Here is a 57,671-nt window from a genome sequence, read left to right as displayed (position 1 = left end):
TTGGGATCGACGCCCTCGCCAGATGATTTGCACGCAGTGGGGCAAAGATTCTATCACTCAATGGACGCTTCTACGCATTGAAGGCGGCCATACACGGGTGAGCTTAAAACCTATCACTGGCCGTTCTCATCAGCTACGCGTACACATGCAAAGCCTTGGGCATCCTATTTTAGGGGATGAGTTTTATGATTCTGTAGAAACATCAGATAATGATCGACTGTTATTGCACGCGTATCGAATTGAGTTTTTCCATCCGTTTACCAACGCTTGGGTGAAATTTGTTGCACCCTGCCCGTTTTAATTGAACTTTCTTTTACGCATTTCTGGCAGATACAAACCTTGCCTTTCAACACATCTGGAACCTTAGCAAGCAAATTGGCTGGTACTGACACATTTGGGTCATGGCACCAGCAACTGTCAGCTGAATGCCCTAACGTTATGGCACACTGATTTTGTGCTCGGCACAAAGGGCAATAACTCAATTCCGTAACGGATGGACGATAACTCAATTTACCACACTTCTTAGTCAGGTAATAACCGGTGCAATATAGCCCAGCATTTAAAAGATGATGAGACAAAAAACCCCTATTTCTAAAAATAGAGGTTTTTTGTCTATAACTATACCGCTATTTTACTCAACAGAATCTTTCAAGAATTGACCGATTTTTGAATGATGCTGTATTGAAGAGATTGGTAATATAGCTTCTGCCGGACCCCAAGCAAACACATTGACTGGAGTACTGGTATGCGTCCCAGTTCCCCAAACGGTATTTTGCGCTGTGGCTTGGACACGACCTAGCAGATTTCCTCGATCGTTGTACGGGAAAAATGCATCAAAATCTTGAATCGCAGGAACCGTTTCCGCTTCTAGGTAGCTGTGGCCATGTGTGTGGTAAGGGTTTGGCTTGTCGTGCAGTACTTCTTCCGCTTGCGCAAGCGTAATATCAAAGTCTGAGTTCTGGTTCACTACTTTACGCAGATTTTCGGCATTATGATCAGCCTCAGGTAATTTTTCAAAATCCGCTAAAATATCATAATAACTCTTCTTCTGGTTATACAACCCATCAAGAATATCGAAGCTGCCGAAATTGAAATTTGGCGCGTAGTCTGCGGCTTGGAAAGCAACACCTGGCTTTTCTTGTGGCGCTGGGATATTATCAGATGAATAACTGAAACCAAATGAGCCCGTTTCATGATCGGCTGTCACAACAACAATTGTGTCATCACGATCTTTCGCCCAGTCATAAACAACTTGAATTGCCTCATCAAACTTCAAAAGTTCATGCAACATAGTACCAGCATCGTTTGAGTGAGCAGCCCAGTCAATCTGGCCGCCTTCGACCATCAAGAAAAAGCCATCTTCGTCTTTCTCTAAAATAGATAACGCTTTTTCAGTCATTTCTTTTAAGGAAGGCTGCGTTCGTTCTGATGAGTCTTTTGAATTACTGTAACGAATACCGTCCATCATGCCTGAGTACGCAAATAGACCAAGCAATTTGCCCGACTCTGATGCTTCTAATTGATCTTTATTAAACGCTAAACCATAACCTTTATCTTGCGCTTCTAATAGAAGATTTCGCTCGTCTTTACGCTTTGATTTCAGATAGACATCACCACCCGTAAGTGTTTCTAATGCAGTGTAAGTGTCACCTTTTTCATTGGTAGATTCAGGTATCCAATAACGTAAACCACCAGACAACATGACATCAGGGCCAGTATTTAGCATGTCTACTGCGATTTCGTTTTCTAGAGATCGATGAGGTTGATGTGCAGCAAAAGCAGCAGGTGTCGCATGCGTTAGTCGAGTATCAGATACCAATCCTGTTGATTTACCTAAGCGCTTCGCTTTTTCTAATACGGTTTCAACAATATTACCGTCTGCATCAATACCAATTACTTCTGAACCAGTTTGTACGCCAGTAGAAAGTTGAGTGGCAGAACAAGCAGAGTCAACGACAATTGCGTCACTAGGGTACGTTAATGATGAACCGACAACGCCATCATGCGCTAAATTATGTAATGCGGTTGATCGACCTTGATAAATAGAATGAGGCGCTTTTTGTGCGTAGGTCTCAAGCATACCGACTTGTTGCGGCCCCATACCGTCGCCAATCATTAAGATAACGTTTTTAACTTCTGCTGCAACAGCACTGTATGAAGCAAGGCAAAGACCGCCGACAAGAAGTGATTTATTAATAATATTCATGCTCTTCCTTTTTTTAACTAAACGTTCAATTAAAAACACATTAACACCGTAACATTACAGTTTCTTTAAAAAAAGACGTAATGCTTGTAGTTTGAAATCGGAAGCATTTGCTAAAAAAACATCAAGTCACTGATTATTAAGTATTTTAAACAGAGTATGGAGATTTTCACCCATCACATATAACAAAATAGAATATGTTTACACTCACTTTGAGACTGTGAATTCGGAGCACACGCTCGAGCAAGACCCTAGAATTAGCGGTCAAATTCGCCAATCATGTAAGCCTATCAGTGTTTGCTGAGTTGGAAATAAAGATGATCTCTCGTGAATTAAAGGGCGGTTCACAATACGAATAATTGAGGCACGAAAAATGGGGAATATCGGTATTTGACTTGAACAAGCCATGGCCTTTGCATTGATAAGCCTTGTCAGGGACTGTGTATTTGGCCTTATAATGCAGCGTGAATTTTAAATGACATTTTCATTTGGTGAAGCGCCATGCCCCACCAAATGATTTAAAGCTACTGCTTTAGCGTTGCGATAAAGGCATCTGACTCTTCAATCGCTTCACTCATTTCGTTAATTAAGCCAGAAATATCGGTTTTTAAACTGGCAAACTCACCTTTAATGGCACTAATCGCTGACGCGTTCAAATTATGCTTCAGATACAAAACATTATCATTTAATGTGGCCAAAACCGGTGCCATTTTCGCTTCCGCTTGATGCATACTACGTAATAACTGACTAAATTGACGCTGTGTCGCCTTTAGTTTGGCTTCGCTTGTACGACGTAATTTTTCGTTCGAGTACTGGGATAATTCGTCTTCCCACTCATCAAACAGATCATCTGCGACGTCTTCCACATCATCAATTTTTTGCGAGACACGATCCGCTGCTTTTTTACTACTTTGATAGTCGCTGTTCAATTGATCGTATACGTCTTCAAAATCACCGCCATCAAAATCCGTCAACACAACCAGACGTTGATAAGCCGTTTGAAACTCTTCTTGGCTATCTTTCTGACTGTCTCGAACATTCTCTACGCGATCTACTAGGATATCTCGCTTATCGATACCAATTTTTTCCATCGCACCGTAATACGCGGTTTGACAGCCTGCTAATGTCATCAACACCGTTGCGCCAATTAATTTGAGTGAAACAGATTTCATAGGGCTTCCTTTAAATAAACGTTTTAAGCATTGTTGCGTCTCATGTACACGAATACAACCTTGATCTATGAATAAAGCGTGCATACCTCATGCTTCACCTTTCAATCCCCATTGGATAAGTAGACACTCGATCTAAAGCTATTAAGCGATTAAAATACAAGCTTCGTAAATTTCAAGAAGTCACCTCTCATGTCCTTACCGCCCTGCCCTAAATGCGAAGACGCTTATGTCTATCAAGACCAAGAGAATTTAATTTGCCCTATGTGCTCTTACGAATGGAATCCAGACGAGCCCAATAACAGTGATGATGAAATAGTGGTAAAAGACGCCAACGGCTCTCTACTATCTGAAGGAGATAAAATCACGCTTGCGAAAGATGTAAAAGTAAAAGGCAGCTCGCAAGGCATCAAAATAGGCACAAAAGCCATCATTAAACGTATCCGAGAAGGTAAGGATCACCAACTGGACTGTAAAGTAGATGGTCATGGTGAAATGTACATTACGGCAAAGTTCGTAAAGAAAGCCTAATTAAAAGCGTCTGCCCTAACCTCTTGAATAAAAACCTACTAATAAGCGCCATACGGTTTATCATGAAGGTCTACTGGATTACTTTTAAGAGCCTTAAATGCAAAAAGTTGCACTGTTCGTCGACGTTCAAAATGTCTACTACACTACTCGCCAAGCTTATCAACGTAACTTTGATTACAACGCCTTTTGGGCGATGGCAACCAAGGGGCGAGAGGTTATTACGGCCATCGCTTATGCAACAGATCGAGGTGATCCAAAGCAAAAGCAATTTCAAAATATTTTAAAAGCGATTGGCTTTGACGTGAAGACAAAGCCCTTTATACAGCGTTCTGATGGTACTGCAAAAGGCGACTGGGATGTTGGTATCACACTGGATGCAATTGAGTTTGCAGAGCAAGCAGATGTCGTTGTTTTAGTATCAGGTGATGGCGACTTTGATTTACTGGCGGAGAAGATTCGTACCCGTCTGGGCAAACAGGTTGAAGTCTATGGCGTCCCTAAATTGACCGCTGCCGCGCTTGTAAACGCAGCCGATATTTATATCCCAATAGAACATCAACTACTCCTAAATTAGAGTTTCTCAACCACTTTCTCAACACATTAGGATTGCATAATATTCTTTAGCGTGATCAATTTGTAAAGATAACGCATTAATGTCGCGACAATTTCTTTCATGAAGAATATAACAACAAAGGATAGGCCGTGAAGATCGAGAATATTTTTGGCAACTTGCCGTTAGATCCGTCTCAGGAGCATTTTACTGAAATCACTAACGCTGACTCGGTTCGAATCGAACGAATCGTTTCACCAGCTGGCTGCGAGCTGGACGGAAAATGGCATGATCAGACAGAAAACGAATGGGTGACAGTGCTACAAGGATTTGGAGCCATTGTTTTTGAAGACGCAAGAGTTGTATCCCTGAAACCCGGTGATCATATTTTAATATCTGCGCATGAGAAACACAGAGTTATTAAGACATCAAAAGAAGAACCAACGGTTTGGTTGGCAGTTTTCTACCCATAATCCGCATGGGATTTTAAACCTTTAAGTCAATCAAGGTGCCAAGCATGTCATCTGCGGCACCAATTACCTTTGCATTGGCTTTCGCGTTTAACTCGCTGGTCTTAACATCCACTAAACTTTCACGGATAACATTATCAGTATTGACTCCCGTTGAGTCTTTAAGAGAAGCAACACTCGCATTAGCAATGTTTGCACTGGCTTGCTCTAAGCTGTTTTGACTTCGCTGCAAGCCCAACTGACCGTAACCAAAGCTGGCGTTATTTGATATCTGCATCGCGCTCACCTGTTCATTATATGATCATAAATACATTTTAGCGCTTTCTGCTAATCAATACATGAATTTTACAAAACTAGAACAAAAGAATGATCTGATTGACATCATGGTGCCGTATCTTCCCTGTGCGATAACTTAAGCCGAGTTATCTTTACAGTGCTGAACACCCTTTACAGAGTGTTCGGCATTTTTTTATTGCCAAATACACAGTCTGCCGCTTGATGAAGTAGGCTATGTCGAGCGGCCACTACACGGTTGTCGTGGTCATATCCGCCCCCAATAACACACGCAATCGGTATAGAAAGTGACGTGACTTTTTCCACAACGTATTGATCTCGCTTAAAAATGCCAGCATCGGTTAACTGAACGTATCCTAACCGATCATCTTGATGAACATCGACACCAGCATCATAAAGAACAAAATCAGGACAATGCTCACTCAAAAGCTTAGGTAAATGTTGCTCTAATAGCGTCATATAATGTGTATCTTGAGCACCCTTTGGGATAGCGATATTAATACCGGCAAGCTGTTTCTTAGGTGGAAAGTTCTCCTCACAATGGAACGATATCGTAACAACACTTGGATCGTCCTCAAAAAATGCAGCCGTACCATCTCCTTGGTGAACATCGCAGTCAATGATCATCACCTTGCTTGCCTTACCCGAATACACAAGCTCTTTCGCTGTTACTGCCAAATCATTAAAGATACAAAAGCCAACACCGCGGTCAGGAAAAGCATGATGCGTTCCTCCCGCTAAATGACAAGCAAGTCCATACTGTAACGCAAGTTCTGCTGTAAGCAAGGTTCCTGAGACGGCACGCAATGTTCGCTCAACCAGCCAATCACTCCAAGGTAAGCCGATCGCCTTTTCCTCATCTATCGTGAGTTGACCTCGAATAAAACGCTGTACATAAGTTGGAGTATGAGCCCTCATCAAAACACTAAGAGACAAAGGAGAAGGTTCATAACAGTTATCATCGGTTAACACACCTAGCTCACGTAAGTGCTCAGCGAGAAACTTAAACTTTGCCATCGGGAAGCGATGGCGGCTCGGGAAAGGAATACTGTAATGCGGATGGTAAACAAGCGGTATTTTCAAAGCAATTCAATCTAATGACGAGCAACATACCGGTACTTTAACGTTATCGTTGTTTTGCTACCAGTAGTTTTCTAACCGCACGATTGAAAGCATCTACTAGATGTGGAGGAATCCCTTTAGCACTCTCAGAGTTCACTTTTTGAATCGCGCGCATGGCGCTTTTCTTGTACTCATCTCCGGATTTCCCCCATACCACATCGATAAAACGCACCGCCATGGATAGAACAAAAGCCCCCTGCGGTATCATGCCGCCCACTAACCCCTCTGGGTAACCTGAACCGTCAAACCGCTCTTGATAACTAATCACCATATCAGATGCTTGATCCCAGCCTTCATGTTTACTAAGAAGTTGAGCTCCTACCATTGGGTGATTGTGCTCAGCTCGCTGCTTTGCCGCTTCGTCGTCTCCACATTTTAGGATCATTGCCATCCCCATATTGTGCATATAAGCAGCGGCAGATAGCTGAGCTTTATCAACAGGCGCTGTACACTCTTGATTGATCAGCTGACTGAGCTTCAGGATGCGCTCACCCCGCTCAGGAGAATACCCTAGCAGTTTGTTAAGTCTCTGGCTTAACAGCCTAAAGTGATCGATGTCTGCTTGCTGGGCATCATCGTATTCCACTTTCACGACCAAACTATCGGCCCCTTCTTTGGCTTTTTCTTGTGCCGCGGTCGCATCGTCGCCCATTTGGGCCAGAAATCGCTCAGCTAACGCCACTCGAGTTGGAGGCTCTTCTTCCGCATAGATTTTATCCAGATTAGACTGCATAAAATTAAGCAGTTTGGTATCCGCACCATGGTATTGATGTAGCTGCTTAAGCAGTAGCAGGACTTGATCCAATACTTGATTAATTAACTCACCAAGCACTGAGTCATAAGGAATATAGCCACCTCGCATGCCATCCACTATTTCTTCTAGGCGATGTAATGCCCCCACAAGTGGATCAAGAAAACAAACTGAACAGTTTCCTTTCATGCTGTGCAAAGAACGAAACAGTGTATCGAGCTTTTCATGGGTAAAACCCGAGGATTCGATGTCGTTAACAATCGCTTCTATTTCTTGCTGCGCTTCTAGATAGCATTCAAGCAAGTCATCTTTTAATTCTTTGTCCAAAGCAGAAAAATCTTTACAAGCAAATTGCTCCATATTTCTTCCAACCACACCTTTACAAATGGACTATTCCATACAAGCATCTTAATTGTAGAGGCTATCCTTAGCTTAATGAACAAAATCTATGTATCTTTCTGCAAAATCAGCAACATTGTGACGAGGAAAAATGGCTATTTGGTTAATGAAATCGGAGCCGGATGCGTTTTCGATTAACGATTTGAAACATCGCCAGCGTGAAAGCTGGGATGGTGTTCGCAACTTTCAAGCACGTAACTACATGCGTGACATGAAACAGGGGGATGTTGTGCTTTTCTACCACTCGAGCTGTAAAGTTCCAGCCATTGTCGGCACAGCGACTGTCTCAAAAACTGCCCACCCTGATCCCAGTTGCTGGGACCCAAAAAGTCCATACTTTGACTCTAAGTCTACGGCCGAAACACCGCGCTGGGATCAAGTAGAGCTCACTTTTGAATCTATATTAAAAAAGCCACTGACTTTGGCCGTATTAAAAAGCTGGCCCGAGCTAGACGGCTTTCCGCTGATTCAAAAAGGTAGTCGGTTAAGTGTCATGCCCGTTGAGGAGCACTACTGGCATATATTAAAGTCACGTATACTCTGCGAAAAATAAAACTTAATGGTACGAACGATCACGATCTTTGATCTTGATCGCTCGATCAAAGTAGTACCGTGCTTCCATTCCTAAATAAGGAAATCCTGGCCCCTTCCCATCGCGAACAATGACACCAAAGGCGAGCTGTTGATTATACTTTTGTGGCTGAATAAAGCCTTCTAAACGCCATCCTGTGCCTCGCTCTTGCTCTTCTACATAGAGGCCAATACGCCGAATCATATCGGGGTACCACAAAACGCCTGTTTCCATGGACACAGCACGATCAAAATCGTTGTCATATCCCGAAAATTGCCAGTCCAATGTTAGATCATCCCAATAATAGGCCGCCAACAAATGACTGACGACCATAGTGTCTTTTTCAAACGAGTCATCTCGGGATTTTTTCTCTAAATACCCTAGCCCTGCACCCAGCCGCCAATCATCTTTACGATAAAAGCCAAGCACATTAAATTCCGACATGGAGTAATCCTTGAAGGTAGGATCATCAAAGATATAGTCACTATCTAAGTTGATTTGCCATGAAATCCTTTGGTTAACTGGAATATTCACTCTTAAATCAATATTGAACGCTGGTTCATCTTTTGCCACACCAGCGCCTAGTGCCACCTCAAAGTTTGGCAGCTCAGACGCCGCATAGGTATTCAATGTTAAGGCTACTAAGCCAGCTAAAATAGAGGGTTTGAAGTACTTCATAAGCAACTTTATTCATCAAGGTTTATGGTGACAGCATAGGTCATTTATTCATGCCTGCCATCACTAATTCGCAATAGATTTTGAAAATCCTGCTCCTGCATTTCCACACCCTATGGGAATCGGACCAAAACCTCAATATAATGTGCGCCAAAGTCACATGACTCACATTTTTACTAGGTTTACTTTTTACATGGCTAAAAAACTCTTTATCCAAACGCACGGCTGCCAAATGAACGAATACGACTCTTCTCGTATGGCAGACCTTCTAGGCGATTCTCATGAGATGGAACTTACTGACAACGCAGAAGAAGCAGATGTATTGCTGCTTAACACCTGTTCTATTCGTGAAAAAGCACAGGACAAGGTGTATCACCAACTGGGCCGTTGGAAGAAACTAAAAGAGAAGAATCCAAACCTGAAAATTGGTGTGGGTGGCTGTGTTGCGTCTCAAGAAGGCGACAACATCCGCAAACGCGCAAAACACGTGGACATGATCTTTGGCCCGCAAACGCTGCATAAACTTCCTCAAATGGTCGATGCCGCAGCAAACTCTATTCCGATTACGGATGTCACTTTTCCTGAAATAGAGAAATTTGACCACCTACCTGCGCCGCGCGTTGACGGTGCCGAAGCCTTTGTATCCGTTATGGAAGGTTGCAGTAAATACTGTACATTCTGCGTTGTACCCTACACACGTGGTGAAGAAGTGAGCCGTCACTTTGAAGACATCATGGTGGAAGTGACGCAACTTGCTGAGCAAGGCGTACGTGAGATTCACCTACTAGGCCAAAATGTGAACGCTTACCGTGGTGAAAACGCTGAAGGCGATGAAATGGATTTAGCGGACGTTATTCATGCCACGGCGAAAATACCTGGCGTTGAGCGTATTCGCTTCACAACGTCCCACCCGGTTGAGTTCACGGACAGTTTAATCGAAGCATTCAGAACTGAGCCAAAGCTGGTCAGCCATCTTCACCTACCAGTACAAAGCGGCTCTGATAATGTTTTGTCTGGTATGAAGCGTGGCCACGATCGTCAATTCTATATTGATAAAATCAACCGTATTAAAGCTGCGCGACCTGGTCTAAGCTTATCGTCTGATTTTATTATCGGCTTCCCAGGTGAAACCGATGAAGATTTCATCGATACTATGAACTTAATCCAAGAAATTGGCTTTGATCACTCATTCAGTTTTGTCTACAGCCAGCGTCCAGGCACGCCAGCGTCTAACTTAGAAGACGATACACCGGAAGAGGTGAAAAAAGAGCGCTTAGCGATTCTTCAACGTCGCATTATCCAGCAAGCTTATGATATTAGCTTAAACATGGTGGGTAACATTGAACGTATTTTAGTAAGTGGCTACTCTCCTCGTGATCCAGGTCGACTTCAAGGTCGTACTGAAAATAACCGTATCGTCAACTTCCCTGCCGACGATCCTAAACTGATCGGCAAATTTGCTGACGTGGTCATCACGGATGCCTATCCGAACTCATTACTCGGCGAATTCGTCGGCTCTGAGTTGGATGCAGATTTCGAATTAACTAAATAAGGTCTATTTTGGACACATCATCTGTAACATCACAACAAATTCGCTTGGAGCCCTCTGAGGCTCCAGCTCTTGCCGCTTTATGTGGTCAATTTGATGATCATTTAAAACAGATTGAACAGCGCCTAGATGTGACAATTTCTCGTCGTGGTGAGCTGTTTGAAATTTCTGGCGAAGACAGTGATCGCGTCGCCGCGACGAAAATGCTGCTGCAAAGCATTTACCGTGAAGCATTAGCGCAAAAAGAAATCACCAAAGAAACCATTCACCTATACCTGCAAGAGTCGGCTATTGAAGCACTCTCAAAAGGTAAGGCAGAAAGCGGCCAAGTCGTTATTAAAACCCGCAAGGCCTTCATAAAGCCAAAGGGTAAAAACCAACAAGGCTACGTTCAAGAAATTCGCAAAAACGACATTAACTTTGGTGTTGGTCCTGCGGGTACTGGTAAAACCTACCTAGCGGTTGCCTGTGCTGTAGAAGCGTTGGAAGCGGATCGAGTCGAACGCATCATGCTGGTTCGTCCTGCCGTAGAGGCTGGTGAAAAGCTTGGTTTTTTACCCGGTGACTTATCACAAAAAATCGATCCTTATCTACGCCCTCTATACGATGCCTTGTATGAAATGCTGGGCTTTGAGTTGGTGGATAAATTAATTGAAAAAAACGTCATTGAAATCGCACCGTTGGCATTTATGCGCGGTCGTACTCTGAACAACTCTTTCATTATTCTGGATGAAAGTCAGAACACCACTCGCGAACAGATGAAGATGTTTTTAACGCGCATTGGCTTTGGTTCTACTGCGGTCATCACAGGCGATAGAACTCAGGTTGACTTACCGCGCGGCACTAACTCAGGCCTCGCGCACGCTCTACATGTGTTAGACAATGTGAAAGGCATCAGCATGACTCACTTTGACTCGTCTGACGTCGTTCGTCATCCATTGGTTCAACGCATCGTTGAAGCGTACGATAAATTCGATGAGGAAGCCGAAGCTGAGCGCAAAGAGAAAGAAGCTCAACGTCGTGCCGAACGAGAAGCGCAACAGCAAAACGAGCAAGGCCAATAATCGTGTCAGACTTCTATCTAGATTTACAGACAGCGACCGAGCAAGAACATGGCTTACCCTGCGAAGCCGACTTTCAACGTTGGGCAGAAGCCGCCCTGCCTGAGAATGGCGAGTTTGAAATGACTATTCGCTTAGTTGATGAAGCGGAAAGTCGCGAATTAAACTCTGAGTACCGTGGAAAAGACAGTGCGACTAACGTATTGTCTTTTCCATTCGAAGTACCAGACGGTATCGAACTGCCGCTATTAGGCGACTTGGTGATTTGCCGCCAAGTGGTTGAACGTGAGGCAGAAGAGCAACAAAAGCCACTACTGCACCATTGGGCGCATATGGTTGTCCACGGCGTATTGCATTTACGCGGTTATGATCATATAAAAGACGATGAAGCAGAGGAAATGGAAGCACTCGAAACACAAATTCTTGCAACGCTTTCCATTCCTGACCCTTATTTAGATAACGAGTGAGTTTCACCACTATGAGCGAAGACCGATCGGGAAGTTCTAACGATCAACAGAAATCTTGGTTTGAACGTTTGGCCCAAGCCTTTCATGACGAGCCGCGTAGCCGTCAAGACATTATCGAACTGCTGCAAACGGCGGTAAAATCCGAAGTCATTGATCGGGATGCATTCAGCATTGCCGAAGGGGCTCTGGCCGTTTCTGAAGTTCAGGCACGCGACATTATGATTCCGCCGTCTCAAATGGTGGTTATCAAGTCTGAAGATGATCCTAAAACCTCTATTCGAAAAGTGATTGACTCCTCTCACTCTCGCTTTCCTGTTGTGGGGGAAGACTCGGATGAGATTCTTGGCGTCTTGCTCGCAAAAGACCTATTGCCTTTGTTGTTTAAAGACGGCGACATCACCATCGAAGACATTTTGGATCGCTTACGTCCAGCGAACTTTATCCCTGAAAGTAAACGCTTAAATGTACTGCTTAATGAGTTTCGCACCAAGCGTTACCACATGGCCATCGTTCTAGACGAGTACGGCAGTGTGTCAGGCTTAGTCACCATTGAAGACGTACTCGAGCAGATCGTCGGTGAGATTGAAGATGAAACAGACCGCTTGGAGAACGAAGATATTCAAACAACAGCTGAAGAAGGTGTCTTCTCTGTTCCGGCGTTAGTCTCCGTTGAAGACTTCAACGAATACTTCAATTCGAGTATTAGCGAAGAAGAATTTGACACCATTGGTGGCATCATCGTGCAGCAATTTGGGCATGTACCATCACGTGGAGAGGAGCTAGCCTTCGAGAACTTCCATTTCAAAGTGGTTAAGTCCGATGGCCGTCGCGTTAAAACCTTGCAAGTCTCAAAAGTCACGGAAGAATCTTCACAGTAATTATGAACATCAACGCCACCTTACCAACGAACGTAACAGGGTGGCGTTTACGCCTCCTGCAGTCCTTCTCGAAACACCCAAAAAAACAATCAGCCGCCCTATTTTTACTCGGTGCGTTGTCTACACTGAGCTTTGCTCCGTTTTATATTTGGCCTATTTATCTACTTGCGATGAGTTATCTAGCATTCGCATGGCAAGGCGCGCAAAGTAACAAGCAGTCTTTCGCATTTGGCTTATCGTTTGCGCTTGGGCTATTTGGCACAGGGATATCTTGGGTCTACGTCAGCATTGCGAATTTTGGCCAAGTAGGCTTGCCCATCGCCATCGGCATTACGTTAGCATTCATCACTGCAGCCTCTTTGTATTGGGGCCTTGCCGGCCTCGCCTATTTCCAAACCATGAAACGCTTACCCAAGGTCTGGGCGATTCCCGTTTTCGTTTCCATGATTATGGTATTTGAATGGTTGCGCAGCACTCTTTTTACAGGCTTTCCATGGCTTTTGCCTGGCTATATTAGTGAGTTGAATTGGTTATTCGAATTATTGCCTGTTGGCGGCATCTGGTTAGTCAGCACGATAGTCGCTTTAACCGCTGCAGCATTCGCACATACGGTGTTTTTGAAGCAGCACTACCGATTTGCAATATTTTCCCTATTCTTATGGGTCATAGCAGGCTATCTAGCGATGACGCCGCCTAACTATGTCACGCCAAATGAAAAGCACTCAGTGACATTAGTACAGGGCAATGTGCCACAAGACGAGAAATGGCTAGCGGAAAATTCGGGGCCGACTCTTACTTACTATCAGCAGGCAACCATCGAAAATATCAATAGCGACATCGTTGTCTGGCCTGAAACTGCGATTACCTATGTTCTCCACCAAGTTAAACCCTACTTGAAACCTTTTTCAGAAGATCTTGCTAAACAAAATACCACTCTCATAACAGGCGTACCTGTTTGGGATGAGGCTCGTAATGGTTACTTTAATGGCGTTTGGGCAACAGGCAATGGCTTTGGTCTATACGAAAAGCAAAAATTGGTTCCCTTCGGTGAGTACGTCCCTTTAGCTGAATGGTTTGGGCCAATCTTCGACTTATTTGGCATGCCGATGTCACAGTTTCGTAAAGGCCCGGTGAATCAGCCTACACTTCAGGCCGGTGAACTGAGCATTGCCCCGTTTATCTGTTACGAAGTAGTGTACCCAAGTCTCGTTCGGGCTATGGTACGAGACAGTGACATATTGCTTACCATCAGTAACGATGGCTGGTTCGGGGACTCTATTGGCCCACTACAACATTTGCAGATCGCTCAATTTAGAGCAAAAGAATCCGGTCGCTACATGATTCGCGCCACCAACACTGGCGTTAGTGCCATCATTGATGAAAAAGGCCATATTAGCAGTAAATTACCGCAGTTCGTTCGCGCCACAATGACAGGTAACGTTTCGACAATGTCAGGTAATACGCCGTATGTCATGCACGGCAATCTCAGCCTTTGGGGATTATTACTGCTGTTATTTATGCTAGCTCTATTACCTTATCGCCGCTCCCAAGCCTAATGGCTGGGAGCATGCGGATGAACAATGGTCACTCACCTTGGAAATATAAAAGTCCATAGTGACATACGTCACAGGTACTTAACGCACCGCCTTCATGTGCATTCTCATGACCACAGTCCATACATATATAACGTCCTGCACTTGCTTCTTGACCAGCCACAGAACACTGCTCTAATGGCACGGGGTTGTTATTGGCATGATTAATCAACCACAGCAAAGCAATGTCTTCTTTCTTATCAAGGTCTCCAACAAGCTCTTCACTTTCATCTTTGACCAAATGCCAATTCGCATCTACCCAAGCTTCTGTGTAGCCCATTTGGTCATGCCAGTAGGCTTTCATTAATTCAACATCCTCTAGAAACCAATTCTTGGCGCCTGCTAGAGTTTTCTTCGCTTCTTCAACCAAATCTAGGTCTTGATCAGTATCTTTTTTCATAGATTGTACAACTCCATCGTTATGCGCCTTCTATTGTGCGCCCCATCTATATAAAATAGCGGATATTTCATTTTTATGTTGGCGAAACTCGCTTCAAAGCGATGTACAGTATAATCGTCGCCAAACAAACTTAACGCCTATTACGGGATGATCAAAGCACATGCAAGAACAATATAGTCCGCAGCAGATCGAAGCTGCTGCACAACGCTATTGGGACGAAAACAAAGTATTTAAAGCAGTAGCCGATAACACCAAAGAAAAGTACTACTGCCTATCCATGTTCCCTTACCCAAGTGGCCGTCTCCACATGGGTCACGTGCGTAACTATACCATCGGTGATGTGATTTCTCGCTATCAGCGTATGCTGGGTAAAAACGTAATGCAACCAATGGGTTGGGACGCATTCGGCATGCCAGCAGAAAACGCGGCAATCAAAAACAAAACGGCTCCTGCCAAGTGGACCGATGAAAACATCGCCTACATGAAAGGCCAGCTACAAAAGCTTGGTTTTGGCTATGACTGGGACCGCGAAATTGCCACGTGCAAACCAGAATACTATAAGTGGGAGCAATGGTTCTTTACTCAATTGGTTGAAAAAGGTCTAGCGTACAAAAAAACCTCTGCCGTAAACTGGTGTCCAGAAGACCAAACCGTACTGGCTAACGAGCAAGTTGAAGACGGTGGTTGCTGGCGTTGTGGCACACAAGTGGTGCGCAAACACATTCCACAGTGGTTTATTAAAATCACTGACTACGCAGAAGAGCTGCTTAATGATCTAGATAAATTGGATGGCTGGCCTGAAAAAGTAAAAGCCATGCAGCGCAACTGGATTGGTCGTTCTGAAGGCCTTGAATTTAGCTTCGGTGTCGAAGGCAAAGACGAGCGCCTATCCGTTTACACGACACGTCCAGACACTATCATGGGGGTGACGTATGTTGCTGTAGCAGCGACACACCCTCTTGCACTTGAAGCCGCAGAAACCAATGCTGACCTTGCGGCATTTGTTGACGAGAGCAAAAATACGTCTACAACTGAAGCAGACCTTGCAACGGTTGAGAAAAAAGGCATGGATACGGGCTTCAAAGCTATCCACCCTGTTACCGGTGAAGCCGTACCAGTCTTTGCAGCAAACTTTGTTTTGATGGATTACGGTTCAGGTGCCGTTATGTCGGTACCAGCCCACGACCAACGTGACTTTGAGTTTGCCGAAAAGTACGGTCTACCCGTTAAGCAAGTTATTCAACCGGCTAACGACGAAGCCATTGATCTCAGCGCTGCTGCTTTCACTGAAAAAGGTATTCTGTGCAATTCCGGCGAATTTGACGGGTTAGAGTTTGCTGCAGCATTTGATGCGATTTCGGCGTTCATGACTGAAAAAGGCATTGGTGAGCGTAAAGTTAACTACCGTCTACGTGACTGGGGGGTTAGCCGTCAACGTTACTGGGGAACGCCTATCCCGACGATCAACCTTGCAGACGGCTCAGTTGTCACAACACCACACGACCAGCTACCCGTTGAACTGCCAACAGATGTTGTTATGGATGGTGTGAACTCACCTATCAAGAACAATCCTGAGTTCTCTGCAACAACATACAACGGTCAGCCTGCTGAGCGCGAAACAGATACATTTGACACCTTTATGGAATCGTCTTGGTACTTCGCGCGGTACTGCTGTCCAGATTCTGATGATGCCATGCTAACTGAAGAAGCCAACTACTGGCTTCCAGTTGACCAATACATCGGTGGTGTTGAACACGCTATCTTGCATCTATTGTACGCACGCTTCTTCCATAAATTGCTGCGTGATGCAGGCTTGGTAACCTCTGACGAACCCTTCAAGCGTCTACTAACGCAAGGTATGGTAAACAAAGACGGTACTAAAATGTCGAAATCTAAGGGCAACACAGTTGACCCTCAAGAGATGATTGAAAAATATGGTGCCGACACCGTTCGCCTATTCATTATGTTCACTGCGCCACCAGAGCAATCTCTAGAGTGGAACGATGCTGGCGTAGACGGAGCATCTCGTTTCCTACGTCGCCTATGGGCACTTGCTTACCGTCATAACAATGCTGGCACACCGGGCCAACTGGATGTTGAAGCATTGAATGGCGACCAGAAAGCTCTGCGCCGTAAAACGCACGAAACCATTAGTAAAGTAAGCGATGATATTGAGCGCCGCCAAACCTTCAATACGGCAATCGCCGCAGTAATGGAACTGTGTAATGAGGTGAGCAAGTTCGAAGATCAATCTGAGCTTGGCCTTGCAGTAGAACGTGAAGCCCTTGAAGCAGCGACGCTTCTACTTGCACCGATCGTACCTCATATTTCACACCAGCTTTGGAGTGAACTCGGTTACGAAGGTAACGTGGTAGATGCTGGCTGGCCTTCAGTCGATGAAGCCGCATTAATTAAAGATGAACTGACTATCGTAGTCCAAGTACTGGGTAAGAAGCGTGCTGAAATTACGGTTTCTGCTAACGCAGACAGCAAAGATGTCGAAGCTCAAGCCCTTGCTAATCCTAACGTTCAGAAATTTATCGACGGTAAAACCGTCCGTAAAGTAATTGTTGTACCGGGACGCTTGGTAAACATCGTCGCAAACTAAGTGACTCAAGGGGTGGCTTAGGCCATCCCTTTTTTTATGGGAATTATATGTCTTTGCAACTCCGCTCACTTTGGTTCATTCCAATACTCGTTGTAACTCTGCTGTTGTCTGCATGTGGTTTTCAACTACGTGGCGAACTTAATGTCCCTGCGCAACTGCAAACCTTAGTTGTATCACTAAGTGATCATTCTCAAGACTTCAACCGAGATTTACGTATTGCTTTGGCACAAGCAGGTATCGAGACCATTGATGCCGAACCTAGCGCTAATTTATACGAATTGAAAGTCAATCCATTGAACACCGAAGACACCGTCATGGCTCGCGCCACAGATAATGACATCACCCAAGTCCAACGAAGAATCAGTGCAACTTACTTCATTCGCAATGAAACAGGTAAAGCCCTATGGGGTCCTCGTACAGTCAGTACGTCTATCATGTTGAATAACCAAGATGCGGAACAAAGTATTAAGGCCGCTTACAATGCCGAACAAATGCAACGCGTCAGCAGTCAGCTTGCCGAAGAGCTGGTATACGACTTAAATTACGCGCCGTTCTAATATGAAAATTCGTCCTGATCAGCTTAACCAGTCTTTAGAAAAAGGGCTGCAGCCTATTTATATTGTCTCGGGTGACGAAGTATTACTGTGCCAAGAGGCCTGTGACAGCGTACGTCTGTATGCAACACAACACGGCATAGAAGAGCGCTTAAGATTCGTCGCAGACGCCCAGTTTGACTGGCAAGATGTGATCAATGAAATGCAGGCTTTATCTTTGTTCTCCACACGACGTTTGTTTGATATCCAAATTGATAAAATGTCTGAAAAGCACAGCAAAGCGCTTGCTCAAGTTGCCCAACACATGAATCTAGATAATATGGTTCTGCTGTCATTACCTAAGGTCGACGCCAAAACTCAAAAAACCAAATGGTTTAGCTCATTGGAGCAAGCGGGTGCTTTCGTTCAAGTTTGGCCAATTGATGCCAGCCGATTGCCTACTTGGGTACAGCAACGCGCTAAATCTTTGAACTTACAATTAGACAGAGAAGCGGCTGCCATCCTATGCGAACGCGGTGAAGGTAACTTATTAGCACTTACACAAGAGCTGGAAAAATTACTCTTGAGCCATGGACCAGGTGCTCAATTATCACAGCAGACCATTGCCGAAAGTGTGGCCGATTCCAGTCGATATTCCATCTACGATCTCAGTGATCGTTTGTTAACAGGTAAGCTAAAAGAAGCGCTTCACTGCCTTAACCAGCTGCGTGCCGAAGGCGTGGAAGACAGCATTATGCTTTGGCTTTTTAATCGTGAACTGACCACTTTGGCGCAGCTTGGCCATTTAGCTCAGCAAAAAGGGCTACGTGCTGCCTGCCAGCAATTACGCATATGGGACAAGAGAGTCCCCATTTATGAAAGCGCAAATCAAAGACTAGCTCTTAATAGTTTAGCTTACATGCAGCGTTATATTGCGCTGTTAGATCAAAGCATTAAAGGGCTAGATGGACCGGACATAGAGCTAGGCTTTCGAAATTTAACACTGATGTTTTGCGGTATTAAGCCAGTTGCAACCGAGCTAGACGTCTAACCCTCATTCAGTCATGTCATTGACGCGTATCAAAAAGCCACCTAAATTTACATAAACACAATAGGTTTACATTTTAGAGAAGCATACACTGAAACCAAAGTAACGCTTATATTAGGAAATAACACATGGCTTGGTTTAAACGCGAAAAACTCTCTGAACAAGGGCAATCAAAAAGCGAATTTTCTAATGTAGTACAGCTTAACTCAGGACAAATATCTTCGGAGTCACTGGCTCCTTTGTCTTTTAAGCATGCCGAAACACGTTTGATTCTTGCCTATATATCACCCAATCTGAATTTTGAATCCACCGTCAATAAAATCAAAAGTTGCGCGCCATTCTGTTCAAAAATCATCGGTATCATGACCGCTGGTGAATTGAACAGTGGTCAAAGTAATATGTATCAGCAAGCAAATGGCCAGTGGGATAATATTGTATTACAAAGCTTTAGTAGCGACCTTTTTGACGAAGTAAACATTCAGTCTATTCCTCTGCACTGTGATGACTTACGCTCAGGTGAGATTAGACTGTCCAAAAAACAACGTATTAAAGCGATTGAGAAGGAGTTCAATCAAGTAAAGCTGCCCTTCCCTGTCCACTTCAACGACACCATCGCTCTTACCTTTATCGACGGCTTATCATCTTCAGAAAACTTTTTCATGCAAGCTATGTACGCCACTGGCGAGTTTCCTTGCCATTTCTTAGGTGGCTCTGCTGGAGGGAAGCTCGACTTTCAACAAGCATTAGTTCATGACGGTAAGAAAGTCGCGCACAACTGTGCTGTGGTCGCCTTTGTTAAAATGAAAACAGATACTCGATTTGGAATTCTTAAAACCCATAATTTCGAGTCGACTAATGAATCGTTTGTCATTGCTGAAGCCGATGCGATGCGACGTAATGTCAGCAGTGTTATTTCTAAAAAAACAGGCAAAGTGATCAATATCATTGATCACTTGTGTCACTACTTTCACTGCCAGCCTTCGGACTTAGAAAGCAAGCTAACGGGACACACTTTTGCAGTCAACATTCGCAATGAGCTATTTATTCGCTCAGTGGCTGCAATAGACACCAGTGCAGGACTGATTCACTTCTTCTGTGACCTCGATTTTGGTGACGAGCTCGTCTTAGTGAAAGCAAAAGATTTCGCTGGCAGTACCGAACGCGCATTTCAAAACTTTATGCAAGATAAGCCATCCAAGCCTGTGGCCATGATTGCCAATGACTGTATTTTGCGTCGTCTTAACAACCCAAACGATCTCAACAAAGTCACCAGTTTCAAAGACATTAAAGCCGCTGGTTACTCAACTTTTGGGGAGATTCTAGGCATACACATGAACCAAACCCTTACAGGGTTGTTCTTTTTTAAAGTCAATCAAGGGGATCGCTTTAAAGATTACTTTGTTGATAAATTCCCAGTGCACTATGCGAATTTTCGTGAATACTTCCTATTAACCCAGCTTAATAGCAGCCAACAGCTGAATAAACTTCAAGAGAACCTTATTCATCACTTATCTGAATACCGTCCGCTATTACAAGAAGTAACGGCCAGTTTTGAGCGGGTGACAAACTATTCAAGTTCGACACAAAATGTCGTAACTGAAGTAACCTCTGAATTCTCACAGTTTAGCCAAGCCATTCAAGCACAAGAGAAAGACCGAACTGAAATGGTCTCTAATGTAAAAGAATTAAAAGAAAACGCTGAACGTGTCCTGAGTATTTTAAAAGTCATTTCAGGTATTGCTGACCAAACTAACTTACTTGCTCTCAATGCTGCAATTGAAGCCGCACGAGCAGGTGAAGCTGGTCGAGGTTTTGCCGTTGTCGCAGATGAAGTTCGTCAGTTGTCACAAAACACGCAAAAAAGCTTAGACCAAACCGGCGAAACGATTCATGCAGTGGACAGCTCAGTTGGCTCTATTGAGCTTAGCATAGACAAAATTGATTCATTTATGGGTAAATTACTAGAAAGTACGACAACTCTTTCGAATCAAATCAGTAGCCTGAGTGAAATGTCTGAAATGGCTACTCAAGATGTACAAAGCAGCATTTCTTCTATTGAAGGGATGAATCATCGCGTCGAAGAGATCGATAACGAGGTAGAAATGATTGAACGCTTAAAAACCAGCAACAAGCTCAATATCTAACCTTTCAATGCATTTTATACACTATTCGCAAGGGCTATCAATAGATAGCCCTTTTTTGCGCCCTATGACTGACTAAGAGTGAGTTTCTTCAGAGTTAATTTAACTGGTGTAGGTTTGTTCTAGCTGATCGCCATCCCAAGATTCTAGTCGCACATCAAACCCCCATAAACGTTTGAAATGCTTCACAACTTCAATCGTATCCTCATTAAGCGGACGACTATGGTCCATCGTATGTTTAAGCACTAAGCTCCGATCACCATAGATATTGACTCTCTGCACTTGAATATTTGGTTCTCGATGACTGAGGTTGTATTGCTGTGCCAGACGCTGGCGTAACCCTTGATAGCCACTACTGTTATGAATCTCTTTCACCTCAACGTAGGTATCTAAGACATCATTTTCTACGCCAAAGAAACGAAAGTCTCGCATCACTTTAGGGGACAAGAACTGCAGAATAAAGCTCTCATCTTTGAAGTTTCGCATAGCGAAATCCAATACCTCAACCCATGGTTTACCAACAATATCTGGAAACCATTCCCGATCTTCATCGGTAGGGTTTTCACACATACGCTTAATATCCGTGTAAATCGCAAAACCAAGCGCGTATGGGTTAATGCCTGAATAGTAAGGTGAATCAAAGCTCGGCTGACTCACGACATTCGTATGGGATTGCAGGAACTCTAAAATGAAGCCCTCTTCAACTTTACCCCGGTTATACAATTCATTCATGAGTGTGTAATGCCAAAACGAAGCCCAACCCTCATTCATAACTTGAGTTTGCCTTTGAGGGTAAAAGTATTGTGCCATTTTACGCACAATACGAATAATTTCACGCTGCCAAGGTTTTAGTAATGGTGCATTTTTCTCAAGAAAATACAGCAAATTTTCTTGAGGCTCACTGGGGAAGACAAACTCATTTTTGCTCTGCTGCTCCGCTTTATCCATGATAGGAATGGTTCGCCACAGATCATTGACCTGCTGCTGAAGAATCTTTTCTCGCTCATCCTGACGGGCTTTTTCTTCAATCATAGAAATTGGAACAGGACGTTTATAACGGTCGACACCAAAGTTCATCAGCGCATGACATGAATCTAATGTTAACTCAACTTCTTCAATGCCATACTTCTCTTCGCACTCTAAAATGTATTTTTTAGCGAACACTAGATAATCAATAATGGCGGTTGCATCGGTCCATGTTTGAAATAAGTAATTGCCTTTAAAAAATGAGTTGTGACCATAGCAAGCATGGGCGATGACTAAGGCCTGCATCATCATATTGTTCTCTTCCATAAGATAGGCAATACAGGGAGAGGAGTTAATAACAATCTCATAGGCCAACCCCATACGGCCACGCTTATAGTTTTGTTCGGTTTCTAAAAATTGCTTACCGTAGGACCAATGATGGTATCCGAGTGGCATACCTACCGATGCATAGGCATCCATCATTTGTTCAGAACTGATGATTTCGATTTGATTCGGATACGTATCCAGACCAAAATCAGCCGCGATTTTGCTAATTTCTTCGTCGTACTTCTGAATTAATTCAAACGACCAATCAGGCCCTTGAGACAGAAGGTCGGACTCTTTATTGGTTCGACTCATGTTGCCTCCTTTGGAAGAGATCTCGGAATACAGGGTAAATATCACCTACCTCTACTATATTTCGCATAGCAAAGCTTTTAGGATGATTCGCTTGTACTTGCTCATAGGAATGCCACAAGCTTTGATGTTCTCTTGGTGTGATCTCGATATAGGTAAAATACTGCACTAGATCCACAATGTTCTCTTCCATGATTTTTCGACAAATGCGTGAGTCGTCGTCCCAGTTATCGCCGTCGGAAGCTTGCGCCGCGTAAATATTCCATTGCTCAGGCGAATAGCGATCTTTGACAATTTTTTCCATCAGCTTCAATGCACTGGAAACGATGGTGCCGCCGGTTTCCCGAGAATAGAAAAACTCTTCTTCCGATACCTCTTTAGCACTGGTGTGATGCCGTATAAATACCACATCAATCTTTTCATAATTTCGTGTTAGGAACAGATACAGCAGGATAAAGAATCGCTTGGCGACATTTTTGGTTTCTTGCGTCATGGAACCTGAAACATCCATGATACAAAACATCACGGCTTTAGTACTAGGAAGAGGCTCTTTGACATGATGGTTATAGCGCAAGTCGTAAGTGTCTAAAAAAGGTGTTCGCTCAATTTTTTGTTTCAATAATGCAATCTGCTCATCTAGCCATTCAAGCTTGGCTTTTTCTTCTGGCGCGGTATCACTCGCTAAGGCTAAGATGGCATCACGCTCGGCCTCCACTTCGGCTAACTTCTTACGTGAACCACTACTCATGACCATACGGCGAGCATATGCATTACGCATTGAGCGCACTATGTTTAGTTTTGAGGGCGTCCCTTCAGACACCACGCCAGCATGCTTTAGGCTAAATTCTTTAATTTCTTTGAGGTTCTTACGTACCAAATTTGGTAATGCCAAATCTTCAAACACAAAGTTGAGAAACTCTTCTTGAGAGATTTGAAAAACGAAATCGTCTTCCCCCTCACCTTGATTCGATGCATCACCTTGACCAGAGCCCTGACCGCCGCCGCCCTCTGGTTTCGGTATACGATCCCCGGAAGAAAATTCTTTATTACCAGGATGGACTATAGACCCAATTCCCCCTTCACCATGACCAAAGTGAGGCTCATGAATGTCACGCTTAGGGATCGTGATTTGTTCACCACGATCTAAGTCTTGTATGCTGCGCTGATTTACCGCTTCCTCCACTGCTTTACGAATATGTTCGCGATAGCGGCGCAAAAAGCGTTGACGGTTGACGCTACTCTTGTGCTTCCCATTTAGGCGGCGGTCAATTATGTAAGACATGCTCGCACCTCCTCTGACAATCTAGTTTAGGTAACAACTCAATTCTACCTACTGAGATTTGCGCACACGTAGATACCATTCAGACAATAAACGCACTTGTTTTTCAGTGTAGCCACGTTCAACCATTCGTTTCACAAATTCGTTATGCTTACGCTGATCCTCTGTGGAAGACTTGGCATTGAAAGAAATCACTGGTAACAAATCTTCTGTGTTAGAGAACATCTTACGCTCTATCACGACACGTAGTTTTTCATAGCTCAGCCAACTAGGGTTTTGGCCGCTATTATTAGCCCGTGCGCGTAGGACAAAGTTCACCACTTCGTTCCGGAAGTCTTTTGGATTACTGATGCCGGCTGGTTTCTCGATCTTCTCCAGTTCATCGTTAATTGCTGAACGGTCTAAGATATCGCCCGTTTCTGGATCACGATATTCCTGATCTTGAATCCAAAAATCAGCATACGTCACATAACGATCAAAAATATTTTGGCCGTACTCTGAATAAGATTCTAAGTACGCGGTTTGAATTTCCTTACCTATAAACTCTACATAACGCGGTGCGATGAATTCTTTTAGTGCCCGTAAATATCGATCATGACGCTCTTGATCAAACTGCTCTTGTTCAATCTGCTGCTCTAACACGTACATTAAATGTACTGGGTTAGCCGCAACCTCTGTTGGGTCGAAGTTGAACACTCGAGATAGAATCTTAAAAGCAAAACGTGTCGATAAACCGTCCATACCTTCGTTCACACCCGCTGCATCTTTATACTCTTGAAGTGATTTAGCTTTAGGATCAACGTCTTTGAGTGATTCCCCGTCATAAATACGCATTTTGGAGAAGATACTGGAATTTTCAGGCTCTTTAACACGAGACAATACTGAAAACTGAGCCAGCATTTTTAAGGTATCCGGCGCACACGGAGCATGATTTAAAGAAGAGTGTTCAAGTAGTTTCTGATAGATACTCATCTCTTCTGTAACACGTAAACAATAAGGCACTTTGACGGTGTAAACTCGGTCAATGAAGGCTTCGTTGGTTTTGTTATTCTTAAACGCTTGCCACTCTGACTCATTCGAGTGAGCTAAGATAATACCGTCAAAAGGAATTCCCCCAAGTCCCTCAGTACCGTTGTAATTACCTTCTTGAGTCGCAGTCAATAGTGGATGCAAGACCTTAATTGGCGCTTTGAACATCTCCACAAATTCCATAATGCCGCGGTTACCACGGCATAGACCGCCGGAATAGCTGTAAGCATCGGCATCATTTTGTTCAAAGAATTCAAGTTTACGAATATCGACTTTACCGACCAGCGCTGAGATATCTTGGTTGTTCTCATCACCTGGTTCTGTCTTAGAAATAGCAATTTGTTTGATTGCTGAAGGATAGATTTTTACAACCCTAAACTTCTGTATGTCACCGTTAAACTCCCTTAGACGTTTCGCCGCCCAAGGGGACATGGCACTTTTCAAATAACGATTCGGGATACCATATTCTTCTCGCAAGATTTCACCGTCTTCGTTCACATCAAACAGTGACAGAGGTGATTCAAAAACAGGGGAGTCTTTAATGGCGTAAAATGGCACAGATTGCATCAGCTCTTTTAGCTTTTCAGCTAAAGAAGATTTACCACCACCCACAGGTCCTAACAAGTACAGTACTTGCTTGGATTCCTCTAATCCCTGCGCCGCATGCGTTAAAAACGCGACAATTTTTTCAATTGAATCTTCCATGCCATAGAAGTGTTCAAATGTTGGATAGCGTTTAATCAACTTATTAGAAAAGATGCGACTGCTTCTGGAATCTTTTGATGTATCGATAACTTCAGGGTCACCAATAGCCATCAAAAGACGCTCTGGAGCGGATGCGTACGCAGCAGGGTTGTCTTTGCATAAGGTTAAGTACTCGTCGAGTGACAGTTCTTCTTCTTTTTGAGCATCAAAACGAGATTGGACATGATCAAAAATACTCATCGCGGGATCCCCTTATATACAGTCTGTGGGCACGCACACGTCACAACGGCTACCCAGGATATCAACTAAGCGCTCTGTCAGAAGAGCCACTAATAGTCTCTGAAGATATTTAAGGTTTAGCATAGTCTGACGACTACTCAAGTAAGATGTTGACTGTTTTACAAAAATAAATCTTTGGTAAAACAAAGTGATAAAACTTTAACTGTCTGATAAATAAGCGTTTCAAATGAGGATAATGTACATTAGGAATGTATTTACTAAGAGATCAATAAAATCCCACTCATCGTTTTCCTAAAGACAATAAAAAAGCGTGTCGTCAAGCTTACACCCTTCCCTAACGAGCAACCTTTGTAGTAATTTAACGAAAATAAAGTAGCAATCAGAAAGACTTAAGCCGCCTTATTTAAACGGCAAGAGGAATACATTTTGCATCTTTTCAAGACAGCGTAACTATCAAGGTACGGCGAACATCGTTCTATTTGTCACAATTATTAGTCAATATGTTCGTCAGCAAATTTCAACACCAACATGTCATCATCAAGGTGGTTTAATGGATTTATCGAATTATGTGAGTGCACTTCCTTTTGCAGAGAAGGCCTCTAAACAAGTCATTCAAACCCTAAATGAGCTTGTCCAACTGAAGGAGTTACATGCGGGTGATATGCTGGCTCAGCAATTTGAGGTGGGACACTCTCTTTATTTTTTAATGTCGGGTGAAATTTCAATTTCCATTCCTCTTCAAGAGTCAGGCAAGTCCTATCATGTAGGTCTCATCAACCAAGAATTTGCACCTATCGGCTGGTCAGCTTTTCGCCAACCGTCTCGCTACGCAACCAGCTTTCAGGCAACAAAAGCCTGTAAATTGATTAGTTGGCCTATCGCAGAATTACAAAAATTATTGGATTCTGATACGGAATTTGCAGACCACTTTTTAACATTTCTGTACTGCGAATCTCTACCTGTTCTGACTTCAATTCAAAATCAGACACGCCCTTTCTTCTCCAATGAATCGTTGGCATTTGAAGAAACACGACCTCTAATTAACCCAGAACTACAACAGCAACCGATTAAACAGTCCGTTGCTTTTTTATCTGACACCGCCTTCTGCGAAGGCTTCACCCAAAATGAAATACATGCGATCGCAAAAAAATCTCATATTATTTTAGCGCATCAGGGGGACATCCTTTCACAACAAGACCAGCCTGAAGATGGCCTGTATTTACTTGTCCAAGGAAAAGCCGTTGTCAGCTATCAGACCGAAGCTGGCGACATCATCACCACTCGAACCATTTCTCGAACAGGAACCGTATTAGCTTGGTGCACTAATCCTTCGGGCCAACGCAATCGCGCCACGATTATCAGCTCTCGTGATTCAACGGTGCTCTATGTTAGCCGTGACGATTTACTCGAATTGTTTGAACAAACTCCGAAGCTAGGCATCAAATATTGGTACCGCTTAATTTGGTTGATCGGTACTCATCTGGTTTCTGCACGCATGCGCTACTTATCGCAAATCGCTGGAGATGAAGTCTTAGCGGTCAACAGCATGATTGAGCAAAATGCAGCCGTGTTACCCGTCAGCTCACCCCTTTACAAGGTGGGCTCACTGTTAAAGAACACCGTAACAACGGATGAAGCCTTTGGTGTTTTGTACCGCTGTCTTCATTACGGGACGCGTATTGAACGAACGGTAGCGGGTATGAGCCTAGATATTCTCAAAGACCTTCAGCGTGAGAATGCCTTCTACAATAAATTGGCTCACATTTACGATAGCGTTAATACTCTCCCTGAAGAACAAAACGATACCGATGTGCGCCGTTTTGCGACCGAACAATTTAAACAAGCCTTTAAACAAGTCCCGTACATTATCAAAGGCATGGAAAACTTGCCTAAAAAACAAGGCTGCTTGTTTATCTATAATCATTTATTAGGTTCGGGGAGCACTCAGTTAGCAAATGGTTTCCGCTACTCACTAGATGCGCAGTTCATTAGCTCCATGGTAATTTATAAACAGTACGGCACCGCAGCGCAGCGCGTTGTCCGTCGTAGTAAGGAATTTGAATACTGGCGCGATGCGTATTACGAGCGGTTTGGAAATATTTTTGTGGATAGCTGGGGAGCACTAACACCTGGCACCGATGTTTACGATAAGTTTATTGCGGATGGTCAAGCGACGCTGCGCTCTGATACGCCTTTGTTGATTTCTCCAGAAGGCAAGAGCTTCGCAACGGATCAGTCTCCAGGTGAATTACTGCCTTATGTCTTTGAACTTGCGGGCTCTCTTCCCGAGGATGAGGAACCCTGGATTGTTCCAATTGCGGTCGCAAACTTTGATAAACGCGCGGATCATAATATCTACACAGTTGTAATCAAGCCTGCTTTTCGCATTTCGGAGCGAGTCGATATTCATGACAAAGTCGCGTTGAAACAGTTTTTAGCAGACTACCAAGAAGAGTTTCGTAAAGTGGTCATTGAAGCTCAAGAGCTGGCTCAAGAAATCAAGAAGCATCCAATACTAAGCCGCCGCGAAGGCTGTATTTCAAACGTAAGGAGCGTTAATCAGATCGACGTAGAATTTGAGTCTGATGTTCGAGAATTGGAGTTCCGGTCTGCTCATCGACGTTTTGAGAAACGCCCTGTGGCTTTTTATGGCAGCTCTACCATTAAGTTTTGGTCTGACTACGACGCACCATTTGATAGCAATGAAACCGTTAACTTAGGCTTTAATGGTGCAACCATTGATGCATGCGTCTATTACTTTGAACGCATTATTTTACCCTACCAACCACGTTCTCTAGTGCTATATGCCGGTGACAATGACATTGGTAACAAGCATAGCAGTAATAAGGTTATAGATCGTTACGTCAGTCTACTGGAAAAAGTGGATCGTCATTTACCGGGAATTCCCGTTACTATTTTAGGGGTAAAACTTAGCCCAACCCGCTTAGCGATGAGCAGCACTGTTGAAAACACGAATAAGATGCTGAAACAACTGGCACGAACTCGACCTAATACGCTTTACGTAGATACTAATAACGTTATTTTAGACAAACAGGGCAACGTAGATGAAAGTTTATTTGAGGGTGACCGACTGCATTTAAATCGCAAAGGGTATCAAAAACTCAGCGCTGAACTAGCGCAATTCAAAGCACATATTTTTGATCAAAACTAGCATTTTCCAACGTATAGAAAGGACGTATTGGAATGCCAATACGTCCTTTATAAACCTTCTAGAAGAGCAAAACTCGCTAACTAAACATAATCGTAATCAATGATAGTACACCACTGAAACAGTCCGTTATTTACGTGCTAGAAACTCTCCAATAAAAGCGAATAAAAATGCTCAAACAATAGCAATTCACCGTTGACTAACTCAGTAAAAACCTTCAGCATAATCCCCATCAATATTTATAGTATGAACAATTTTAAATGACTCAGGTTACAATCACTTCTAAACACAACGGCGATAAACGTAAGGGTAAGAAACCTTGCGACGCTGACGTGTGGATGTAATCTAATAAAATCCCCGGCAGCATGTTTGCCGACGGGATACCTTCAAGCCAACATGCTGTTTACACAATAAATGAGGTAACAGTATGTTTCACGGTGCAATCACTGCTTTAATCACGCCCTTTTCTAATAATCAGCTTGATGAAGATGCGTTACGTCGCATGGTTCGCTGGCAAATTGACTCTGGCATTAATGGCTTAGTGCCTGTTGGCACAACAGGCGAAAGCCCTACCCTGAGTGAAGCAGAGCATAAACGTGTCGTTGAAATAACCGTAGAAGAAACCAATAAAGCCGTCCCAGTTATTGCTGGAGCAGGCTCAAACAACCCAATTGAAGCGGTTGAATATTCGAACTTTGCGACACAAGCAGGAGCCGATGCAACCTTACATGTTGCTGGCTATTATAACCGCCCTAATCAGCGCGGTTTATTTGCTCACTACGAACATGTTCACAACAACACTGAATTGCCCATTATTTTGTACAATATTCCTCCTCGCTCAGTGGTTGGTTTAGAGGTCGCAACCTTAGCAGAGTTGGCGAAATTAGAGCGTATCGTCGGGGTTAAAGATGCAACAGGGGATCTAACACGCCCGATTCGAGAACGCGCGTTAATTAACAAGCCTTTCAGTTTTTTAAGCGGCGATGATGTGACCTGTGTCGCCTACAATGTTGGAGGTGGCAACGGTTGTATTTCAGTAAGTGCCAACGTAGCACCAGCGCAAGTCGTTGAACTTCACCGTCTGTGCCGTGAAGGAAAGTTTGTCGAAGCTGCTGCCTTACAAGACAAACTGTTCGCGTTACATGCCTCACTTTTCTTAGAACCCAACCCTACGGGAGCAAAATACGCCCTATCTTTACTAGGCCTTTGCTCAGAAGAAGCACGCTTTCCTATGATGCCACTTGAGCAAAGCAGTAAAGCCGCCATCCGTACTGCAATGCAACATTTAGACTTACTTTAACGATAAAAAAATAGGCAGCCAAGTGGCTGCCTATTTGTCTACATTTAATGGTTTCATCGAACGTTAATCGCCAATATGCCAACCGTTGGTCATTGGATAGCGGCGATCTCGACCAAAGCCACGCTCAGTAATTCGCACTCCTGTTGGCGCTTGGCGACGTTTGTATTCGTTCAAATCCACTAATCGCAAGACACGATAAACGGTTTCACGATCGAATTCATTTGACGCTAAAATCGCCTCTGCACTCATGTCCTGCTCAATGTACTTATGTAAAATTTCATCCAGTACATCGTAGCTAGGCAGCGAGTCCTCATCAATTTGATCGGGTGCTAATTCGGCGCTTGGCGGGCGTGTAATAACACGCTCGGGAATCACATACCCTAACGAATTACGGTAACGACAAAGACGAAACACTAACGTTTTGAAGACGTCTTTCAGTACCGAATAGCCGCCCACCATATCGCCGTATAAGGTGGCATAGCCAACGGCCATTTCGCTCTTATTACCCGTGGTTAACACCATATAACCTTTCTTATTCGAGATGGCCATCAGTGTTACACCACGCGTACGAGCCTGTAAATTCTCTTCCGTCGTATCACGTGCGTACCCCTCAAACTCCGGTGCTAACGTGTCCATAAAAGCGGCTACCATGGGTTCGATAGGCAATACGCTATACTCCACTCCCAGCAATTTGGCTTCTTCCTGTGCATCTTCAAGACTCATAGAAGATGTGTAGGTATAGGGCATCATAACCGCCTGTACACGATCCGCACCGATGGCGTCTACCGCTACAGCTAGTGACAAAGCCGAGTCAATACCGCCACTCAAACCTAAAACAATGCCTTTGAAGCGATTCTTCTCTATGTATTCACGCAGCCCTGTTACCATCGCTTGATAAACACTGGCTTCAACATCAAGCGTTGATGCGATGTCGCCTCGCATCGGCTCTAAACGTGGCTGGCGGTCTTCCGCAATAGTGAAGTCGACACAATACAAACCAGTTTCATACCAAGGGGCCTGTCTTACTTTGACACCTCGTGCGTCAACCACAAAGGAACCACCTTCATAGACCAACTCATCTTGTGCGCCCATGTAATTCACATACACAATTGGCAACTGGTTTTCACTGGCACGGCGATGAAGCAACTGTTCACGCACGCCCATCTTCTCGATATGGAAAGGCGAGGCATTCAGATTCAATATCAGCTCAGCACCGGCCTCTTTCGCTTGTGCAATAGGTTCTGGATGCCAAATATCTTCACAAATGCTTAGGCCGACTTTGATGCCTTTGATCCCCACAATACAAGCCGTATTACCCGCTTGAAAGTAGCGTTTATCATCAAATACTTGGAAATTAGGCAGCTTCTGCTTGCAGTACTCACCTAATATTTGGCCTTGATAAAATACACCAGCACAGTTAAATAGCTCACCGTCAATGTCCCTCGGGTAACCTACCACAACATAGATGTCATGAACTTGCTCTAAAATTTGTGCCAATGCAGCTTCGATGCGTGGCCTAAGGCTTGGACGTAGCAGTAAATCCTCTGGTGGATAACCTGTTAAGGTTAATTCGGGAAAGACAATCACATCTGCATTTTGCTCGTCTCGTGCGATAAGAGACTGTGCAATTACAGATTCCGTGTTATTTTTAATGTCGCCAACCAGCATATCCAGTTGGGCCATGGCTACTCGAATGGTCATTTCGTTGCTATCTCAGACGCTCTGTTAGATTATATGAGTGTTATTGTCGTGGAATTACAAGGCGAAGGTAAAGAGCATGATTGTACGTTTATTATTTTTTATTCTGGTTTTTGCTATTGGCTGGGTGATTTATCGACAATTTGCCAAAGCAATCATGGCAAAATCGAAATCAGTCAAGAAAACCAAAGACACCAACCATGAAGAACCCATGGTGAAATGTGCGACCTGTGGCACCTTTGTTCCAAAGAGTCACGCGGTGTATGACCATAGTCAAACACCGTTTTGCTCTGTTGAACATAAGCTCGAACACAAATCTCAATGATTCAAGACTAAGGTTGAATAGCGCCCGTCATCGTGTATCCACCAGCAACGTATGCGTTGCTGGTCTCGAGTCACACACCAACGCTCCACCGCCAAATGATTGACGCGCTGCTTTTGTAACCACACGTGACCCACAGACGTATTATTTTTAGTCCAATGACCACTTTCTGGTGAACAAAAATCACTGCACAGGCTCACTGAAGCTGACATAAAAGAGAGCAACTCATAGCTTTCATGCCAAGTCGTATTTTCACGAGACAATTTCTGTTGAGTTCGCCACAGCTCATTGCTTTGAAGACTGGTTTGATAGCGCGCCATCAACATTCCAAATACGATCACCAACATTAACACCGGTACTGACACCCATCCGCGATAAACTTTGCTCATCAGCGCTCCCCCCTCACATTGATAAGCAATTTGCCTACGCGACTGCAGACGCCATCGTATTGCCACGTATCGCCTCGTAAGGTGTCGTATGAAAACAACCTATCGGTTACCGTACAGTTCAACTGATAATACTGATATTCAAGCAATAAACCGGCTAATTTACGAACGGGCATGGCCCCATAGTCAACACGCACTTCATCCGCCACACCATCTTCGTCGTAATCGAGTATGGGGTACACTCGCATACGCGAAACATTTGGTGAAAGCTCTAAAGCATTTCCGGATAAGGCTGGGCGACGCCACAGAGCATTGGCTCCTGATTTACCTTGTCTAATGAACCAATAAAATGGCGTATCCCTGCTTACTAGCACACTGTCCGTAATTACTTGAGATGGTATCTGAACCTTAAAGTCAGATGCAGACATTGACAGCACTTGCCCCTGCTCAATGTAAGAGCAGTTGCTGACCGACATCCAATCCCCCACGTTTAACCCATCACAGACATGGTCCACTTGTACTAACGAACCAGAGACAGAGCCATAACTTGCACAGGCACCGATATCACTCGCTTGAAGCCAATCAGACTCTGCATCCAAAGAGTAGTGGTTGAGCCTTATGGGTTTCAATGCACTGGAGCCAACTTCGACTTGAGACATACCCGCTAAACACCCATATCCACCTAGACGAGAAAACTGAGCTATAAACTGATCTTGAACAAAGGTTTCTAACTCAGCAAGCTGAAGAACCTGCTGGCGGATCGTTAATTGGGCTTCAAATCGATGAATGGCGGGGAGTATTAACAGCATCAGGCCCATTAAAATAGCGATTGCTACAAGCACTTCCAATATCAGAAAACCTTGCTTAGCTCTTTTGCTATTGAGTGCTCCAGTCATTACCATTGGTTCAACTCATAACTAAGTAAAGCACGAAGCTCCCCTGCGCGACACTGCTGACACAAAGGCCGATTGAAAGCGTTTTCAGAGATCGGAATATCTAATTCAAACAATACTTTAGCCTGATACTGAAAGCGGTTTTTAGACGTATCTTCGTGTTCGTTTAACAATGTATGCAGCTGTTGATCAAGCTGTGCCTGTTGCCTTTGCGCTGCCGACAAAACGAATGCTACGCAGGCTGATACAATAAGCACTTCAAGCAACACCCAACCTCTTTGTTTTCTATGATTCAAAGGCACTTGCTTACCTCATAGCTTTGATCATCCAGATAAGCGCGACCACTTTGATTCATTAATAATCGCTGCGCCTGACTGTTTTCATTGCAAATGTAAAAAGAGCCATTTTGATAACTGGATAAGCCAGTTGGTAAAAATAAGATATAACGTCTTTGAGGAGGGAAACCTTGCCAGCGGATGCGAGTATTTTGCTGAAAGAAATGACGCTCAATCGTCGACGATGCAAAGCGCAGTGACGCTTGTTCAGACCAATTGCCATCACAATGCTCGCCACCACATAGGCGAACCTCTTTACCGGACTGGACAGATAAACTTCGAGCACGCTCGATAAGCGTTAAAAGCCCGTCGACTTCTTGTTGATTGGCCTGCCTTGCTAACCAGATATCAAAGAAGTTGGAGGAATCACTGTTTAGAAACGCAGACGATACGATTGAGATCATCGCAATCACAATCAGTAGTTCTGGAAGAGAAAATCCATGGATAGAACAGCGCAAGACACACTCCTTATGTCTAAGCAAGCCAGCATCCTTGCCAGCTTATTGCATCATTTTATTGGGTAAAACCGAAATCAAGCGTTACTGGAAGGCTCCTCATTTGTACCTTCAACACCTTCAGATTCAGAGGTTTCAGTACTGTCAGGCGCCGTAGTTTCTTCAGGCATTAACCATTGGCTAATTCGCTCAATCATTTCTTTCTGATATTCGAATACTTGTCTCATATCATCCATTTTCTGCGATTGTTCTTCACGCATACTCATAATGTCTGTCATAGTGGACTCTACAACATTACGAAAATCATCGAATAAATCCGAAGCTTTTTTAACCGTTTCCTCTAAAGCTTGACGGTAGTCAGACAAAGGTTCCTGAATTGAGCGCATGCCTGGGTTTTGACCGTAAGCAGACACGGCTTGAGAGGATTTCATAGTTTGGCTGGTTTGCAGTGTCATCGAAAAGTTGGCTAACTGAGTCGAGTCAAACCCCATCTCAAAACCACGCTGTAACGCCCCCGCCACATCACCCTCAAAGAACAGGTCCGACACTTCCCCTGCAGAATTCATCATATCTTTAATGGCCGCAAGTTCATCTTCATTCAAATCACCCTCAACACTGAAATCAAAAGCGAAGGCTTGATTGGCGCTTTCATAGCGCGCATAACTCATACCATTGTCACTAATGCTTGCCGCCTCGCCTTGCTCGCTTGCACTTAACGAGTACAAGTTAAGACTTACAACATCACCTTCCTGAGTCGTCATTTGAATCTGAGAATAGTCTTCACGACGATAGCTTGATGAAGTCGTCATAGCAGCTACTTGGGAAACGGCCTCAGTGTCAGCAAAAAACGCTTTATCCAATGCATCAAAGCCTTCGGATAACAGATCTTCAGTTTCAGTGATGCCTTGCTCTACCCCTGAATTCATCAGCCAGCCTAGCGCATCCAACTTCTCTTTTGCATCTTCCATCCCTTTTTGTACCGCTTCTTTGGCGGTTTCTAATACCGACGCTAAACGCTCGTCATCCGCGCCTTTGCTTTGCAAATTTTCCATGTAATTGCCAACATGAGACAAAATGCGCTGCGCTACTTTTTCGGGAGAAAAATCGTTTTCCGAGCGTTCTTTCGCATTGGTCGCTTGCTCGGCAGCATTCGCATTAGGAGAACCAAATGATGCGGTAAATCTAGCAGACAGAGATTGCTGAACAATGCCCATTGAGCGAAATGATGCAGAAGAAGGACTATAGCCGTCTGAACCCCACTGTTTCAGTGCTGTCGCGCCACCAGATTGAGTCTCTTGACTGCGATGGTTTGGTGTATAAGTAGGCACCGAGCTACCTAAACCTTTCAATGGATCAGACATAATCCTTCCTCGTATAATTTTTACCGTTGCTTAATTATCGACCAAATCCTCTTAAACTTGAGCAAAAAAACAACATTCTTTTACGAAAACCAGGCCTCTATCTCTTTTGCGATCTGTCTTGGCTTTTGAAACGGTAATGAATGGTCACAACCTGAAAGAGATGTATGCTGCCAACCCTCATTTCTCGCAGCTAACACATCATAATGCTGGCGCAATAATTCATGACTTAATTTCCCTGATAACAAATACACCTGATCCGCAGCGTTTAGTAAATCATCACGCAGGCTGACATTAGTAGACACTTTTTCGACCCAATCAGTCACTGCATCCAAAGCATAACTAAAACCCAAAGGTCGATGCGCCAAACGACTTTGAGTGGTTGCTTCAGCCACTGGGTGCTTGCGACGATTAGGTGAGACCCCCTCCATAAAGTGCGCAATACCCAATTCTACATCCCCTGTTTCACGTATGGTTTGAGACGCAAGACGATAGCGCTGGCGAACCTCGGCTAGAGTTTCCACACATTCACGCTCTAATGACGCAGGCTCCATCAACGCTAATTTATGAGACGGCCTGTGCCCAGCTCTTAATTGAGCATTCAGGTACAAAGCGACTAACCCACCAAGCGAGTACCCAATAATATCGAATTCGTACCAATTCAAATCTGCCAGTAAGCTTTGAATATCCCCAGATAAAGACTCTATCGTTAAAGGTCCTTCAGAGGGTCCATGATAAAAAGATTCTCCCATACCGTTCAAATCGGGTATGAGAACCCAACGCCAATGAGTGAGATACTCAAGCATTGGACCATACGTCAACTCGCCAGCGACACCAGCACCATGAAGCATTAAACAACAGCCATCTGTTTTACTATTGGGCACCTCAATTAATCGATACGACAGTTTTGTATCAGACAATTGCAGTTTTTTTCTCTCGGACACTTTAAATCTTCCTACTCAATCCCAGATTTCGGGTAAAATAGCGATACTAAACGCTTGAAAACTCTTTAAATATACGTGGTTCTTAATTATGGCAGAAGTCAAACTAATTAGTTTGCCTTATGAAAGCACTCTTGCTCGACTGTTCCCAAAGTTCAGCGATCTTTCTTATCCTATTTTATTTGATAGCAATCATGCGTCATTCAGTGACACACGCTGGGATATTTTAAGTGCCGCGCCGTTGGCGGTGGTAAATGCGCAGGGTTCAGATTTCTCCTTAGAATGGTTCGTTGAACCATTGGTGCAAACCAATGTAACAGACAACCCGATGAATCTATTGACTGAGCTTGTTGAGTTTATTACCAGCCAACCGTGGTCAACAGACACATCTCTTGCATTCAATGGTGGCCTGCTAGGCTACTATAGCTACGAAGCAGGTCGTTACGTTGAAACATTGCCACAAAATGTGATTGAAGATGTTCAACTGCCACATATTTTATTAGGTTTATATGGTTGGGCACTGGTTACTGATCATCATAAACAGCTCACGACACTTATCGTCACACCATGGTGTCAATTCAGCGAAGCAGAACTCACAGAGCGTCTGACAAGAGATGATGATCCAACACTGAATGCTGAATTTTCTTTAAATAGCACCTTCAAAGCAAATATGACGGCTGAAGGCTACGCCAAACGCTTCCAGAAAGTACAAGATTACATTCAAGCTGGCGACTGCTATCAAGTAAACTTAACGCAACGCTTTAGCGCCTCATACCAAGGCCAAACTTGGCCAGCTTACTTAGCGCTAAAAGAAAGCTGTCCGACGCCTTTTGGCGCTTACTTTCAGCTACCGGATGGACGCGCGGTCTTATCTCACTCTCCCGAGCGTTTTATTCTGTGCGATAACGGCCGAGTTGAGTCAAAGCCAATTAAAGGAACTCGACCACGTGGCGCCACAACGGAAGAGGATCAAGCTTTAGCCGATGAACTTTTGGTCTCCCAAAAAGACCGTGCCGAAAACTTGATGATCGTCGATTTATTGCGAAATGACTTAGGCAAAAACTGCGTAACAGGAAGTGTAAAAGTACCAAAGCTATTTGCACTCGAAAGCTACGCCAATGTTCATCATATGGTATCAACCGTTGAAGGTCGTATTGAGAAAAAAGGTGATGCGTTAAAAGTCTTTCAAGAAAGTTTCCCTGGCGGCTCTATCACTGGCGCGCCCAAAGTACGAGCTATGCAAATCATCGATGAACTAGAACCCCATGAGCGCAGCGTTTATTGTGGCTCAATGATCTATTTTGGTTGTAACGGTCAAATGGACTCCAGTATTACTATTCGAACCCTCATTGCGGATGGGCAAAAGATACACTGCTGGGCAGGAGGTGGCCTTGTTGCAGACTCTGTCTGCGAAGAAGAGTACCAAGAAACCTTTACCAAAATAGGCCGTTTAACTCATACTTTAGAAAAGCTATTCCTTAGGTAATAATACATGGTTGACGTCTCACGCTTTTTAAACTCCCCTGCCATTACACCGACGATTGATGAAATTCGAGCGGCTTTGAATGGTGAGGCGCCAACTAAAATCTATAACCCAGACCAAAAAATTGCGCCACATGCCTATCGTCATGATTACCGTGCCGCAGCCGTACTCATTCCTATTTACCATTGCCCGATCGATAATCAGCTTCAAGTACTACTGACACAACGCTCTTTAAATATGCGAAACCACCCCGGCCAAATCGCCTTTCCGGGTGGCAAACACGATGCGGAAGACGCCAGTATTCAATACACGGCATTAAGAGAAACGCTGGAAGAAGTTGGCCTTGCACCTGATTGCTTTGAATTACTCGGTGATCTTGGAGAATACTGCTCGATTTCGGGTTTTTGTATCAAACCCGTGGTCGCTGAAATGACTCGAATGAGTGAATTAAGTTTAAGTGAAGAAGAGGTTGAGCAAGTACATTGGGTGCCTTTAAATCATTTATTGGACCCGAGTAACTTTAGCTATGTTGAAAGAGAAATAGGCAATTTAAAACGTGGCTATTTTGAGATTTCCTACCACGGTTTGCGCATATGGGGTGTTACAGCGGGTATTATTTTTGGACTGTATCAAGCGATTGAAAATCATTCTCACGACTAGCCTGATTGCATTATAAGGATAGGCGGCATTTGTATTTTATCTCCCCTAATTTACTTGCTATGGTACAGCCAAATTTGCTCAAGACTAGGATAGGAAACGATGTCCAACTTTGACCTAGAAGCTTTCATCGATAGCCACAAAGCCGATGAAGCTCAAAAGATTATTCATAGCGCGTTAAAAGAATTCGATAATATTGCCATCTCTTTTAGTGGTGCAGAAGATGTTGTACTAATTGACATGGCTGTAAAAGCCAAAAAAGACGTGCATGTATTCTCTCTGGATACAGGCCGTTTGCATTCAGAAACTTACCGTTTTATTGAACAAGTACGTAAACATTACAACATCGAAATCGACATCATGTCTCCTGATGCAGAAAAGCTAGAAGCCTTTACCAAAGAAAAAGGATTGTTTAGTTTCTTCGAAGATGGCCACAAAGAATGTTGCGGTGTACGTAAAGTAGCACCTCTTCGTAAAAAGCTTGCAACATTGGATGCTTGGATTACGGGACAACGTAAAGATCAAAGCCACGGCACACGCAACCAACTGGATTTCGCTGAACTTGACGGCGCATTCAGCTCAAAAGACAAACCTCTTTACAAGTTTAACCCGTTAGCCAACTGGTCATCAGAAGACGTTTGGAACTATATCAAAGTATTCGAAGTTCCGTTTAACGAATTACATCAAAAAGGCTTTATCAGTATCGGTTGTGAACCTTGTACACGTGCCGTACTGCCAAACCAGCATGAACGCGAAGGTCGCTGGTGGTGGGAAGAATCAGAGCATAAAGAATGTGGTCTGCACATCGGAAATATCATTCCAACAAAGCAAGCCTAAATAAAAGCGCCTAAAGATCACTCTTTAGGCGCTTTTTCTTGAGTGCTCTTCAGGCTTTTTTTCAGCAATATGACTTTGCCAATGATGAACAAACTTCTCGTAGCAGTTACCTAAATCCTGCACATGCTTATATAGCACTTTTCCAGCTTCGGTTAACTCCGTCGAGCGACCGTGACGAATCAACAGCGGTTCGCCAAGTCCTTTTTCTAGCTTCTGAATATGCTGACTCACCGCAGGCTGGGTTAACCCAAGCTTACGAGCCGTCTGCGTGAAACTTCCTGTTTCTACTAGCGTTCTAAATGTGATGAGATGTTGTGTATTTAGCATAATGTTTCCTTATGATGGTGAACATTATGCCCACTCCAGCTGAGTCAGGCATTGACCTATATCGTATTTTAATGAAAGACTGCCTAGACAACATTGGTAGAGCCATAAAGCATGATAAACGACAATTTTGACCTAACCGAATGGATGGTCCGGCGCTCGGGCCCTCGCGTAGAAAGAAGTAACGATCATCGTGATGTGTACCAACGAGACAGAGCCAGGATCATTCACAGTGCCGCTTTTCGTCGACTTCAGTCAAAGACCCAAATCCTTGCTATACGCCAAAACGACTACAGTCGAACACGCCTCACACACTCACTTGAAGTTGCCCAAATAGGCGGCGGCATTGTTTACCAGCTGCAATCATCAAACCCTAGCAATGCACCATTTCAACCTTGGCTTGCCAGTGACTCGCTTATGGAAACCATTTGCTTGAGTCACGACATTGGTCACCCGCCTTTTGGGCACGGTGGCGAAGTGGCTCTCAACTATATGATGACGGAGCACGGTGGCTTTGAAGGTAACGGCCAATCCTTACGTATTTTAGGCAAACGCGGTTCCTATTCTGAAACCTATGGAATGGATGTGTCGCGTCGAACTATGCTGGGCGTTTTAAAGTACCCTGCGCTCTACCAAACGGTTGTTGGGCATTACCCAAATAAGCCCGATAACTTACGTCAATTCAAAGCCAAAGACTGGCATCCACCCAAGTGTATTTACCAAGAGGAAAGTGAACTCTTAGAGTGGATTCTCGCGCCATTTGAACACTCAGATCGAGATACTCTAAGCCAAGTAACACGCAACCATCCAAACGCTCATGGCCGAACGGAACACTGTGGTTTTGACACCTCCATCATGGATTTAGCCGACGACATTGCCTACGGCGTACACGATATGGAAGATGCCATAGTATTAGGCATGGTGACGCGCGACATGTGGCAACAGTATTTAAAACCCAAACTGGACGCGATCGACTGCGATTTTCTAAACCACAACCTTGAACGTATAGAATCTCAGCTGTTCAGCAAGCAAAGTCACTTACGCAAAAAAGCCATTGGTGACTTAGTTAGCTGGTTTATCACATCGTGTTATGTCATGGAAAAAGAAGCATTCAAGCACCCCTTACTCAGGTTCCAAGCGAATTTACCCGATGCAGAGCGTCAAGCACTGAACCTATTTAAAGAGTTCGAGATGCAACACATTATCCTGCGTCCTGAAGTGCAAATATTGGTTTATAAAGGGCAACAAATGCTGCTTGAAATGTTCGAAGCGCTGGCAGCGGATCCGGCTCGCTTATTGCCAAAAGATTTGGCTAAAGAATGGCGCCAAGACACTGAAAATGGAGGCCATGGCTATCGTATTATTTGTGACTACATGGCGTCGATGAGTGACGATTACGCGAGTAGAATGTACAAAACTCTGTTCGTACCCAGCTCAGGCTCTGTTTTTGAGCCTATTTAGTTTCACTACTAACGTCATCAAGTTGGCGACCTAATAATTTTAGGTCGCTGACAGCCCCACCGCTACGCACTACCGACGGTAAGGTCCCCCATTCAATAAAGCTATTTCGCAAAAAGAACTGCAGGCTGCTGTGATTATCAGACAAAATGTAAGCCACTAAAGAGTGCCTATTGTGATCAACGCCATGCCGCTCCATTAATGCCAATAGCTCTGCGCCTAGGCCTTGTCGTTGATACTGTGCTGTAATATAGATCGCCACTTCGGCTACACCCTCTAACTCAGGTAAACCGTAAAACGCTTCTAATCCACACCAAGCAATAACGGAGTCGTCTTTTTCAAGCACCCATAGAGGATATTGATCGCTCGCATTATCAATCCAGTCGATAACACTGAGGAGATTGATTCCTCCTTTAACATCAGTTTGTTTTACTGATTCAAGGAAGATAGAAAGAATAGACGGCGCGTCATCTAAAGTAGCCGGACGCGCCGTTTTAGCTAAATCATTCACGATTAGCCTTGTTTTAACAACCTAACTAGGTCGATGATCTGTGCGTTCGCACGAGACATATAAGACGCCATAACCAATGAGTGGTTAGCCAGTAAACCAAAGCCACTGCCATTCAAAATAATTGGTGACCATACTGTTTCTTGCGTTGCTTCTAACTCACGAATAATTTGACGTAAACTAACCATGGCATTTTTCTTTTGTAGCGTCTGCGCAAAGTCAACTTCTACAGATTTAAGAATATGAATCAATGCCCAGCTTGCGCCACGTGCTTCATAGAACACATTATCAATCTGTGTCCATGGCGTCTTCACGTTCTGGTAAGAACCGTTTTCAGTCGATTGACGCGCTTCGGCATCGCCTGCCAAATCTGTATTTTCGCGCTCTTTTACAACACTGGCAGACAATCGCTGAGATAAGCTACCAAGACGCGTAGAGGCATCAGATAAGTAGTCCGCTAAGTTGTCAGCACGAGAATAGAACTGCGCGTTGTCGGCTTTATTGGCCAAACGATCTAGATATTTAAGCAATTCAGCGTTACCACGACGGTACTCACTTTCACTCGAAGGAAGTGCCCAGCTGCGAGTATCGAAATTGTATTGCGGTTCTGCAATTTTAAGATTCACATCTTCTGTAGACTGAGATTGGCTTCGACTGAACTCTTTTCGCAGAGAACGAGCCAAATCTCGGACCTGAACCATGACACCAAATTCCCACGAAGGCATGTTATCCATAAACACGCCTGGAGGCATAATATCATTGGAGATAAAGCCGCCTGGTTTCTCAAGGAGTGTATCAACCAAGCTGTAAAGTGTATTGGTCATTGTGTAGCCAGTAACCAACTGCTTACTATTATTCAAATAGCCACGCTCTTCAGCACGCTCTTTTGCCACAGACACCACATCGAACTGATCTGGTTCAGAGTTCCAATAAATGCCCAAAGCAAACAAGAAAATGACCAGTACTACGACTGCTGCAGAAACAGACTTACCTGCTTTAGGTAGGCTGGGCAGTGTTTTCCAGAAGGCTATCTTATCGATAAATTTCGCCATTGATGCGTTCCCATGTTAATTGACTAAAACTTCAACTGTGTGTTTCGAACTATGAAAGGTCATGGCTCGCACACGAAAATTCGGTGTTCTACTATTAATGATTTGATACAGCAGTCGACCTTCTTTGTCGCTCGGCCAATTGATCTCAATTGAGCCTTGTGTCTTTTCAACTCTATCAATAATAGGCTGAATTTGAGTAAGAATCTTCTCTTCACTCAATTGAAAAAGGTTATTAGGCAGATAAAATACATCTTCCGATGCTGGCTGCTGATCTGCTCGCACAGTGTGGTCAATGACGACCCGCTTCTGCTTAACCCGCATCTCAATTTCTTGAATACTTGAATCTCTTGGATTGACTTGTTTGGCCTGCTCGATAAATTGCTTAGCACTTTTAAAATCAGCAGCATTTGCTGACTGAATTGCCCAAGCCAAGTATTTATCAACAATCGCCGCAATGCCCAGCGTTGCGTCGTAGTTGCCTGGGTCTCGACCTAATGCAATTTGAAAGTACAAATTTGCATTATCCCCTTCTGGGGTCAACAAGCGATTTTCCGATAAGGCTATTTGCCCTTCACGAACAATATTCGCAGTTATTGTTTGCTTTCGCGTCACGCTAGAATTACGCGAAACGCCAGCCTTATTGTCAGTTCTCTGCGTTACGGGTGCATGCCTATACGCGCCATTTTGCTTTTTAGATGTCTCAACAGGCAGATCGGTATGCCACCAATTATCGCTCGATAACGTTGAACAAGCCGACAGAAACATTGCCGAAGTAAGTAAGAAAAGCGCTTTTTTTATCAAGAGAACTCCTAGATATTTGGAAACTTTCACGCCCGTTGTTAGTCTATAGCGCCTTTGATACTGAAGAAACCTCTCTCGCAACAATACGAGCTATATTCTATGATGCGATTCATCGCTGTGATTACGACCCTACTTTTAACCAACGTCGCCCTGGCGTTCAACTTTAGCTCGCCTTTTAACTCTGAACCGGAGTTTCTTCCAGTTGATCAAGCTTTTAGTTTGTCAGTCAACAGTGACGCGGAAGGACAAGTATGGGCCACATGGCACATCACCGATGGCTACTACTTATACCGCCATCAACTAAACGTCACAAGCGATCAAGAACCCTCGTTAGGTTTCGCCGAGATTCCAAACGGTGAACTAAAACAAGACCCTTACTTTGGTGAAGTCGAAGTCTATCATGAACGTTTAAAACTCCCGCTTTCTTTGGATAACCGAGACACTTCCAAACAAGTCGATTTTATCATCAGCTATCAAGGTTGTGCTGAAAAAGGGCTGTGCTACCCGCCTCAGAAAGTGCCAATGTCAGTGGAGTTTCCGCCACAAGCTTTAGCTACAATAAGTAACAGCACTGACACGACCCTTAATAGCACATTCGAACTATCCGAAGCACAGCAAGTAACAAACCTTATTAGCCAAGCGTCCTTTGTTAACATGCTGCTTATTATGTTTGGAATAGGCCTACTGCTGTCACTCACACCATGCGTGCTGCCTATGATACCAATAGTGAGTGCTATTGTTGTGGGCAGCAAAGCTAAAGGTTGGTCTGGTCTCTATCTTTCAGCAGTCTACGTCCTTGGTATGGCGACGACTTACGGCCTTATTGGCGCGCTGGCAGGCTGGTTTGGAACTCAACTAAACCTTCAAGCAGCACTTCAGAGCCCATCCATCCTGTTCGTCAGTGTCTTACTCTTCATTGCACTCTCACTGGCGATGTTTGGTGTTTATGAATTGCGTTTACCCAGTGGCCTTCAAGATCGCCTTGATAGACTTTCTAATAAATCTCAAAACAGTCGTTCACGTATACTCGGCATCTTTTTCGCTGGCGTATTTGCAACATTGGTCGTTTCCCCCTGTGTTTCCGCACCGCTAGCGGGAGTTGTACTGTATATCAGCACCACGTCAGATGCAGCCTATGGTGCAATGGCATTATTCAGTATGGGTCTTGGCATGGGAATGCCACTGCTGCTTGTGGGCGCACTGGGAAGCAAGGTGTTACCTAAAAATGGCGCTTGGTTAGAAGATATTAAAAAACTGATGGGATTTGCCATGCTAGGCCTTGCGATATGGCTTGCCAATCGCTGGCTAGCTGAAGCCTACCATCTGTTCATGTGGGGGTTACTAAGTCTATCCTTGGCAGCATTTTTCTTTCATCGTATCAGTACCGGCACGTCTCATCCGGTGCGATGGTTTATTGCCTTGCTTGCCTTCATTGTTGGCTTTGCAGAAATAATAGGCGGTTTTACAGGCAGTCATAGCCCAATAACGCCACTGAACCGGCTAACAACTGCGCAAAATAATGCTCAACAGCAGAGTATTAGCGTGCCCTATTATGAAACAATTGGTTCTTTAGAGGAGCTAAATGTCATTCAACAAAAAAGTACATTGCCTGTTGTTATCGACCTTTATGCCGATTGGTGTATCAGCTGCAAAATCACAGAAGAAGAAGTATTTAAACACCCTGACATATTACCACTTTTGAGCAAGGTCACCTTTGTTCAAGTCGATGTCACAGAGAATAACGAGCAAAACCAAGCACTGCTAAAACAATTTCAGCTGTTTGGCCCACCTGCAATGTTGTTTTTTGATACCAATGAACAACTATTAGACAACTATTCTTTAGTAGGTGAGCCAACCAAGGAAGAAGTAAAAGCACGTCTTGGCGCCCTCTTGTCAAATAACCCAACCAAGATGGTTTACTAGAGGTTAATTTTTAACCTCTTTTACAAGATATAGGTTTTTTATCTACAAAACTGGACAATATCGCGCTTTTTACTGATAATTTCCCGTTAATTGGATTTCTTACTGAGTTCTACTCTGCAGCCTAAGCGTTGCTTTTAGCTCTCAGTGCCGCCTGCCCTGTCGTTCCATCACAGGACAGAACTAGACTGAATACATAGACAGAGAAAAGAGAGTCAACATGGACATTCGCAAAATTAAAAAACTTATCGAGCTACTAGAAGAATCTAACGTATACGAGATCGAGATCAAAGAAGGCGAAGAGGCAGTTCGAATCAGTCGTGGCGGCGCTCCAGTTGCAGCCCCTCAATACTACCCAGCGCCAGCACCTACAGCCGCGCCAGCGCCTGCAGCAGCGCCAACCGCTGAAGCTGCACCGGCAGAAGCCGCTTTTTCTGGCCACTCTGTAAATTCCCCAATGGTCGGTACTTTCTATGCGTCTCCAGCACCTGGTGCGAACGCATTCGTTGAAGTTGGCCAGAAAGTAAACGTTGGTGATACGATCTGTATCGTTGAAGCGATGAAAATGATGAACCAAATTGAAGCAGACAAAGCCGGTACAATTGGCGCTATCCTTGCAACTGATGGTGAGCCAGTAGAATTTGACCAACCGCTTGTTACCATCATTTAATCCACTGCCAAAGGTTTCATCATGCTAGATAAAGTATTGATTGCTAACCGAGGCGAAATTGCACTGCGTATTCTTCGCGCTTGTAAAGAACTCGGTATTAAAACGGTTGCGGTTCACTCTAAAATTGACCGTGAATTATTACACGTACGCCTTGCAGACGAATCGATCTGCATTGGCCCGAATCCATCAAAAGACAGCTATCTGAATATTCCAGCGCTCATCAGTGCGGCAGAATTGACTGATACGTCTGCGATCCACCCTGGTTACGGTTTCCTTGCTGAAAACGCAGACTTTGCGGAACAAGTTGAACGCTCAGGCTTTGCTTTCATCGGTCCACGCGCTGAAACAATTCGCTTAATGGGTGATAAAGTGTCTGCCATCAAAGCGATGCGTGAAGCAAACGTACCGACAGTACCTGGCTCTAATGGTCCAGTACCCTCTGACCCAGAAGCTTGTATGCGTATTGCTCGTGAGATTGGCTATCCAGTTATCGTGAAAGCAGCAGCCGGCGGCGGTGGTCGTGGTATGCGTGTTGTACACAACGAAGGCAGCCTTCTTAAATCAATCAGCGTCACACAATCTGAAGCAGGCTCTTACTTTGGCGATAGCACGGTTTACATGGAGAAATTCCTAACTAACCCACGTCACGTTGAAGTCCAAGTTCTAGCCGACGGCCAAGGCAATGCCGTACATCTTTACGATCGCGATTGTTCCTTGCAGCGTCGTCATCAAAAAGTATTGGAAGAAGCACCTGCACCTCATCTTGATCCTGAGTCTCGCGCGCAATGTCTAAAATCTTGTGTGGATGCGTGTATCAAGATCGGCTACCGCGGCGCAGGTACATTTGAATTCCTTTACGAAGATGGTCGCTTCTACTTTATTGAGATGAACACGCGTGTTCAAGTGGAGCACCCTGTAACCGAAATGGTAACAGGCATAGACATCGTAAAAGAACAGCTACGAATTGCCAGCGGCTTACCTCTTTCAATTACACAAGAAGACGTGAAACTAAACGGTCATGCAGTTGAAGCACGTATCAATGCTGAAGACCCTAAAACCTTCATGCCTAGCCCGGGTAAAGTTAACTACTTCCATGCGCCTGGCGGCATGGGTGTACGAGTAGACTCTCACCTTTACAGTGGCTACACCGTTCCACCAACTTACGACTCTATGATCGCAAAAATCATTTGTTTTGCGAACACGCGTGAAGAAGCACTTAAACGTCTAGAAGTTGCATTGGATGAAACGTTCGTAGACGGTATCAAAACCAATATCGATCTACAAAAAGATCTTGTTACGGATTCCAACTTCATTGCTGGTGGCGTAAACATCCATTACTTGGAAAAGAAACTGGGCCTATAATGCGCTCAATTACTACACCTCCGCTCGGAGGTGTAGTACCCTCCTCTAAACATCAGAATTAACCGACTTACGATAGTCTCAACTGGACCTTACCCCATGCCTTGGTTGCAAATTCGCGTTCATACAACGCCAGAGCACGTACCCGCTTACGAAGATGCCATGCTTGAATGTGGCGCACTAGTCGTCACGTTTGAAGATGTTCATGATGACCCTGTTTATGAGCCGGATCTAAATACTACACCTCTTTGGAAGCACACCCGTGTCACAGGGCTTTTCGATGCCGATGCAGATCTAGAGCAAATTCGTAATGTTATTGAGCACAAAGCTCAACATTTAGGTCAATCTAACATCGACCTCAAAATCGAAATACTAGAAGACAAAGACTGGATTCGTGAATGGATGGACAGCTACCATCCAATTCAGTTTGGCAAGCGTCTTTGGGTTTGCCCAAGCTGGCGTGATGTGCCAGACGACAAAGCCGTGAATTTAATCCTAGACCCAGGCCTGGCCTTTGGTACGGGCACTCACCCAACCACAGCTTTGTGTCTTGAATGGTTAGATTCAATTGATTGTCAAAACAAGAGCATTATCGATTATGGCTGTGGCTCAGGTATTTTAGGCATCGCAGGCTTATTACTTGGCGCTAATAACATGGTGGGGATTGATATTGACCCTCAAGCGGTACAAGCGACCCAAGCCAATGCTGAACGCAACCACATCACCCCCGATCGCTACGAAGTGAAACTACCACCTTACGACAGTGACGTTGAAGCAGATATTGTCGTGGCGAATATTTTAGCGGGACCTTTGGCTGAGCTGTCCGATACCATTTCAAAGTTAGTAAAACAAGGTGGATTACTCGCACTTTCTGGTATCCTTGAGTCTCAAGCTCACACGGTTGTCGAAGCTTACAAACCTTGGTTTAAAATTGAATCCATCGTCGAAAAAGAGGAATGGATTCGGATTGTGGCAAAAAAGTTGTAGCCAATTAAGGAAACACCACGCTTATGTCTGAAAGCATGATCACACGCTGCCCTAAATGTTCCACTACTTTCCGCGTCACTCAGGAAGTCCTGAGTATGGCAAAAGGCAAAGTCCGCTGTGGTCAATGCTTTCATATTTTTACAGCAGCGCCAGCACAAGGCTCAGCCCCCACTCCCAACAAAGTCGCTGCCACCAAACCAACACCTCAACCCAAACCCGATCCTACATCAGCGCCCAAAGTAACGGCACCGCCAACTAATACACCTGAACAAAAACCATCTGAGCCATCCAAACAAGAAACAGCAAAGCCATCTAGACCCATACAGCCAACTAAAGAAAAGGCACCAACGCCCGAAACCGTTAGCAATGATGGCAGTGTTAATCCTGATTGGCTAAACACTCTGTTTGATGAGGACGACCTTACGCCCTACTCGCCACCCAAAGGTACTGATGAGCGCTTTGTGGAAAACATGGAAGAGGACAATCTCTTTGGCGATTTAGACGCACCCAAAACCAAGCCTACTCCACCTGCTTCTAAACCCAAGCAAGCAAAATCGTCACCGACTCAACCTGCGCGCAAAGAAGAGTTGGCACCATGGGAAGTTGAGCTAGCAGAGCTGGAATCACAGATGAGTGCTCAATCACCCGCTTCTGCGCCAGTATTCAGTGAACAGTTGCAAGCAAAACGTGAGTCTCAAACATCTAAACAGACATCGCCACCAGCAAACAACATGAATCAAGTACTCGGAGCGGATGAGCCGGATTATATGCACGCGCTGCACTCTCTAGCTCAAGATGTTTCCAAACATGATACGTTATCGGATTCTGAATACTCTTCCCAAGAGTCAATGAAACAGCTAGCAGCTGAATACAGCCTCGCGACATTAACCGATACAGAACAACCTAAAAAGCGCCGTAAGAAAGCAAGGTTCACATGGTTATGGACGCTCGGAACCTTGGCTGCTCTTATCTTACTGGCCGTGCAAGTGGGGGTTGGCTACTTTGAACAAGGTAGCCGCTCAGCACAATTTCGCGGTTTCTACAAAGCAGCGTGCTCTTATATTGGCTGCACTCTGCCAACGTATGAAGATATAACGGCTGTCGACATCGAGCATGTTCGTATTCAAAGTCACCCAACACTGACCAATGCACTGCAAGTCAATGCCATTATGACTAACAGTAGCCGCTTTGCTCAACCTATGCCCAAGCTGGCCTTGGAATTCTACGATTTAAATGGCCGCCCTGTCGCTGCGCGCCTTTTTTCTCCACAAGATTACCTACACAAAGATTTCTTAGACATTACCTTCATGCCTCCTAGCACACCTATCCATATCGTTATCCCGATTCAGGACCCTGGTGCGCGTGCCGTTACACACCAAATTAAAGTCTTTTCTAACGGGACTCAGTCCTACTAAATGTGCATTTATTGAACACATTGAAAATAAGCACAAAAATTAGCCAATTTATGAGTTGTCAAGACTTCAAAAATTCGAAACCCCTAGGTATTATTCACGCCCGCTCGACGGTGTAGCAGATCTTTAACAACAGATTCGGTATTTAGAGACATCATGGCCTTCAATATTGGCAACTTCAGCATCGAAAAGCCCGTTATTCTTGCCCCAATGGCTGGTGTGACAGACTTACCCTTTCGACGTCTTTGCCACCAACACGGTGCAGGCTTAGTTGTGTCAGAAATGGTCACATCTGATGTACGTCTTTGGGACACCAATAAAAGTCGTATGCGCTTGGTTCATGATGCAGAGGTAGCACCTCGCTCAGTACAAATTGCTGGCGCAGATCCCGTAATGATGGCTCAAGCGGCTCGTCAAAATGTGGAACTGGGGGCGCAAATCATTGATATAAACATGGGTTGCCCTGCTAAGAAGGTACTCAACAAAGCGGCTGGTTCTGCTTTGTTACAAAACGAGTCCTTAGTACAAACAATACTCGAATCTGTGGTAAGTAGTGTTGACGTTCCTGTAACGCTTAAGATCCGTACAGGTTGGTCTCTTGATCAACGCAACGGCTTAACAATAGCGAAAATTGCCGAACAATCAGGTATTCAAGCTTTAGCAGTGCATGGCCGCACACGCGCTTGTAAGTTTAAAGGCGACGTAGAATACGACACCATTGCAAAGATTAAGCAATCGATTTCGATTCCAGTCTTTGCCAATGGCGACATTCAAAACGCGCAGCAAGCGAAGCAGGTTTTAGACTATACCAAAGCAGACGCTGTCATGATTGGTCGCGCCGCTCAAGGACGCCCATGGATATTTCGGGAAGTCAATCACTACCTAGAACACAACGAGCTTTTACCGCCCCCTTCATCGGATGAAGTTAAAGCCATCGTTATCAATCATGTGAAAGCATTGCATGATTTTTACGGTAGCTACATGGGAACAAGAATTGCGCGTAAGCACGTTGGTTGGTATCTGCAAACACTGGCAGACACAACGCCATTTCGCAGCCAGTTTAATCGCATCGAAGATGCACAAGAACAGCTCGATCTGTTGAATGAATTCTTTGTTTCTTAGCGCATTAAGAAACATTTCTGGTACCTGAATAGTGTACGAAGTCACTCACTTCGCAGACGCTTATTTCAAAATGGTTAGCTTTAAAATAGAAGGTTATTCTGTGGTAGATCAAACACATACTCAAACGTTTCAAACAGCTTCGGCTGAGCAATCGCAAACCCTGCGCGATAATGTAGAAAAAGCTTTGCAAAACTACTTTGCTCACCTAGACGGCCAACCTGTAACTGATTTGTACCAACTAGTGTTAGCAGAAGTAGAGGCTCCTCTACTTGAGTCAGTAATGAATTACACTAAAGACAATCAAACTAAAGCGTCCGCGATTCTAGGCTTAAATCGTGGTACGCTTCGTAAAAAGCTGAAGCAGTACGGTATGCTGTAAATAAAAAAGGGCGTCTGCGCCCTTTTTTCGTTTTACCCGTTCCCCTAACTTTATAAATCGTTAATCACATTACGAGAAGCATCATGGCAAACACGACTCCAATTAAACGCGCCCTTATCAGCGTTTCAGACAAAACTGGCATTGTAGAATTTGCACGCGAATTGGCCGACCAAGGCGTGGAAATCCTTTCTACAGGTGGTACTTACAAACTGTTGCTAGAAAATAACGTCGCAGCAGTTGAAGTATCTGACTACACAGGCTTCCCTGAAATGATGGATGGTCGAGTTAAGACGCTTCACCCTAAAGTACACGGTGGCATCTTAGGTCGTCGTGATATCGACGGTGCCATCATGCAAGAACACGGTATCAATGAAATTGATATGGTCGTTGTTAACCTTTACCCATTCGAAGCGACCATTGCTCGCCCTGATTGCGACCTACCAATGGCGATTGAAAACATCGACATCGGCGGCCCAACCATGGTTCGTTCTGCCGCAAAGAACCACAAAGACGTCGCAATTGTTGTGGACCCTTCTCACTACCAAGGCATCCTTGCATCATTGAAAGAAAATGGTGGTCTTACATACGACCAACGTTTCGACCTAGCCGTACAAGCGTTTGAACACACGTCAAACTACGATGGCAACATCGCAAACTTCCTAGGCAAGAAAGTAGAAGGTGGCAGCGAAGACTTCCCTCGCACGTTCAACTTGCAATTCAATAAGCAAGAAGAAATGCGTTACGGCGAAAACCCTCATCAAAAAGCGGCGTTCTACGTAGAATCAAATCCACAAGAAGCGTCTATCAGTACAGCTAAGCAGTTACAGGGTAAAGCACTGTCTTACAACAACATTGCTGACACTGACGCAGCACTTGAATGCGTTAAGAGCTTCCGAGAGCCTGCTTGTGTGATCGTTAAACATGCAAACCCATGTGGTGTTGCAACCGCTGAAAACCAGCTTGAAGCTTACGACCTAGCTTTTAAAACAGACCCAACATCTGCTTTCGGTGGCATCATTGCTTTCAACCAAGAGCTAACCGCTGAAACAGCACAAGCCATTGTGGATCGTCAGTTCGTCGAAGTCATCATTGCTCCTAAAGTCAGTGCTGCGGCGCTAGAAATCGTTGCGGCGAAACAAAACGTTCGTCTACTTGAGTGTGGCGAGTGGTCAGCAGACAAACCTGCGGCGCTTGACTACAAACGAGTGAACGGTGGCCTACTGGTTCAAGATCGTGACGACGGTGCTGTAGAGCTGAGCGACCTTAAAGTCGTTTCTAAGCGTCAGCCTTCTGAAGAAGAACTAAAAGATCTTTTATTTGCTTGGAAAGTTGCGAAATTCGTAAAATCTAACGCTATTGTTTACGCTAAAGCAGGCCAAACTATCGGCGTGGGCGCTGGCCAAATGAGCCGCGTTTACTCAGCTAAAATTGCGGGCATCAAGGCGGCAGACGAAAGCCTACAAGTAGAAGGCTCCGTCATGGCATCGGATGCCTTCTTCCCGTTCCGTGATGGCATTGACGCTGCGGCAGCGGCAGGTATCACAGCGGTTATTCAACCAGGTGGCTCTATGCGTGATGACGAAGTTATTGCAGCTGCAGACGAAGCTGGCATGACGATGGTCTTCACTGGCATGCGCCACTTCCGTCACTAAGCATAGGAATAGGACACAAGCATGAAGGTTCTTGTAATTGGTAACGGCGGGCGCGAACACGCGCTTGCTTGGAAAGCAGCTCAATCTGCAGACGTTGAAACCGTTTTCGTTGCCGCTGGCAATGCCGGCACAGCCATCGAGCCAAAACTTGAAAACGTTAACATCGACGGTGAAGACATCGACGCCCTAGTGACGTTCGCAAGAGAAAATGACATCGCTCTAACCATTGTTGGCCCTGAAGCGCCTTTGGTCATTGGGTTAGTGGATGCGTTTGAAAAAGAAGAATTGCCGATCTTTGGTCCAACAAAAGCAGCAGCACAGTTGGAAGGCTCAAAATCTTTCACAAAAGACTTTTTGGCACGCCATAACATCCCAACAGGTTCATACGGTAACTTTACCGAGATTCCTGCTGCGGTGGCTTACATCAAGCAGCAAGGTGCTCCGATTGTCGTGAAGGCCGACGGCCTAGCAGCTGGTAAAGGCGTTATTTTAGCGCAAACCGAAGAAGAAGCCATTGCCGCTGTAGAAGACATGTTAGCAGGTAACGCGTTTGGCGACGCTGGGTCACGTGTTGTCATCGAAGAGTTCCTATTTGGCGAAGAAGCTAGCTTCATAGTTATGGTCGACGGTGAGACTGTTCTACCGATGGCGTCTAGCCAAGACCATAAAGCACGCGATAACGGTGACTTAGGACCGAACACAGGCGGCATGGGGGCTTATTCTCCTGCTCCAGTAGTAACACCTGAAATTCATGATCGCATCATGAACGAAGTTATTATGCCAACTGTGAAAGGCATGAATGCCGAAGGCAATCGTTACCGTGGTTTTCTTTACGCTGGCGTTATGGTTGCACCTGATGGCACACCTAAAGTACTTGAGTACAACTGCCGTTTTGGTGACCCTGAAACACAGCCTATTATGATGCGTTTACGCTCTGACTTGGTTGCCATGTGTTTAGCTGCTGTAAACGGTGAGCTGGACTCTGTTGAAGCCGATTGGGACCCTCGCGCAAGTCTGGGTGTTGTTTTAGCCGCTGGCGGCTATCCTGCGTCTTACAACAAAGGCGATGTAATTTCAGGGTATGACGCTGAATTACCCGAGCACCAAAAAGTCTTTCATGCGGGAACAACGCAAAAAGACGGCAACATTGTTACCAATGGTGGCCGTGTCTTGTGCGCCGTCTCTTTAGGCAATACGGTTGCCGAAGCGCAAGCTGGTGCTTACGAAGTCGTTAAACAAATCTCTTGGGATAAGGTTTACTTCCGTACCGATATCGGCCACCGCGCCGTATCTCGCGAACAACAGAAGTAATCTTTACTACTCAAAAAAGGCCGCTTACCTCAGGTAAGTGGCCTTTTTTTATGTTCTAAAGTAGCCGTTGTATTACTTGCCTAGGTTAGCCTGTTTTTTGTCCAACCAAGCCTTAAACTTCTTCCCAACCTCTAGAACAATCAAGCCAAAAATAACACCGGCCATCCATTCAAAATCCAATAAAAAACCGATTGCGCCTAACATGGCGTAGCCATACAAAAAGTTAGTTCGAGTCTGTCCTTGATGCACTCGAGTAAACCAAGTCACCGCTAATAGTGCGATACACCACCAGACATAATATTCCACCAAGATTGGATATAGCATTTCACACCCTAACTAGTTAATAATGTAGGCCTTCAGGAGGCCATTTTGATAAAACACTGTTCGCAAGCGCTCATTCTACTCGCAATTTTATTGCTGACCAATACAGCCTATAGCGCCCCGATGATGGCGATATTGGATGAGAACAATCAACGCGTCAACGTTGGCTCGGTTGGCAGTTATTACATTGATGAGACCGGCAGCCTCACTCTTCGCGACTTGGACTCTGAGCAATTACGTAAACGCTTTATTCCTCTTAAAGGTGACTTTCTGCAATTTGGGTTAACCAAAGGAAATGTCTGGATTCAAGTCGATATCGCGCCAAAGTTACAACCGGGGCAATCGGCGCTATTGCATATCAAGGCACCACGAGCACAAGAAGTCGATGTGTATACCCACAACCTTCCTAATAGTCAGGTGTTTGCCGAGATGGGCGATGCTCGTCCCTACCAAAACCGTCCACTGGCATATCCTGACTATATTATTCCTCTGCCTGTTAACACCACACCGGTTTACACTGTTTATATTAAAGTATCATCCAGAATCCCAATTAGCCTAATCATAGAAGTTAAAACCCTGTCAGCACTGAGCAATGATATTCAGAAAGACTCTCTGATCACTGGGTTGTTAATGGGTATTTTACTCATTTTATTAGCCAGCTATTTGTTTTTTTATCTACGGACGCTGCATCCGATGTACCTGATTGGTAGCTTTTTGTTACTCGGTATTGCTGGCTTGCATTTTTCTCTTCATGGATTGATATACCAGCTTTTCCCAATGCACACGGGACTTCAAGAAAGGGTATATAACTTCTTTTCCCTTTCTTCTGTCGCTTTAATCAGTTGGTTTACACGCTATTATCTAGACACCCCAGTCAACCTACCCCGCGCCAATAAACTTCTATTTTTTGTTATCGTATGTAATTTGGCCCTAGCGTTTATATACACGCTAGCCCCCCAAGAGCTTAGCATTGCTCTGCTAAGTGCCAGTGCCGCATCAACACTATTAATACTACAAGGGGTTGCTTTGTATGGCGTGTGCCTAAAAATCCCCTATTCGCAGTTTTATCTTGTCGCTCGACTTGTTCTTTTGGTTGGCTATTCACTTTGGGCGCTCGCTATCTACGGCATTTTATCGCTACCATTTTGGTACGAATGGGGGCTTACGATTGCCATCACTTTAGAAGCCTTAGTGCACTTTGCAGGTATGATTGCCCGACATACCCCTATGCGTACCAATACAATGAAAGTAGATGATAGCTACCAAGAGGAGCTACTTTCAGAATTAGCATCCAAACTTAAGCGCCAAACAAATATTATTGATCATCAATATTCATTGCAGGAGCCAAGTAATGAGCAATTGAAGCGCGCCTATAAAAACTTATCGAATTTAGCCGAACGAATTTCTATTATCCAAAACCTGCATAACCCGCAAACAAACAGCTCAAATCGCCCTGCCAACTTACAGCTATTGATCGATGAAGCCACGCTTAACTTTTATGCGCTAGACCAAACTGATGCTGAGATAGAGATGCAATATAAAGGTACGTTGAACTGGGAGTTGCTCTCTCACAGTCGAACAATTAAACATATTTATCAAGCTGTTATGGAGGAGCTCAAACATCATACGGATCAAACACTTCATATAAACAGCGCCGTAGAGGCAAATGATAGAGATGGTCAACGCCAACTCATTATTCGAGCATATCCTATCCCAAGCTCTATTTCGTTAGAAAGCGAACACTATTTTGGTCCGCGCTACTTGCAAGAGTTAGTCGAGAAATTAGAAGGTACGCTTTCTTTAACAGGTGATGGCCGTGGTCGATCATTAACCTGTCAAATACCCGTTAATGCACGTCCAGTGGAGGCCAGTGAATTAGCAAGACTCACACAATCAGAAGACATTACTATGCTTCTGATTGGTCACCAAGACTCAGAACTACTGGAACGGACGGGGAATTTCTTATTATCGCGCTTGTTTAGCACGAGCCATATCGATAAAGTTGAAGAGCTGCATCAACGCCTAATCGATCGCACAGAGCATGAACGTTTTGTCATCCTACTGTTTGAAGATCAACAAAATTTTGGCGCCTCCGAGCTTGCTGGTTTTGCAAGTTTTTTACATGAACGCGATTCATGCTTCCTGATTTCAAACAATGTTAATATGTCACAAGACTACGCAAGCGCCTTAGGCTTCGACGGTTTTGTTTACAGTGCCCAAATTGAGACTAAATTGTTGCCAGATATTGAGCGCGCACAACGAGTGACTCACACAGTGTTGCCTAGAATCAAAAGAACACTGTAATACACTTGTGATTGATGACTTTTAACAAAATAATGAACACCGACTTAGGAGAATTAAATGGACTGCTTGTTCTGTAAACTTGTCAACGGTGACATCCCAGCCAAAATACTTTACCAAGACGAGGATGTGATCGCCTTTGAGGACATTGCCCCTCAAGCACCCACACATTTCTTAGTGATTCCAAAGCGCCACATCAGCACGTTAAATGATCTGTCGAATGACGATGCGGCACTGGTTGGCAAACTGCCTATTACAGCAGCAAAAATTGCCAAAGAACTAGGTATCGACGAAAGCGGTTATCGTGTCGTGATGAACTGTAACGAGATGGGTGGCCAAACGGTCTATCATATTCACATGCACGTCCTTGGCGGACGCTCAATGACGTGGCCA

55 protein-coding genes (2 of these 55 running past the window's edge) are annotated in these 57,671 nt (G+C 44.5%); 32 read left to right on the top strand and 23 right to left on the bottom strand.

The genetic code is table 11. The annotated features are described in order from the left end of the window. Nucleotides 1-301: the final stretch of an RluA family pseudouridine synthase gene (locus ACPUEK_RS08990; protein WP_425642975.1), read on the top strand. It extends 317 nt beyond the left edge of the window; only the last 301 of its 618 coding nucleotides appear in the window; its start codon lies off the left edge, out of view; the stop codon is at nt 299-301. Here ACPUEK_RS08990 and ACPUEK_RS08985 read toward each other — a convergent pair. From ACPUEK_RS08985 to ACPUEK_RS08975, 3 genes are all read right to left on the bottom strand, one after another. Further along, the gene (locus tag ACPUEK_RS08985) at nt 258-467 is read right to left on the bottom strand and encodes a cysteine-rich CWC family protein (RefSeq protein WP_425643026.1); all 210 of its coding nucleotides are present in this window, start codon (nt 465-467) and stop codon (nt 258-260) included. The two genes, ACPUEK_RS08990 and ACPUEK_RS08985, sit on opposite strands and share 44 nt — an antisense overlap. Nucleotides 468-631: 164 nt before the next feature. Beyond that, nucleotides 632-2,206 carry an alkaline phosphatase gene (locus ACPUEK_RS08980; RefSeq protein WP_425642974.1) on the bottom strand — a complete coding sequence of 525 codons (1,575 nt, stop codon included), beginning with the start codon at nt 2,204-2,206 and terminating at the stop codon, nt 632-634. Between the two features lie 521 nt (nt 2,207-2,727). Further along, nucleotides 2,728-3,375, bottom strand: coding sequence for a DUF2959 domain-containing protein (locus ACPUEK_RS08975; RefSeq protein ID WP_067215140.1), 648 nt, complete (start codon nt 3,373-3,375; stop codon nt 2,728-2,730). A gap of 189 nt (nt 3,376-3,564) precedes the next feature. Between ACPUEK_RS08975 and ACPUEK_RS08970 the strand changes: the two genes are divergently transcribed. From ACPUEK_RS08970 to ACPUEK_RS08960, 3 genes are all read left to right on the top strand, one after another. Beyond that, on the top strand, nt 3,565-3,903 hold the full coding sequence (locus ACPUEK_RS08970) for a zinc ribbon domain-containing protein YjdM (protein WP_425642973.1): 339 nt from the start codon (nt 3,565-3,567) through the stop codon (nt 3,901-3,903). Nucleotides 3,904-4,000: 97 nt separating this feature from the next. Then, nucleotides 4,001-4,477: an NYN domain-containing protein gene (locus ACPUEK_RS08965; RefSeq protein ID WP_417507119.1), complete on the top strand. Its 477-nt coding sequence runs from the start codon at nt 4,001-4,003 to the stop codon at nt 4,475-4,477. Between the two features lie 128 nt (nt 4,478-4,605). Continuing rightward, on the top strand, nt 4,606-4,926 hold the full coding sequence (locus ACPUEK_RS08960) for a cupin domain-containing protein (RefSeq protein ID WP_425642972.1): 321 nt from the start codon (nt 4,606-4,608) through the stop codon (nt 4,924-4,926). 13 nt (nt 4,927-4,939) lie between these two features. Here the strand turns inward: ACPUEK_RS08960 and ACPUEK_RS08955 are convergent, their stop codons facing one another. From ACPUEK_RS08955 to ACPUEK_RS08945, 3 genes are all read right to left on the bottom strand, one after another. Continuing rightward, the gene (locus ACPUEK_RS08955) at nt 4,940-5,200 is read right to left on the bottom strand and encodes a hypothetical protein (protein WP_425642971.1); all 261 of its coding nucleotides are present in this window, start codon (nt 5,198-5,200) and stop codon (nt 4,940-4,942) included. 170 nt (nt 5,201-5,370) lie between these two features. Beyond that, a complete protein-coding gene (locus ACPUEK_RS08950) occupies nt 5,371-6,300 on the bottom strand; it encodes a histone deacetylase family protein (protein ID WP_425642970.1) in 930 nt (309 codons plus the stop codon). A gap of 43 nt (nt 6,301-6,343) precedes the next feature. Beyond that, nucleotides 6,344-7,450 (bottom strand): HD domain-containing phosphohydrolase, encoded by a 1,107-nt coding sequence (locus ACPUEK_RS08945; protein WP_425642969.1) that lies wholly within the window; start codon nt 7,448-7,450, stop codon nt 6,344-6,346. Between the two features lie 130 nt (nt 7,451-7,580). Between ACPUEK_RS08945 and ACPUEK_RS08940 the strand changes: the two genes are divergently transcribed. After that, nucleotides 7,581-8,042: an EVE domain-containing protein gene (locus ACPUEK_RS08940; protein WP_067214668.1), complete on the top strand. Its 462-nt coding sequence runs from the start codon at nt 7,581-7,583 to the stop codon at nt 8,040-8,042. Nucleotides 8,043-8,045: 3 nt separating this feature from the next. Here ACPUEK_RS08940 and ACPUEK_RS08935 read toward each other — a convergent pair whose 3' ends face one another. After that, nucleotides 8,046-8,738, bottom strand: a complete 693-nt coding sequence (locus ACPUEK_RS08935) for a hypothetical protein (RefSeq protein ID WP_417507111.1) — start codon at nt 8,736-8,738, stop codon at nt 8,046-8,048. Nucleotides 8,739-8,928: 190 nt separating this feature from the next. Between ACPUEK_RS08935 and miaB the strand changes: the two genes are divergently transcribed. The 5 genes from miaB to lnt are packed head-to-tail and all read left to right on the top strand — an operon-like array spanning nt 8,929 to nt 14,246. Further along, the gene (miaB, locus tag ACPUEK_RS08930) at nt 8,929-10,287 is read left to right on the top strand and encodes a tRNA (N6-isopentenyl adenosine(37)-C2)-methylthiotransferase MiaB (protein WP_067034255.1); all 1,359 of its coding nucleotides are present in this window, start codon (nt 8,929-8,931) and stop codon (nt 10,285-10,287) included. An 8-nt stretch (nt 10,288-10,295) separates the two neighbouring features. Continuing rightward, the gene (locus ACPUEK_RS08925; protein WP_067034258.1) at nt 10,296-11,348 is read left to right on the top strand and encodes a PhoH family protein; all 1,053 of its coding nucleotides are present in this window, start codon (nt 10,296-10,298) and stop codon (nt 11,346-11,348) included. A 2-nt stretch (nt 11,349-11,350) separates the two neighbouring features. Further along, a complete protein-coding gene (gene ybeY, locus ACPUEK_RS08920; protein WP_067034261.1) occupies nt 11,351-11,812 on the top strand; it encodes an rRNA maturation RNase YbeY in 462 nt (153 codons plus the stop codon). A gap of 11 nt (nt 11,813-11,823) precedes the next feature. Then, complete coding sequence (locus tag ACPUEK_RS08915; protein ID WP_067034264.1) at nt 11,824-12,690, top strand: HlyC/CorC family transporter; 867 nt, start codon at nt 11,824-11,826, stop codon at nt 12,688-12,690. Between the two features lie 2 nt (nt 12,691-12,692). Beyond that, entirely contained in the window at nt 12,693-14,246 is a 1,554-nt protein-coding gene (gene lnt / locus ACPUEK_RS08910) for an apolipoprotein N-acyltransferase (RefSeq protein WP_425642968.1), read from the top strand. A gap of 28 nt (nt 14,247-14,274) precedes the next feature. On the opposite strand, the gene ACPUEK_RS08905 is transcribed toward lnt, so the two are convergent. Further along, nucleotides 14,275-14,682 (bottom strand): hypothetical protein, encoded by a 408-nt coding sequence (locus tag ACPUEK_RS08905; RefSeq protein WP_067214674.1) that lies wholly within the window; start codon nt 14,680-14,682, stop codon nt 14,275-14,277. Nucleotides 14,683-14,842: 160 nt separating this feature from the next. On the opposite strand from ACPUEK_RS08905, the gene leuS reads away from it, so the two are divergent. The 4 genes from leuS (at nt 14,843) to ACPUEK_RS08885 (ending at nt 21,015) form a co-directional block, all read left to right on the top strand. Then, the gene (leuS, locus tag ACPUEK_RS08900; protein WP_425642967.1) at nt 14,843-17,290 is read left to right on the top strand and encodes a leucine--tRNA ligase; all 2,448 of its coding nucleotides are present in this window, start codon (nt 14,843-14,845) and stop codon (nt 17,288-17,290) included. A gap of 47 nt (nt 17,291-17,337) precedes the next feature. Beyond that, nucleotides 17,338-17,847: an LPS assembly lipoprotein LptE gene (gene lptE, locus ACPUEK_RS08895; RefSeq protein ID WP_067214680.1), complete on the top strand. Its 510-nt coding sequence runs from the start codon at nt 17,338-17,340 to the stop codon at nt 17,845-17,847. A 1-nt stretch (nt 17,848) separates the two neighbouring features. Next, the gene (gene holA, locus ACPUEK_RS08890) at nt 17,849-18,874 is read left to right on the top strand and encodes a DNA polymerase III subunit delta (RefSeq protein WP_425642966.1); all 1,026 of its coding nucleotides are present in this window, start codon (nt 17,849-17,851) and stop codon (nt 18,872-18,874) included. A 125-nt stretch (nt 18,875-18,999) separates the two neighbouring features. Continuing rightward, nucleotides 19,000-21,015 (top strand): methyl-accepting chemotaxis protein, encoded by a 2,016-nt coding sequence (locus tag ACPUEK_RS08885; RefSeq protein ID WP_425642965.1) that lies wholly within the window; start codon nt 19,000-19,002, stop codon nt 21,013-21,015. 99 nt (nt 21,016-21,114) lie between these two features. Here ACPUEK_RS08885 and ACPUEK_RS08880 read toward each other — a convergent pair whose 3' ends face one another. From ACPUEK_RS08880 to ACPUEK_RS08870, 3 genes are read right to left on the bottom strand one after another with little or no spacing between them, the layout of a single operon-like run. Then, nucleotides 21,115-22,617, bottom strand: a complete 1,503-nt coding sequence (locus ACPUEK_RS08880; protein WP_425642964.1) for a SpoVR family protein — start codon at nt 22,615-22,617, stop codon at nt 21,115-21,117. Continuing rightward, complete coding sequence (locus tag ACPUEK_RS08875) at nt 22,601-23,896, bottom strand: YeaH/YhbH family protein (protein WP_067034289.1); 1,296 nt, start codon at nt 23,894-23,896, stop codon at nt 22,601-22,603. Before ACPUEK_RS08875 ends, ACPUEK_RS08880 begins: the two co-directional genes overlap by 17 nt. Before the next feature lie 48 nt (nt 23,897-23,944). Then, nucleotides 23,945-25,867: a PrkA family serine protein kinase gene (locus ACPUEK_RS08870; protein ID WP_067214698.1), complete on the bottom strand. Its 1,923-nt coding sequence runs from the start codon at nt 25,865-25,867 to the stop codon at nt 23,945-23,947. A gap of 550 nt (nt 25,868-26,417) precedes the next feature. Between ACPUEK_RS08870 and ACPUEK_RS08865 the strand changes: the two genes are divergently transcribed. Both ACPUEK_RS08865 and dapA read left to right on the top strand, forming a co-directional pair. Beyond that, a complete protein-coding gene (locus tag ACPUEK_RS08865; RefSeq protein WP_425642963.1) occupies nt 26,418-29,039 on the top strand; it encodes a cyclic nucleotide-binding domain-containing protein in 2,622 nt (873 codons plus the stop codon). Between the two features lie 424 nt (nt 29,040-29,463). Next, nucleotides 29,464-30,336 carry a 4-hydroxy-tetrahydrodipicolinate synthase gene (gene dapA / locus ACPUEK_RS08860; RefSeq protein ID WP_425642962.1) on the top strand — a complete coding sequence of 291 codons (873 nt, stop codon included), beginning with the start codon at nt 29,464-29,466 and terminating at the stop codon, nt 30,334-30,336. A 63-nt stretch (nt 30,337-30,399) separates the two neighbouring features. Here the strand turns inward: dapA and ACPUEK_RS08855 are convergent, their stop codons facing one another. Continuing rightward, nucleotides 30,400-32,037, bottom strand: coding sequence for an NAD+ synthase (locus tag ACPUEK_RS08855; RefSeq protein WP_425642961.1), 1,638 nt, complete (start codon nt 32,035-32,037; stop codon nt 30,400-30,402). A 76-nt stretch (nt 32,038-32,113) separates the two neighbouring features. Between ACPUEK_RS08855 and ACPUEK_RS08850 the strand changes: the two genes are divergently transcribed. After that, entirely contained in the window at nt 32,114-32,359 is a 246-nt protein-coding gene (locus tag ACPUEK_RS08850) for a PP0621 family protein (protein ID WP_425642960.1), read from the top strand. On the opposite strand, the gene ACPUEK_RS08845 is transcribed toward ACPUEK_RS08850, so the two are convergent. The 6 genes from ACPUEK_RS08845 to ACPUEK_RS08820 form a co-directional block, all read right to left on the bottom strand. Next, nucleotides 32,353-32,745 (bottom strand): hypothetical protein, encoded by a 393-nt coding sequence (locus ACPUEK_RS08845; RefSeq protein WP_425642959.1) that lies wholly within the window; start codon nt 32,743-32,745, stop codon nt 32,353-32,355. The genes ACPUEK_RS08850 and ACPUEK_RS08845 overlap by 7 nt on opposite strands. After that, the gene (locus ACPUEK_RS08840) at nt 32,745-33,644 is read right to left on the bottom strand and encodes a hypothetical protein (RefSeq protein WP_425642958.1); all 900 of its coding nucleotides are present in this window, start codon (nt 33,642-33,644) and stop codon (nt 32,745-32,747) included. The genes ACPUEK_RS08845 and ACPUEK_RS08840 overlap by 1 nt, the downstream gene beginning before the upstream one ends. Then, complete coding sequence (locus tag ACPUEK_RS08835) at nt 33,638-33,931, bottom strand: hypothetical protein (protein WP_425642957.1); 294 nt, start codon at nt 33,929-33,931, stop codon at nt 33,638-33,640. The genes ACPUEK_RS08840 and ACPUEK_RS08835 overlap by 7 nt, the downstream gene beginning before the upstream one ends. Further along, the gene (locus tag ACPUEK_RS08830) at nt 33,928-34,428 is read right to left on the bottom strand and encodes a GspH/FimT family pseudopilin (protein ID WP_425642956.1); all 501 of its coding nucleotides are present in this window, start codon (nt 34,426-34,428) and stop codon (nt 33,928-33,930) included. Before ACPUEK_RS08830 ends, ACPUEK_RS08835 begins: the two co-directional genes overlap by 4 nt. A 74-nt stretch (nt 34,429-34,502) precedes the next feature. Further along, complete coding sequence (locus ACPUEK_RS08825; protein WP_425642955.1) at nt 34,503-35,786, bottom strand: DUF5610 domain-containing protein; 1,284 nt, start codon at nt 35,784-35,786, stop codon at nt 34,503-34,505. Between the two features lie 80 nt (nt 35,787-35,866). After that, the gene (locus ACPUEK_RS08820) at nt 35,867-36,727 is read right to left on the bottom strand and encodes an alpha/beta fold hydrolase (RefSeq protein ID WP_067034320.1); all 861 of its coding nucleotides are present in this window, start codon (nt 36,725-36,727) and stop codon (nt 35,867-35,869) included. An 88-nt stretch (nt 36,728-36,815) separates the two neighbouring features. Between ACPUEK_RS08820 and pabB the strand changes: the two genes are divergently transcribed. From pabB to ACPUEK_RS08805, 3 genes are all read left to right on the top strand, one after another. Further along, nucleotides 36,816-38,210, top strand: coding sequence for an aminodeoxychorismate synthase component I (gene pabB, locus ACPUEK_RS08815; protein ID WP_425642954.1), 1,395 nt, complete (start codon nt 36,816-36,818; stop codon nt 38,208-38,210). Between the two features lie 6 nt (nt 38,211-38,216). Next, a complete protein-coding gene (locus ACPUEK_RS08810) occupies nt 38,217-38,867 on the top strand; it encodes an NUDIX hydrolase (protein ID WP_067034325.1) in 651 nt (216 codons plus the stop codon). A 99-nt stretch (nt 38,868-38,966) separates the two neighbouring features. Continuing rightward, nucleotides 38,967-39,701 carry a phosphoadenylyl-sulfate reductase gene (locus ACPUEK_RS08805; protein WP_067034328.1) on the top strand — a complete coding sequence of 245 codons (735 nt, stop codon included), beginning with the start codon at nt 38,967-38,969 and terminating at the stop codon, nt 39,699-39,701. 24 nt (nt 39,702-39,725) lie between these two features. On the opposite strand, the gene ACPUEK_RS08800 is transcribed toward ACPUEK_RS08805, so the two are convergent. After that, complete coding sequence (locus ACPUEK_RS08800; protein WP_067034332.1) at nt 39,726-40,028, bottom strand: LysR family transcriptional regulator; 303 nt, start codon at nt 40,026-40,028, stop codon at nt 39,726-39,728. A 111-nt stretch (nt 40,029-40,139) separates the two neighbouring features. Here ACPUEK_RS08800 and ACPUEK_RS08795 point away from each other — a divergent pair, with 111 nt between their 5' ends. Next, a complete protein-coding gene (locus tag ACPUEK_RS08795) occupies nt 40,140-41,486 on the top strand; it encodes an anti-phage deoxyguanosine triphosphatase (protein ID WP_067214728.1) in 1,347 nt (448 codons plus the stop codon). Here ACPUEK_RS08795 and ACPUEK_RS08790 read toward each other — a convergent pair. Genes ACPUEK_RS08790 through ACPUEK_RS08780 form a run of 3 tightly spaced genes read right to left on the bottom strand, consistent with a single transcriptional unit; the run spans nt 41,479 to nt 43,844 of the window. Continuing rightward, entirely contained in the window at nt 41,479-41,994 is a 516-nt protein-coding gene (locus ACPUEK_RS08790; RefSeq protein WP_425642953.1) for a GNAT family N-acetyltransferase, read from the bottom strand. The genes ACPUEK_RS08795 and ACPUEK_RS08790 overlap by 8 nt on opposite strands. 2 nt (nt 41,995-41,996) lie before the next feature. Then, on the bottom strand, nt 41,997-43,043 hold the full coding sequence (locus ACPUEK_RS08785) for a DUF2333 family protein (RefSeq protein ID WP_067034341.1): 1,047 nt from the start codon (nt 43,041-43,043) through the stop codon (nt 41,997-41,999). A 15-nt stretch (nt 43,044-43,058) separates the two neighbouring features. After that, complete coding sequence (locus tag ACPUEK_RS08780) at nt 43,059-43,844, bottom strand: hypothetical protein (protein WP_425642952.1); 786 nt, start codon at nt 43,842-43,844, stop codon at nt 43,059-43,061. Nucleotides 43,845-43,943: 99 nt separating this feature from the next. On the opposite strand from ACPUEK_RS08780, the gene dsbD reads away from it, so the two are divergent. The 9 genes from dsbD to purD all read left to right on the top strand — a co-directional run bounded on the left by dsbD (nt 43,944) and on the right by purD (nt 54,656). Continuing rightward, nucleotides 43,944-45,767, top strand: a complete 1,824-nt coding sequence (dsbD, locus tag ACPUEK_RS08775; RefSeq protein WP_425642951.1) for a protein-disulfide reductase DsbD — start codon at nt 43,944-43,946, stop codon at nt 45,765-45,767. A 217-nt stretch (nt 45,768-45,984) separates the two neighbouring features. Continuing rightward, complete coding sequence (gene accB, locus ACPUEK_RS08770; RefSeq protein ID WP_067034347.1) at nt 45,985-46,434, top strand: acetyl-CoA carboxylase biotin carboxyl carrier protein; 450 nt, start codon at nt 45,985-45,987, stop codon at nt 46,432-46,434. A gap of 21 nt (nt 46,435-46,455) precedes the next feature. Beyond that, entirely contained in the window at nt 46,456-47,796 is a 1,341-nt protein-coding gene (gene accC / locus ACPUEK_RS08765) for an acetyl-CoA carboxylase biotin carboxylase subunit (RefSeq protein ID WP_067034350.1), read from the top strand. Between the two features lie 96 nt (nt 47,797-47,892). Next, nucleotides 47,893-48,780, top strand: a complete 888-nt coding sequence (prmA, locus tag ACPUEK_RS08760) for a 50S ribosomal protein L11 methyltransferase (protein WP_425642950.1) — start codon at nt 47,893-47,895, stop codon at nt 48,778-48,780. A 23-nt stretch (nt 48,781-48,803) separates the two neighbouring features. Continuing rightward, on the top strand, nt 48,804-50,195 hold the full coding sequence (locus tag ACPUEK_RS08755) for a DUF3426 domain-containing protein (RefSeq protein WP_425642949.1): 1,392 nt from the start codon (nt 48,804-48,806) through the stop codon (nt 50,193-50,195). Between the two features lie 153 nt (nt 50,196-50,348). Then, complete coding sequence (dusB, locus tag ACPUEK_RS08750) at nt 50,349-51,314, top strand: tRNA dihydrouridine synthase DusB (protein ID WP_197467743.1); 966 nt, start codon at nt 50,349-50,351, stop codon at nt 51,312-51,314. Between the two features lie 100 nt (nt 51,315-51,414). Further along, nucleotides 51,415-51,693 carry a DNA-binding transcriptional regulator Fis gene (gene fis / locus ACPUEK_RS08745; protein WP_067034794.1) on the top strand — a complete coding sequence of 93 codons (279 nt, stop codon included), beginning with the start codon at nt 51,415-51,417 and terminating at the stop codon, nt 51,691-51,693. An 83-nt stretch (nt 51,694-51,776) separates the two neighbouring features. Next, nucleotides 51,777-53,345, top strand: coding sequence for a bifunctional phosphoribosylaminoimidazolecarboxamide formyltransferase/IMP cyclohydrolase (purH, locus tag ACPUEK_RS08740; protein WP_067214744.1), 1,569 nt, complete (start codon nt 51,777-51,779; stop codon nt 53,343-53,345). Nucleotides 53,346-53,366: 21 nt separating this feature from the next. After that, a complete protein-coding gene (purD, locus tag ACPUEK_RS08735) occupies nt 53,367-54,656 on the top strand; it encodes a phosphoribosylamine--glycine ligase (protein WP_425642948.1) in 1,290 nt (429 codons plus the stop codon). A 72-nt stretch (nt 54,657-54,728) separates the two neighbouring features. On the opposite strand, the gene ACPUEK_RS08730 is transcribed toward purD, so the two are convergent. Continuing rightward, entirely contained in the window at nt 54,729-54,980 is a 252-nt protein-coding gene (locus ACPUEK_RS08730) for a hypothetical protein (protein WP_067034368.1), read from the bottom strand. A gap of 45 nt (nt 54,981-55,025) precedes the next feature. Here ACPUEK_RS08730 and ACPUEK_RS08725 point away from each other — a divergent pair, with 45 nt between their 5' ends. Both ACPUEK_RS08725 and ACPUEK_RS08720 read left to right on the top strand, forming a co-directional pair. Then, nucleotides 55,026-57,281, top strand: a complete 2,256-nt coding sequence (locus ACPUEK_RS08725) for a 7TMR-DISM family protein (RefSeq protein ID WP_425642947.1) — start codon at nt 55,026-55,028, stop codon at nt 57,279-57,281. Between the two features lie 57 nt (nt 57,282-57,338). Further along, nucleotides 57,339-57,671 carry the 5' portion of a histidine triad nucleotide-binding protein gene (locus ACPUEK_RS08720; RefSeq protein WP_067214756.1) on the top strand. Its footprint extends 9 nt past the window's final position, so the window shows 333 of its 342 coding nt (coding positions 1-333); it begins with the start codon at nt 57,339-57,341; the stop codon falls past the right edge of the window.

Origin of the sequence: Marinomonas gallaica, assembly GCF_049821165.1 — a bacterium.
GTDB lineage: Bacteria > Pseudomonadota > Gammaproteobacteria > Pseudomonadales > Marinomonadaceae > Marinomonas > Marinomonas gallaica.
The sequence above is the reverse complement of the archived record's forward strand: the minus strand, read 5'-3'. Positions and strand labels throughout refer to the sequence as shown.

Bases quoted from the DNA above. Each gene is read 5' to 3' on its own strand.
- ACPUEK_RS08980 (WP_425642974.1), bottom strand. From the start codon at position 2,206: ATGAATATTATTAATAAATCACTTCTTGTCGGCGGTCTTTGCCTTGCT.
- ACPUEK_RS08975 (WP_067215140.1), bottom strand. From the start codon at position 3,375: ATGAAATCTGTTTCACTCAAATTAATTGGCGCAACGGTGTTGATGACA.
- ACPUEK_RS08970 (WP_425642973.1), top strand. From the start codon at position 3,565: ATGTCCTTACCGCCCTGCCCTAAATGCGAAGACGCTTATGTCTATCAA.
- ACPUEK_RS08965 (WP_417507119.1), top strand. From the start codon at position 4,001: ATGCAAAAAGTTGCACTGTTCGTCGACGTTCAAAATGTCTACTACACT.
- ACPUEK_RS08955 (WP_425642971.1), bottom strand. From the start codon at position 5,200: ATGCAGATATCAAATAACGCCAGCTTTGGTTACGGTCAGTTGGGCTTG.
- ACPUEK_RS08945 (WP_425642969.1), bottom strand. From the start codon at position 7,450: ATGGAGCAATTTGCTTGTAAAGATTTTTCTGCTTTGGACAAAGAATTA.
- ACPUEK_RS08940 (WP_067214668.1), top strand. From the start codon at position 7,581: ATGGCTATTTGGTTAATGAAATCGGAGCCGGATGCGTTTTCGATTAAC.
- ACPUEK_RS08935 (WP_417507111.1), bottom strand. From the start codon at position 8,738: ATGAAGTACTTCAAACCCTCTATTTTAGCTGGCTTAGTAGCCTTAACA.
- miaB (WP_067034255.1), top strand. From the start codon at position 8,929: ATGGCTAAAAAACTCTTTATCCAAACGCACGGCTGCCAAATGAACGAA.
- ACPUEK_RS08915 (WP_067034264.1), top strand. From the start codon at position 11,824: ATGAGCGAAGACCGATCGGGAAGTTCTAACGATCAACAGAAATCTTGG.
- lnt (WP_425642968.1), top strand. From the start codon at position 12,693: ATGAACATCAACGCCACCTTACCAACGAACGTAACAGGGTGGCGTTTA.
- ACPUEK_RS08905 (WP_067214674.1), bottom strand. From the start codon at position 14,682: ATGAAAAAAGATACTGATCAAGACCTAGATTTGGTTGAAGAAGCGAAG.
- leuS (WP_425642967.1), top strand. From the start codon at position 14,843: ATGCAAGAACAATATAGTCCGCAGCAGATCGAAGCTGCTGCACAACGC.
- lptE (WP_067214680.1), top strand. From the start codon at position 17,338: ATGTCTTTGCAACTCCGCTCACTTTGGTTCATTCCAATACTCGTTGTA.
- holA (WP_425642966.1), top strand. From the start codon at position 17,849: ATGAAAATTCGTCCTGATCAGCTTAACCAGTCTTTAGAAAAAGGGCTG.
- ACPUEK_RS08885 (WP_425642965.1), top strand. From the start codon at position 19,000: ATGGCTTGGTTTAAACGCGAAAAACTCTCTGAACAAGGGCAATCAAAA.
- ACPUEK_RS08880 (WP_425642964.1), bottom strand. From the start codon at position 22,617: ATGAGTCGAACCAATAAAGAGTCCGACCTTCTGTCTCAAGGGCCTGAT.
- ACPUEK_RS08875 (WP_067034289.1), bottom strand. From the start codon at position 23,896: ATGTCTTACATAATTGACCGCCGCCTAAATGGGAAGCACAAGAGTAGC.
- ACPUEK_RS08870 (WP_067214698.1), bottom strand. From the start codon at position 25,867: ATGAGTATTTTTGATCATGTCCAATCTCGTTTTGATGCTCAAAAAGAA.
- ACPUEK_RS08865 (WP_425642963.1), top strand. From the start codon at position 26,418: ATGGATTTATCGAATTATGTGAGTGCACTTCCTTTTGCAGAGAAGGCC.
- dapA (WP_425642962.1), top strand. From the start codon at position 29,464: ATGTTTCACGGTGCAATCACTGCTTTAATCACGCCCTTTTCTAATAAT.
- ACPUEK_RS08855 (WP_425642961.1), bottom strand. From the start codon at position 32,037: ATGACCATTCGAGTAGCCATGGCCCAACTGGATATGCTGGTTGGCGAC.
- ACPUEK_RS08850 (WP_425642960.1), top strand. From the start codon at position 32,114: ATGATTGTACGTTTATTATTTTTTATTCTGGTTTTTGCTATTGGCTGG.
- ACPUEK_RS08845 (WP_425642959.1), bottom strand. From the start codon at position 32,745: ATGAGCAAAGTTTATCGCGGATGGGTGTCAGTACCGGTGTTAATGTTG.
- ACPUEK_RS08840 (WP_425642958.1), bottom strand. From the start codon at position 33,644: ATGGTAATGACTGGAGCACTCAATAGCAAAAGAGCTAAGCAAGGTTTT.
- ACPUEK_RS08825 (WP_425642955.1), bottom strand. From the start codon at position 35,786: ATGTCTGATCCATTGAAAGGTTTAGGTAGCTCGGTGCCTACTTATACA.
- pabB (WP_425642954.1), top strand. From the start codon at position 36,816: ATGGCAGAAGTCAAACTAATTAGTTTGCCTTATGAAAGCACTCTTGCT.
- ACPUEK_RS08810 (WP_067034325.1), top strand. From the start codon at position 38,217: ATGGTTGACGTCTCACGCTTTTTAAACTCCCCTGCCATTACACCGACG.
- ACPUEK_RS08805 (WP_067034328.1), top strand. From the start codon at position 38,967: ATGTCCAACTTTGACCTAGAAGCTTTCATCGATAGCCACAAAGCCGAT.
- ACPUEK_RS08800 (WP_067034332.1), bottom strand. From the start codon at position 40,028: ATGCTAAATACACAACATCTCATCACATTTAGAACGCTAGTAGAAACA.
- ACPUEK_RS08795 (WP_067214728.1), top strand. From the start codon at position 40,140: ATGATAAACGACAATTTTGACCTAACCGAATGGATGGTCCGGCGCTCG.
- ACPUEK_RS08785 (WP_067034341.1), bottom strand. From the start codon at position 43,043: ATGGCGAAATTTATCGATAAGATAGCCTTCTGGAAAACACTGCCCAGC.
- dsbD (WP_425642951.1), top strand. From the start codon at position 43,944: ATGATGCGATTCATCGCTGTGATTACGACCCTACTTTTAACCAACGTC.
- accB (WP_067034347.1), top strand. From the start codon at position 45,985: ATGGACATTCGCAAAATTAAAAAACTTATCGAGCTACTAGAAGAATCT.
- accC (WP_067034350.1), top strand. From the start codon at position 46,456: ATGCTAGATAAAGTATTGATTGCTAACCGAGGCGAAATTGCACTGCGT.
- prmA (WP_425642950.1), top strand. From the start codon at position 47,893: ATGCCTTGGTTGCAAATTCGCGTTCATACAACGCCAGAGCACGTACCC.
- ACPUEK_RS08755 (WP_425642949.1), top strand. From the start codon at position 48,804: ATGTCTGAAAGCATGATCACACGCTGCCCTAAATGTTCCACTACTTTC.
- dusB (WP_197467743.1), top strand. From the start codon at position 50,349: ATGGCCTTCAATATTGGCAACTTCAGCATCGAAAAGCCCGTTATTCTT.
- purH (WP_067214744.1), top strand. From the start codon at position 51,777: ATGGCAAACACGACTCCAATTAAACGCGCCCTTATCAGCGTTTCAGAC.
- purD (WP_425642948.1), top strand. From the start codon at position 53,367: ATGAAGGTTCTTGTAATTGGTAACGGCGGGCGCGAACACGCGCTTGCT.
- ACPUEK_RS08730 (WP_067034368.1), bottom strand. From the start codon at position 54,980: ATGCTATATCCAATCTTGGTGGAATATTATGTCTGGTGGTGTATCGCA.